Below are 57,671 nucleotides of genomic sequence, written 5' to 3' on the forward strand. Positions count from 1 at the left end.
GAGCAAGGCGACGTAGCCGGCGATGACGCCGTCTTCCTCCAGGCGCTGGATGCGCCGGCTGATCTGCGAGGCAGAAAGCTTGATCTGCTCGCCAAGCGTCGCGTTGGTGGCATTGCCCTTGCGCTGCAGTGCGTCAAGGAGTGCAAGATCGTATCGATCTATGGTGATTTTAGACATTTATTGCCCAATATGCGCATGAAGTGTGCGCAGTATAGGGGGTTTTGTCGATTTTTCCAATACCTCTTGCGGCTCATTGGTGTCATTATGTTCTCTTCGACAAGCTTGGAGAAGTGGCGATGAAACTCACCGAGTCCCTGCTGAATGCGTTGAAGGAAAACGGTGCCCGCCAGATTTTCGGTATTCCCGGAGATTTTGCGCTGCCTTTTTTCAAGATTATCGAGGAGTCGCGGATTCTGCCACTCTATACGCTGTCGCACGAACCGGGTGTCGGCTTCGCCGCCGATGCGGCGGCACGGATGGTCGGCGGGCTGGGTGTCGCGGCAGTGACCTACGGCGCCGGGGCGCTGAATATGATCAATCCGGTCGCTGCGGCGTACGCCGAGAAGTCGCCGCTGGTGGTGCTTTCGGGCGGCCCGGGCAAGAACGAAGCCAAGGCCGGCCTGCTGCTGCACCATCAGGCCAAGACGCTCGACTCGCAGTTCCAGATCTTTCGCGAAATCACTTGCGACCAGCTGCGCCTCGACGACGCCGAGCGGGCGCCGGCCGACATCGCCCGCGTGCTCGGCAATTGCCTGCGCTACTCGCGGCCGGTGTATATCGAGCTGCCACGCGACATGGTCGGCGCCGCGTGTCAGGCGGTGCCGCCATTGCTCGCACCGACAGTCGATCAGGACGCGCTCGACGCCTGCGTAGACGAGATTCGCGCGCGTTTGCAACAGGCGACCCGACCGGCGCTGATGGTCGGCGTCGAGGTTCGCCGCTTCGGGCTCGAAGAGCGCGTTGCCGAGCTGGCGCGCCGGCTGGCGCTGCCGGTGGTCACCAGTTTCATGGGGCGTGGCCTGCTGGCCGACGCCGACGTCCCCTTGATCGGTACCTACATGGGCGTTGCCGGTCTGCCCGAGGTGACCGAACTGGTCGAGAACTCGGACGGGCTGTTGCTGCTCGGGGTGATCATCTGCGACACGAATTTCGGCGTTTCGGCGAGCAAGATCGACTTGCGCAAGACGATTCAGGCGCTCGATGGGCAGGTCACGATGGCCTACCACACCTATCCACAGATCCCGCTGACGGCGCTGGTCGATCGGCTGCTGGAGTGCGTGCCGGCGGGGCATTACGCCTATTCGATGACGCCGCGCGTGTTTCCGCACGGCATGGTCGCCGATCAGGCGCCGCTGACACCGACCGATATTGCCGCCGCGGTCAACGATCTGATGGCCAAACACGGCAAGCTGCCGATTGCCTCCGACATGGGCGACTGCCTGTTCACGGCCATGGACATCGAGCACACGGCATTGGTCGCACCGGGCTATTACGCGACGATGGGTTTCGGCGTGCCGGCCGGCCTCGGCGTACAGGCGGCGACCGGGCAGCGGCCGCTGATCCTGGTCGGTGACGGCGCCTTCCAGATGACCGGCTGGGAACTCGGCAACTGCCAGCGTTATGGCTGGGACCCGATCGTCCTGGTGTTCAACAACGCCAGCTGGGAAATGCTGCGCACCTTCCAGCCGGAATCGTCGTTCAACGATCTCGGCCACTGGGGGTTTGCTGAAATGGCCGCCGGACTCGGCGGCGACGGGCGACGCGTCGGCAGCCGCGGCGAACTCAAGGAGGCGCTCGAGCAGGCGGTGGCGACGCGTGGCCGCTTTCAGCTGATCGAGTTGACCATACCGCGTGGTGTCTTGTCGACGACGCTGGCGCGCTTCGTCGCTGGCGTCAAGCAGCTCAATGCCGTGAAGTAGAGCAGCAGAGGCCTTGCTGGCGCGGCTAAGGCGATTTCTGTCAAAGAACATACCACCTTGCTGGTCTTTTCACCCGCCTTCTGTGTTGCGACAACCAGTTGCATAGTTCGACTATGCGCCTGTTGTCGCGCCTTGAAGACGACCGAAAATCCGGCGCAATCTGGTACGTCCTTTTCCGGCAATCGCCTTAGTGCCTGCTGTCGTCGAGATGGATGACGTCGTCGTGGTGCCGCTGGTTGGCCTGATGGCGGCGTTTGACGAGGAACATCGAGCCGCTGAGGAAGACGCCGAACAGTGTAATCACCAGGTAGATCGACATTTCGCAGCGGACCATCACGAAGTAGATGCCGGTCATCGCCAGGATCGACAGGTTTTCGTTGAAGTTCTGCACGGCGATCGAATGACCGGCACCCATCAGGATGTGGCCGCGGTGCTGCAGCAGCGCGTTCATCGGCACCACGAAGAAGCCCGACAGCGCGCCGATCAGGACCAGTAGCGGCACCGCCAGCCAGACGTGTTGCACGTAGTTCATCACCAGCACGATGATCCCCATGGCGATGCCCAGCGGAATGACGCGCACCGCCTTGCGCAGGGTGATCAGGCGCGCCGCGCCGACGGCGCCCAGAGCGACGCCGACGGCGACCACGCCCTGCAGCATGCTCGACTTCGAGAGGTCCAGTTGCAGCGCGCTTTCGGCCCACTTGATGACGATGAACTGCAGAGTGGCGCCGGCGCCCCAGAACAGCGTCGTCACGGCCAGCGAAATCTGACCCAGGCGGTCGCGCCAGAGCAGCAGCAGGCAGTGATTGAATTCGCGCAGCAGGTACCAGGGATTCTTGTGCAACACCCGGTGGTCGACGCCGGTGTCGGGAATGTAGAGGTTGAACAGGGCGGCGAGCACGTAGAAGCCGGCCACGAAACAGATCGCCATCTCGCCGACCGTATCGACGCCGGTGTCGATTACCGGGACGTCGAAACTGAGCAGGGCCGCGGCGACGTCCGGCCTGATCAGCAAGCCGCCGACGACGACGCCGAGAATGATTGCACCGACCGTCAATCCTTCGATCCAGCCGTTGGCGACGACCAGCAGACGATGCGGCAGGTACTCGGTGAGGATGCCGTACTTGGCCGGCGAGTAGGCGGCGGCGCCAAGACCGACCACCGCGTAGGCCAATAGCGGATGGACATCCCAGTACATCATCGCGCAACCGAGGACCTTGATCGCGTTGCTGATGAACATCACCCGCCACTTGGGCATCGAGTCGGCAAAAGCGCCGACAAAAGCGGCAAGAGCGACGTAGGAGACGGTGAAAAAGGTTTTCAGCAGCGGCTCGTACTCGCTCGGCGCCTGCATGTCGCGCAGGATCGAAATGGCGACGATGAGCAGGACGTTGTCGGCCAGCGCGGAAAAAAACTGCGCGGCCATGATGATGTAGAAGCCGAAAGGCATGGAGTTTTCTGGACGAGGGTGTTTCGATATGCTGGGCTTATACCATGAAAGTCAGCAACTTGTTACTCCACCGCCCGTGGCCGCATGGCCAACAGGCCCAGCGGCGCCTGGTCGGCGGCGTCTCTTTTACGTTTGCTTAAGCTAATATGATCGAACATACTAATATGCAAGTCGAAACAGGGGGACCTATGGCCGATCGGCGCCTACAGGTGTTTCATGCCGTTGCCAAGCACCTTTCTTTTACCAGGGCCGGCGAGGCGCTGCACATGACGCAGCCGGCAGTGACCTTTCAGATCAAGCAACTCGAAGAGCATTTCAATGCCCGCCTTTTCGATCGCGGTGGCGGCCGCATCGCGCTGACTGCAGCCGGCGATCTGGCGCTCGGTTACGCCGCGCGCATCCTTGAACTGTCCGCCGAGCTCGACATTCGCGTCGCCGAAATGACCGGCCAGATGAGCGGCAGCCTGGTGGTCGGCGCCAGCACGACAATTGCCGAATTCATGCTGCCGCCGATCCTCGGCGAGTTCAACGTCCTTTATCCGCTGGTGCGGGCGCGGCTTACGGTGGCCAACTCCGAGGCGATTTGCAGCGCCATTGCTGCGCACGCGCTCGATATCGGGCTGGTCGAGTCGCCGGTGACGCAAGCCAGCCTGCAATGCGAGGTCTGCGGCGACGATGAACTGCAAGTGGTCTGTCCGCCGAATCATCCGCTGGCCAGTCACGCCGATATCGATGTGCGCGGCCTGCTGGAGCACGACTTCGTTGCCCGCGAGCCAGGTTCGAGTACCCGCAACGTCACTGACGACTACCTGCAGGCCTGCGGCGTCGAGCCCGAACAGCTGCGGACGGTGATGGAGTTGTCGAGTCCGGAAGCCTTGAAAGGCATGGTCGCCGCCGGCTTGGGCTTTTCGATCGTTTCCCGGGCCAGTTTCGAAAAAGAGCGTCAACTGGGGACGCTGGTCGGCGTGCCGCTGCGGCCAGCGCTCAAGCGGACCTTGTCGCTGGTCTATCCGCGTGAGCGATTCCGTTCGCAGGTGGTCCTCAGCTTCGTCGAATTCGCGCGCAACAAGCTCAAGGAGCTGTCCAGCTGATGCCGCGTCCGATCGAGGCGCGCATTGACCTCGCGGCGCTGCGTCACAACTATCTGCTCGCCAGGCAGCACGCCACCCGCCAGCACCGTAGCGCCAGGGCCTGGGCAGTGGTCAAGGCCAATGCCTATGGGCACGGCCTGCTGCGCGCCGCAGCGGCGCTCGGCGACGTCGCCGACGGTTTTGCGCTGCTCGATCTCGACGAGGCGATCCGTCTGCGCGAGGCGGGTATCCGGCAACCGATTCTGCTGCTCGAGGGCTTTTTCGAGGCCGCCGATGTGAGCGTCTGCGCGGCCTACGAGCTGACCGTCGTGGTGCACCGCCTGGAGCAATTGCAGATGCTGCGGCGGGCGCCGCAGCCGCTGCCGATTTATCTGAAGCTCAATAGCGGCATGAATCGGCTGGGCGTGAACGCCGAGCAGTTGCCGGCGTTCCGCCGCGAGCTGACGGCCGCGTCGCCGGCGCTGGCCGCGGTGACGCTGATGACGCACTTTGCCGAGGCCGACGGTGACCGTGGCGAGGGCTGCATCGCCTGGCAGCTCGAGCGCTTTGCAGCGATGACCGACGGCTGGTCCGAGGCTGCCGGCTGGCCGCTGTCGCTGGCCAACTCGGCGGCGATCCTGCGCTACCCGCAGACCGCGCACGCCTGGGTGCGGCCAGGGATCATGCTCTATGGTGGCAGTCCGTTCGCCGACCAGGACGCCGCCAGCCTCGACTTGCGGCCGGTAATGACGCTGCACAGCCGCATCCTGGCGGTCCAGGACATCGGCGCTGGCGAGCGCGTCGGTTATGGCGGCAGCTTCGTCGCGGCCGGGCCGACACGCGTCGGCATCGTCGCTTGCGGTTACGCCGACGGCTACCCGCGGCACGCGCCGGGCGGCACGCCGATTGTCGTTGGTGGCCGCCGGACGCAGACCCTGGGGCGGGTGTCGATGGACATGCTGGCGTGTGATCTGACGGCTTTGCCGGAGGCCGGCGTCGATAGTCCGGTGCTGTTGTGGGGCGAGGGCTTGCCGGCCGACGAGGTGGCGAGCGCTGCCGGGACGATCAGTTATGAGCTGTTCTGCGCACTGGCGCCGCGTGTGCCGGTGCTGACGATCTGAGCATGGCCAGGCTTGCCGGCGCCGCGAAAACGATCTTCTCGTGCACCGAGTGCGGTGCCAGCGCTGCCAAGTGGCAGGGGCAGTGCCCCGGTTGCGGCGTCTGGAATACGCTCGTCGAGACCGTCGCCGAAGCCGCCGCCACTGGCCAGCAGCGACGCTTCGCGGCGCTTGGCGGTACCGCGGGGCTGCAGACGCTCAGTGAAATCGAAGCCCGCGAAGAGGACCGTCTGCCGACCGGTATCAGCGAGTTCGATCGCGCGCTCGGTGGCGGACTGGTCGCCGGCGGCGTCGTGCTGATCGGTGGCGACCCGGGAATCGGCAAGAGTACCTTACTGCTGCAGGCGCTCGCCGAGATGTCCGAGCGGCGCAAGGTGCTCTACGTCAGCGGCGAGGAGTCGGGGCAGCAGATTGCGATGCGCGCGCGCCGCTTGTCGCTCGAGACGCGCGCGCTCAAATTGCTCGCCGAAATCAATCTCGAAAGAATCCTGGCGACGCTGCAAGCGGCAAAGCCGCAGGTGGCGGTGATCGACTCGATCCAGACGCTGTGGTCGGATCAGCTCAACTCGGCGCCGGGATCGGTCGCGCAGGTACGCGAATGCGCAGCCCAATTGACGCGTCTGGCCAAGCAGACGGGTATCACCGTGATCCTCGTCGGCCACGTCACCAAGGAGGGCGCGCTGGCCGGGCCGCGGGTCCTCGAACACATTGTCGACACGGTGCTCTATTTCGAGGGCGACGCGCACTCGAGCTTCCGCCTGATCCGCGCCGTCAAGAACCGCTACGGCGCGGTCAACGAGATCGGCGTCTTTGCGATGACCGATCGTGGCCTGAAAGGCGTCAGCAACCCCTCGGCGATCTTTCTGTCGCCGCACGGCCAGGACGTTCCGGGGTCGTGCGTGCTGGTCACCCAGGAAGGCACGCGGCCGCTGCTGGTCGAAATCCAGGCGCTCGTCGATCAGGCGCACGGCAACCCGCGGCGCCTGACCGTCGGCCTCGATGCCCAGCGTCTGGCGATGCTGCTGGCGGTCCTGCACCGCCATGCAGGAATCGTCTGCTTCGATCAGGACGTCTTCGTCAATGCCGTCGGCGGCGTCAAGATCGGCGAGCCAGCGGCTGATCTGGCGGTCATCTTGGCAATTATTTCATCGCTTAAAAACAAGGCCTTGCCGGATAAGCTCATTGTCTTCGGCGAGGTCGGCCTGGCCGGCGAAATACGGCCCGCGCCGCGTGGCCAGGAACGCCTCAGGGAAGCCGCCAAGCTCGGCTTCAGCCGCGCCATGATCCCCGAAGCCAACCAGCCGAGGCAGGCCATCGCTGGCCTCGAGCTGATCGCCGTGCGGCGTGTTGAAGAAGCGGTGCAGCGCTTGCGCGACCTGGAATGAGCCGCCGCGGCGGCCAGGAACGCGTCAGGGCCGGCTGCGAGCCGGCGGATCCGGGCCGGCCGCTGGCGGCTGCGGCTCGACGCTGCTGCTTGCCGGGTCGGCGGCGGCCGTGGCGAGCGGGGCGATGGCGACGCGGTTGCGCCCCTGCCTCTTGGCTTCGTAGAGCGCCGTATCGGCGCGCCTCAGTGCCGCTGCCAGGGAAGCGCTGCCGACGTCCGCCAGACCCAGGCTCAGAGTGATCGGCAGGCAGACGTCATTGGCCAGCTCAAGCGGGTTCCTGGCGACGCGTTGGCACAGTCGGTCGGCCAGACGATGCGCTTCCTCGACGCCGGTTTCCGGGAACAGGAAGGCAAATTCCTCGCCACCGTAGCGGCAAACCCAGTCGGACTGCCGCAAGGTCTTCTCGATGACTTGTGCTACCGACTGCAATACCAGGTCGCCGACAGCGTGTCCGTAGTTGTCGTTGATCTGCTTGAAGAAATCGAGGTCGGCCATGGCCACGCAAATCGGCCGATCGTAGCGCTGTGCGCGTTTGATTTCTTCGTCGGCCAGGGCCATGAAATGGCGGCGGTTGAACATCCCGGTCAGGTCATCGATGGTCGCCAGCAGCAACAGTTGCCGAGCGGCCTGTTCTTTCTCGTGCATCGCTTCGCGTAACTCGCCGATGGCGCCCTCGACGGCGCCGATCTCGCGCATCAAGGCGGTGGCGAAGGGCTTGCTCGCTTGCCCGGAACGGAGCGCCGACAGCGCCTCGTCCATGGCCTGGAGCGGCCGAATCAGGTAGCGATGGATCAAGAACAGGATGGCGCCGACAAAGGCGGCGACGACCGCCAGGACAATCGCCAGTCTGACGCGGCTGCTCGCCATGGTCGCCGCCATCTGGCGCAAATCGTCGGTCGCCAGGTTGACGCCGTCGATCGACACATCGTCGGCCAGCAAGCTCAGGCGATTCGACAGGGTGGCCCATTCGGCAGAATCGTCTACTTTGCTGTCCGCGCGCGCCGCCCGCGCCAGGAAAGCTTCGACTTCGTGGGCCAGTGCAGCGGCGCGGGCGTCGGCCAGTAGCGCCGGATGGCTGGCCAGCAGGCTGACGATGAACAGTGCCTGCTGACGCGCAACGGGCGTCGGCCCCGACAGAACGCGCTCGCCTTCCAGGCGCAGTTGTTCGACATTGCGCGCCAGGCGAAACTGTTCGAGGGTACTGGGGACGGTCTTGTCGAGCAGGCGCTGCGAGCGTTCGAGCACCACGCGCTGGTCGGCTGCCAGCCAGATCAGCAGCGCCAGAAAAATGCTGCCGAAGACGCCACCAATGAACGCAAAGGCCTTGCCGGCAGGCCAGCCACCGTTACGCCAGCGCTCAGGAAAAAATCGCGGCGCCATGTTTAATAGAAATCGTAGGGGAAATACCGGCGCCAGAGGCGCTGATAGCTCCCATCGCGATGCATCGCGGCGAGCGCGGCATTGACCGTCTGCCGGAGCTTCTCGTCGTCTCGCGGCAGGGCGATATGGACGCTGCCGCCGAGGCCGTGCGCAACCGTTCCCGGGCCGATGAAGCTCGGCGTGCGGCTGGCTGTCGGGTCGAGCGCGAGAAAAGCACCCAGGACCGACAACAAAGCGAAGTCTGCCTGCTCGCCGTACAGCGCTTCGAGGCAAGCGCTGGTCGTCGACCTGCCGACTACCTGCAGGTTCTGGCTTGCCGCCACACTCTGCAGGTAGGCGTATTGCTGCGAATCGCTGATCGACACGACACGGGCGTCGCGCAGTTTTTCGACGGTCAGCTCACCGCCGGCCGGTGCAGCGAATCGTGCCGCCACCGGTGTGAACGCCAACAAGCGGCTGGACGAACGCCACAGAGCATCGCTGAAGGCGACGCGGGCCTCGCGTTCGGGCGTACGCAGATAGCTCCCGAAGCCGAGCTGAAAAAGTCGGCTCTCGATGCCGGGGATGATGGCGGCAAAATCAGGGTACGAAAAGACACATCTGGCACTGATCCGGCGACACGTTTCGCGCGCGACGGCGAGGTTGAAATCGACCAGCAAGCTCACGCGGCTGGACTTTGCCGGCGCCTCGCCCGGCGCCTGGAGCACCGTCGAACGGGCGATTGCCACGTGCAATTCCAGGGCGTTGGCACCTCCCGCCCAGATCGCCGCCGCGCAGCACAGGGCTCTCAGCGTGCGTGCCATGTCACTGCAGCCGGAACGGAAAATATTCGCTGTTCAAACGGTCGAAGCTGCCGTCGCGCTTGATCCGGTCGAAGGCCTGGTCGATGCGCTCGCGCAACTCCGGCTTGGCGGGATCGACGGCGAAACTGACGTCGCCGCTCAATTCGGCTTGCCGCATGATGGTCGTCGCCAGCCCGAGCGACTGGATCCCGGGATCTTGACGCAGCGTCAAGGACGTGGCCATCGGCAGCAGCACCGCGTCGACCTTGCCGGCCATCAGCAGAGCAGGCAGTTCGGAGTGATGACGCACGCTGGTCGTCGACCAGCCCTGCGCTGCCGCATAGCGGAACTGTGCGCTACCGGCGACGGCGGCGACACGGGCGCCCGCCGCACCCGGCTCGACGCCCGGTTTGGCAAACCAGACGCTGTTGGACCGGTAGTAGGCTTTGGTGAACAGCACTTTGGCGCGACGTTCCGGGGTGTCGAGCAAACTGACCGCCGAGAAATCGAATTCCCCTGCCGCGACCGCCGGGATCACGCGCTGCAACGGCACGACGGTCAATTGACAGCGAACTTCCATCGCCGCGCACAAGGCCTGCGCGATGCCGACGTTGAATCCGGCCGGCTGGCCCGCCGCATCGGTGTAGGACATTGGCGGCGAGTTGCTCAGCACGGCGACGCGGACGACGCCATCGTTGGCCAGTGCCGGAGCACACGTCGCGAGCGCCAGAAGCACCGAAAGGAACGCACGATTATTCAGACTACGCAGGCGGTACATAATACACGCTCCACTAGCAGTGCCATGGCGCAGTGTAGCAGCTTCGATTGCCGCGATGCGCGGGCAAACGCCGTGATCGGCAGGATTGGCGCTTGTCACCTGGGCGCCGAAGCCTGTACCTTTGCAGCATGAATCTCTGGTCCTTTTCGTGGCGAATGCTGCGCCGCGACGCGCGCGGTGGCGAGTTGCGTCTGCTGGCAGCGGCGCTGGTCGTGGCGGTGGCGGCCTTGACCGCAGTCGGTTTTTTCACCGACCGTGTGCGCCAGGCACTGGAACGTGAATCGCATCAACTGCTCGGCGCCGACCTGTTGCTGGTCGCCGATCATGCATGGCCAGTAGCGCTGGCCGACGCGGCGCGCGCCAGCGGTTTGCGCGTCGCCGAGACGCGCACCTTTCCGAGCATGGTGACGCGCGCCGTGGGCGCTGAGCTGTGGGTGCAGTTGGCCGAAATCAAGGCCGTCAGCGCCGCCTATCCCTTGCGTGGTTTCCTGCGCGTCGCGGCGGCGCTGAACGAGCCCGACCGGCGAGCTGACGGCATTCCCCCGGCGGGTACGATCTGGATCGACGAGCGGCTGGCGGCGGCGCTGCACGCGCGCGTCGGCGAGCTGATCAGCGTCGGCCAGGCGGCGCTGCGCGTCGACGCGGTGTTGACCCTGGAACCCGATCGCGGCATCAATTTTTTCAGCGTCGCGCCGCGCTTGCTGATGAACCTCGACGATCTGCCGGCAACGGCCTTGCTGCAGGTCGGCAGTCGCGTCGGTTACCGCCTGCTGCTGGCCGGCGACGCGCCGCAGATCAAGCGCTTCCAGGCCGAGCTCGAGCCGCGGCTGGCGCGCGGCGAGCGCATCGAAGACGCGCAGAACGGCAGACCCGAGATTCGCGCGGCGCTCGATCGGGCGCAAAAATTTCTCGGGCTGGCGGCCTTGCTGACGGTGGTCATGGCGGCGGTGGCGGTGGCCTTGGCGACGCGCCGCTACGTGCAGCGACATCTCGATCCCTGCGCTGTGATGCGCTGCCTGGGGGCGACGCAGGCGATGTTGTTGGGTCTCTATCTGCGCCAGTTTGCGGTGCTCGGCGTGCTCGCCGCGGCGGTTGGTTGCGCGCTCGGTTATCTGGCACATTTTGCGCTGCACGCGTGGCTCGCGCAGCTGCTGGCGACGCCCTTGCCAGCACCGGGACTGCTGCCGCTTGCACAAGGCGTGGCGGTCGGCGTCTTGCTGCTCTTCGGCTTTGCCGTGCCGCCCTTGCTGCAGCTCAAGCGGGTATCGACCTTGCGGGTTCTCCGCGGCGAGCTGGGCAATCCCCGGCCCGGCCTGCTCGGTGGCTACCTGCTGGGCTTTTTCTCGCTCGCCGGGCTGATGTACTGGGTCGCTGGCGAGCGCACGCTGGGCACCTACGTCGTCGTCGGTTTCAGCGTCGCGCTGATTGTTTTTGCCGTCGTCGCCCGGCTGGCGGTCAGGCTGGCAGCGGCGGCGCGTGGCCGCCGCGTCGGCCTTGGCCACGCGGCGGGAATTGGCTGGCGCTATGGCCTGGCCAGTCTCGAGCGGCGCGCGACGGCGAGCGTCGTGCAGATCGTCGCGCTGTCGCTGGCCTTCACCGCACTACTCTTGCTGACCGTGACGCGCAGCGATCTGCTCGACGCCTGGCAGCGCGCGGTTCCGGTCGAAGCGCCGAATCGCTTCGTGGTCAATATCCAGCCCGAACAGGTGGCGCCGGTGCGCGCCGCGCTGGCCGCGCAGGGGCTGTCGCCCGAGCTGGCGCCGATGGTTCGCGGGCGGCTGGCGCGGATCAACGGCGTCGCCGTCGACGCCGGCCGTTTTACCGACGATCGGGCGCAGCGGCTGAGCGAGCGCGAGTTCAATTTGTCGATGCGCAGCGACCTGCCGGCGGGCAATAGCGTCAGCGCCGGGCGTTGGTTTTCGCCAGCCGATCTGGAAAACAAGTCTGCCGGTGGCGCCGCGTCGGTCGAAGAGGGCCTGGCCAGGACGCTGGGCCTGGCGGTCGGCGACCGCCTCGAGTTCGTCGTCGCCGGCGAGCCGGTCGAGATGCGCGTCGTCGGCTTGCGCAAGGTCGACTGGGACAGCATGCAGGTGAATTTCTTTGTCCTGACGCCACCCTTGGTCCTGCAGGGCTACCCAGCCAGCTGGATTACCAGTTTCTATCTGGCGCCGGCCAGGGCGAGCATGGTCAATGCGCTGGTTCGCGACTTCCCCAATCTGACGGTAATCGACGTCGCCGCAATCCTGCGGCAGCTGCAGTCGATCATCGATCAGGTGGCACGGGCGGTGCAGTTCGTTTTCCTGTTTACGCTGGCTGCCGGGGTGATCGTTCTCTATGCGGCGCTGGCGTCGGCGGCGCAGGAGCGACGTTACGAGCTGGCGGTAATGCGCGCGCTGGGGGCCCGCCGCGAGCAGCTGCGGCGGGCGCTGCTGGCCGAGTTTACGGCGATCGGCGCCTTGTCGGGGCTGATTGCAGCGCTGGCTGCGACCGCCATCGGGCAGTTTCTGGCGCGCCAGGTCTTTCATTTCGACGTGCAGCTCAATCTGTGGCTGCCTTTGCTGGCGACCTTCGGCGGTGCGGCAGTGGTCACCGGCGCCGGCTGGTTGGCGGCGTCGAGATTGCTGCAGACCGCCACCATCGAGGCGCTGCGCGGCGGCAGTGCCTAAGTTGGCCGGCGCCGCTGCTGGCCAGCAGCGCAGCGTTTATCATAGGCCTTGCTGCGCGAGCAGCGGTCTGGCCGGGAGCGTACCGGCGGCCGGATGACCAATATTGCAGGCGAGAGGAGAATCTAGATGAAGAACAGGACCTTGCTGGTTTTGCGGCACGGGAAATCGGACTGGACGACGGGCGAAGAGGACTTCGACCGCCCACTGATTGCCCGTGGTCGTCAGGGTAGCAAGAAGATGGGGGGCTGGATCAGGGGCCGCAAGCTGGTCCCGGACGTCGTCCTCAGTTCGCCGGCCGAGCGTGCTCGCGCCACCACCGAGGCGGCCTGCAAGGCGATGGGCTTGTCTTTGAAGAAGGTCCGCTGGGACGAGCGGATCTACGCCGCGCCGCTCGATTGCCTGCTGGCAGCCCTGGCCGACTGCCCGAAGGCTGCCCGGAGCGTAATGCTGGTCGGACACAATCCGGGGCTGGAGGACCTCCTCGAGCACCTCGTCGAAGGCCGACTGGAGGTGCCGTCAGATGGCAAGATTCTGCCGACGTCGGCGCTCGCGCACCTGGAAACGGTCGCCGATTGGCCAAACCTGGCACGCGGTTGCGCGACCCTGGTCTCGGTCACTCGACCTGGTGAAATCACCGACGATGCGGCAGTCGATGCGGCAGTCGATGCGGCTGTCGATGCGGCCGTCGAGGTCGCCAAAGAAGCCGAGGAACGCGGCCCGGTCCCCGACTATTTCTTCATCCAGTCGGCGGCGCTCCCCTATCGTCGGGTCGACGGCGAGCTGCAGGTGATGGTCATCGCTTCGCGCAAAGGTACGCGCTGGGTGATTCCCAAGGGCGTCAAGGAACCCGAGCTGTCGCTGCGTGATTCGGCGAGCAAGGAGGCTCTCGAGGAAGCCGGCATCCGCGGACGGATCGCCGACGAGCCGATCGGCAATTACGACTACGCGAAATGGGGCGGCGTCTGCAATGTCGAGGTGTTTCCGATGGAAGTGACCGAAAGCGTTCCCGAGGAACAGTGGGAGGAAAGCCATCGCGAACGGCGCTGGGTGACGCCGCAGAAAGCCAGGCGCCTGCTCGACGAAGCGGCGTTGGGCAAGCTCGTCACGCAGCTGGAAAAAACGCTCGGCAAGCGCTGACGCGGCGCCGCGGGGGCGCTCTCGCTCAAGCCGTCGGCTTAGCGGCGCTGGCGCGTCACGCCGACGGCGGCAGTTGGCGAGCGCTTAGCGGCGATTCTTCGTGTTCGTCGGCGAGAATTCCCACCAGTTCGAGGTAGTCTCTCTGGTTCTGACGAATGACCAGCGCGAACACCAGACCCAGGAGTACGGCAAAAACGAGGATCGGCAATTCGTTCCAGCTCACACTTGCCAACAGGTGAAGGTCCATCGCTTTCGCCCTCCCGCCGATGATTCGAATGCTTCACTCGCCGACAGTAAGTCACCTGTCGGCAACGAAGCTGACCGCTGGCGAGCGGCCGGGTTCCCCGGGCGCGCTCGCCAGTGCGTCAGATCACCCGCACGCGAATCACGCGTTCGACCGCCTGGATGGCGTCAATCACCTCGGCGCAAGGGACCTTGTCCACGTCTACGATGTTGAAAGCGAGTTCGCCACGACTCTTGTTCATCATGTCGACGACGTTGACCGTGTTTTCGGCCAGCACCGACAGGACGTGGCCGAGTACCCCGGAAACGTTGTCGTTGGAGAAGGTGATCCGTGAGGTGCCCGGGCTGCGCTCCATGCTTAGCGTCGGAAAGTTGACCGAATTGACGATATTGCCGTTCTCGAGATAGCCGACCAGTTGTTCGGCGGCCATCACCGCGCAGTTTTCCTCAGACTCTTCGGTGCTGGCGCCGATGTGCGGCATGGCGATGATCTTCTCGTGCCCGAGCAGCGCGGGCTCCGGGAAATCGCAAACGTACTTGCCCAGGCGGCCAGCTGCCAGGCTGTCGAGGACGGCTGTCGCGTCGACGATCGCGTCGCGCGCGAAGTTGAGCAAGACCGCGCCCGGTTTGATTGCCGCCAGGGTGTCGGCGTTGATCATGTGCCGCGTCGCGTCGATCGACGGCACGTGCAGCGAGACGTAGTCGGAGCGGGCGAGCAGCGCCTGCAGATTTTCCATGCGGCTGACCTCGTTCGACAGGCGCCAGGCGGCGTCGATCGACAATACCGGGTCGAAACCGACGACCTTCATGCCCATCGCCAGCGCCATCTCGGCGACCATCGAGCCGATCGCGCCGAGGCCGACGATACCCAGCGTCTTGCCGCGGATTTCGTTGCCGGCAAAACGCGATTTCTCCTTCTCGACACGCGGCGACATCGCGGCCGGATCCTTGAGGTCGCTGAGCGACTGCACGAAGTTCATGCTGGCGACGATGCCGCGCGCGCTCAGCAGCATGCCGGCCATCACCAGTTCCTTGACGGCGTTGGCGTTGGCACCGGGGGTGTTGAAGACGACGATGCCCTGCTTGCCGTACTCGGCGACCGGCACGTTGTTCACGCCGGCGCCGGCACGAGCCACCGCCAGCAGCGAAGCGGGCACTTCAATACCCTGCAGTTTCTGGCTGCGCAGCAGGAAGGCGTCGGGGTGGGCGATGTCGCTGCCGACTTCGTACGATTGCCGGGGAAAACGATCGAGGCCGGCGACCGCGATCTGGTTGTAGGTTCTCACCTTGTACATGGAATTTTGCTCAAGTAGTGGGTTGTAATGACGGTCTGCGGCCACTCAGCCGGCGACTTTCGTGTAGGCCCAGGCCAGCCATGGCATCAGCGCTTGCAGATCGTCGCTGTCGACGGTGGCGCCGCACCAGATGCGGATGCCGGCGGGAGCGTCCTTGTACGAACCGATGTCAAAGGCCACTCCTTCGCTATCGAGCAGCTTGACGAGCTTCTTGACCTGCTCGGCGTCGAGTTCAAGACGCAGGCAGACGCTGGTATTGGAGCGCGTTGCGGGGTCGCTGGCGAGGAAGGCGATCCAGTCATTGGCGGCGACGAAGTCGGCGATGACCGCCAGGTTGGCTTCGCTGCGGGCGATCGCCGCCTTGACGCCGCCGATGCTGGCTATCCATTGCAAGGCGTCGAGATAATCGGCCACGCAGAGCATCGAAGGGGTGTTGATCGTCTCGCCGCGAAAAATTCCTTCGATGAGTTTGCCGCCAGACGTCAGACGGAATATTTTCGGTAGCGGCCACGGCGGGCTGTAGGTTTCCAGGCGTGCGACGGCGCGCGGGCTGAGGATCAGCATGCCGTGCGCGCCTTCGCCGCCGAGCACTTTCTGCCACGAAAAAGTGACGACGTCGAGCTTGTTCCACGGCAGGTCCATCGCGAAAACGGCCGACGTCGCGTCACAAATCGTCAGGCCGGCGCGATCGTCGGGGATCCAGTCGCCGTTCGGAACCTTGACGCCGGAGGTCGTACCGTTCCAGGTGAACACCACGTCGTTGGCGAAGTTGACTTGCGCGAGGTCGACGATCTCGCCGTAGTCGGCCTTGCGCGTCGTTACGTCGGCGAGCTTCAGTTGCTTGACGATGTCGGTGACCCAGCCCGAACCGAAGGACTCCCACGCCAGTACATCGACGCCGCGTGCGCCGAGCAGTGACCACAGCGCCATCTCCACGGCGCCGGTGTCCGATCCGGGGACGACGCCGACGCGGTAGCCTTCCGGTAGACCGAGCAGGCGCGCCGTCTCGGAACACGCCAGCGCCAGGACCTTCTTGCCGAGCGCGGAGCGGTGCGATCGACCGAGGGTGTCGAGTTGCAGTTTGCCAACATCGTAGCCCGGGCGTTTGCTGCACGGCCCCGACGAAAAATTGGGGTTCTTGGGTTTTGCTGTGGCTTGCATGATTTGCCTCTATCTCGGAGAAAAAAACCGCGTGCGACCGCCCTGGCGAAGGGCCGCCAGCCGCTATCGGACAAGGGTGAGATTGTAACAGAGTGCGTTTTCGCAGGCAGCACGCTCGGCTCGGTGACGAGATCGTGCGGCAAGCAGGCTGTCGGGCATGGCACGGCTTGGCGCCGTCGCTGGGCGATCGTCGGGCAAGTTTCGATCGCCTTCATCATTCATCCTACAAAGTACAACAATAGACAGCAGCAATCTGTTGATCGTAAGGAGATATTGCGTCGACTGCTCGACTGCAGACGGCTTCGTTGCACGCCCGGTAAGTGTGTCACCGACGCGCGCCGACCTAAAGTCCGCCACTTCCGTGCCGTAGTAGCCAGTAGCGGCAAGTGCAGGCACGGCCAGCGAAGCCGAACTGCTGGCTCGCGGTGGCCGGTCCAGCGCGGAATTCGTCGAGCACCGCGGCCAGCCGTCGCCGCGTTGTCGGCATCTTGCCCGGGCGAGGCAACGATCGGCACGCTGTAGGAGAGCAGCGCCAACGATCGCTGGTGCGCGTACAGAGATCTTCTTCAGGAGTTCTGGCGATGAGCGAAGTGATCGACGATCCCGACCTGTTTTCAGCTCTGTCGGCCGATGGCAGCGGTGCGCAGCGGCCTGTGCAGGGCGGCGCCGGCGCGTGGAAGGTATTGCTCGTCGACGACGAGGCGGACGTGCGTGCGGTCCTCCGTTTGGCACTGCAGGACGTGCTCATCGAAGGCTGCGGGCTGCTGCTTTTTGACGCGTGTTCGGCGCAGGAAGCGAGGTCGGTGCTCGCCGCCAATCCCGACATGACGCTGATCCTGCTCGACGTGGTGATGGAATCGGATCGCGCCGGCCTGGACCTGATACGTCATATCCGCGACGAGCTGGCCAATCGCCGTGTGCAGATCGTCCTGATCACCGGGCAGCCGGGTTACGCGCCGCAGCGCGAGGTCGTCAGCGCGTACGAAATCGACGGCTATTGGCTCAAGTCGGAACTGAGCGCCGACCGGATCTACATTGCCGTGTGCTCGGCGATCCGTACGCATCGCTTGATGCGCGAGCAAGAGATTCTGCAGTGCGACCTGCAGCAGAAGGTGCGCGAACTCGATGACACGCTGCGCGTGCTGCGGGCCAGCGAGACCAACCTGATCCGCGCGCAGTCGGTCGCGCAGGTCGGCAGCTGGACCTACGAAGTGGCCAGCGACGAGATGTGCCTGTCGGCCGAGGCGTGTCGCATCTTTGGCGTTCCCGCCGGGACGATCGACAGTTACCAGAGTTATCTGGCGCGCGTTTGTCCGGAAGACCGCCGCGCGCTGGACGCCGCCTGGCAAATCGCGCTCGCCAGCGGTGAGCCATTCGAACACGAGCACCGCTGCATCGTCGGGCAGACGCTTCGCCACGTTCGCCAGCAGGCGAATCTGAGCAGCGCCGCCGGCCAGCCGCTGCGCAGAGTCGGCACGACGCAGGACATCACCGAACGTAAGCAGGCGGAAGAGGAACTGAAGCGCTCGAACGGCGAGCTCGAGCAGTTCAGCTACGCCATTTCGCACGATCTGCGGCAGCCCTTGCGGATGATTTCGAGCTACCTGCAGCTGCTCGCGATCAGCCTCGGGGAGGCACTCGATGGCGAGCAGCGCGAGTATTTCAAGTTTGCTATCGACGGCGCTCAGCGCCTTGACCGAATGCTCGTCGCGCTCCTCGAATACTCGCGTGTCGGTCGCCTGGGTGAGCCACCGGCGTGGGTCGACAGCCGCGCCATCGTCGACGAAGCGCTGCTCTTCCTGCAACCGGCGATCGCCGAGGCGCAAGCGAAAATCAGCGTTCGCGGCCACTGGCCACGCGCGCTGGTCCGCCCCGACGAGATGCTGCGACTGATCCAGAACCTGATCGGCAACGCCGCCAAATTCCGCGTCGCCGGACGGCGCCCGGAGATCCGCGTCACCAGCCGGGTCGCTGCCGGCAACTGGTTGCTGAGTGTCGCCGACAACGGTGTCGGCATTCTTCCAGGGCAGCTCGATCGGCTATTTCAGGTCTTTCAGCGCTTGCAGAGCCGCGCCGCTTACGACGGCAGCGGCGTCGGGCTGGCGTTGTGCCGGAAGATTGCCGAGCATCATCATGGGCGAATCTGGGCCGAATCGGCAGGCGAGGGGTCGGGCAGCCGCTTCTGCGTGTCGCTACCACTGCATCCGGAGACGGCGTGAGCGATGCCGCCGTGTCGTCGGCGCCTGATCGCCGCGCCAGCGCCAGCGTTCGGAACGTGCGGGTCCAAGCGAAAGCCGGCGCATGAGCGCGCGTCCACAGCGCTTTACCATCTTGCTGGTCGAGGACGAACTCGCCGATGCCCGCCTCGTCACGCTGGCTTTGAACGAGAACCGGATCGATGCCAGCGTGCAGCATCTGCTCGATGGCCGCGAGGCGCTCGAGTATCTGCGGCGGCAGGGTGAGCGTTTCGCCACCGCCGTATGCCCTGACCTGATCCTGGTTGACCTCAATATGCCGCGGATGGATGGCCGCGAGTTCCTGGTGTCGATCAAGCAGGATGCGGCCCTGTGCGCCATCCCGGTGGTCGTCCTGAGTACTTCGGAAGTTGACCGTGATGTGCGCGACGTCTATCGTCTCGGCGCCGCCGGGTACATCGCCAAGCCGCTGGATGTCGCGAAATTCATCATCGAGATCCGTCAGTTGGCCGACTACTGGATGTCGCTGGTAAAGCTGCCGGAACGCCGATGAGCGAAGCGCAGTCGACGAGCCAACCCGTAGCGCGCCGGTGCTAATGATTGTCGACGAGTCCGGCGATACTCGGCAATTGATCGAGGCCGGTGGCCCTTTTCGCCGCTAACTTCCGCACACGGGTGAAATTGCTGGACAATGGTGCGACGACGCGGCCTTCGACGACGGCCGGCGGCGCCGTTACAAACCCGTGTTCGGCGCGACGCGCGTGTGCTCGCTGGCCAGGCTTTGGCCGGCCCGAGCGAGACGGAGGATGGGTATGAGCAAGTCGACCGGACCGCGGATTTCGATTCTGGTGATCGAAGACGATCGCGGCGATGCCGGGCTGATCCGGACCAACGTCCGCCTGGCCGGCTTTCGGCGCTTCGGTGAGGACGATCCGGTGGTCTGGGCGCAAACGCTGGCCGAGGGCTGCGCGGCCGCGGCGGCCAAGACGCCCGACCTTGTCCTGCTCGACCTGTCCTTGCCCGATTCGGCGGGGATCGCCACCGTGCAGGCCATGCACGCCGTGCTGCCCGACGTGCCGATCATCATTCTGACCGGGCAGGACGACCATCAGCTGGCCGAGGCGGCGTTGCAGGCCGGTGCGCAAGACTACCTCGTCAAGGGGCAATTGTTTCAGCACGACGCGCTCGGGCGAGCGATCCGGCATGCGCTGGTTCGCCAGCGCCTGGAGTCGCGGCTGCGCCTGTTCGAGGCGGCGCTGAGTTCGGTGGCCAACGGCGTTGTCGTCACCGACGTCAGTTCGGCGATCGAATGGGCCAATCCGGCCTTTACGAAGATGACCGGCTTCGAATTGTCCGAAGTCATCGGCCGTCGTCCGGGCGAGCTGCTCAATTCGGGAAAGCACGACGCACGCTTCTACGAGAGCCTGTGGGAGACCATCCTCGCCAGCCGGGTATGGAGCGGCGAACTGGTCAACCGGCGCCAGGACGGGAGTTGTTTCGACGCCGCACTGACGATTTCGCCGGTGACCGGCAGCGACGGGCAGATTCAGCACTTTGTCGCGATCATGCAGGATATCTCCGAACGCAAGGCTTCCGCGGAGCGCGTACACCACCTGGCGCATCACGACCAGCTCACCGACCTGCCGAACCGTATGCTGCTCACCGATCGCCTGTTTCAGACGCTGGCGCAGGCGCGTCGCGAGCGCGCAACGCTGGCCCTGATGTTTCTCGATCTGGACCTCTTCAAGCCGGTCAACGATACCCTCGGCCACGATGTCGGCGACCTCTTGCTGAAGGAAGTCGGGCGGCGTCTGCGGGCTTGCGCACCTCGCGATTCGGACACCGTGGCGCGCCTCGGCGGCGACGAGTTCGTGATCCTCCTGGCGCAGATCGACAAGGCGAGCGACACCGTGCTGGTCGCCAAAAAAGTCCTCGCCGCGCTCGCGCAGCCGTTCGTCATCGGTCCAAACCGTATCGAGATATCGACCAGTATCGGTATCGCGGTTTATCCTCAACACGGCGATGACGTCAATCGGCTGTTGAAAAACGCCGACACGGCGATGTATCACGCCAAGAAGGCGGGACGCGGCTGCTACCGGTTCTACCGGGCGCTGACCGAACTGGCGGGCGCTTGACTGGCCCGACCTGGCAAGCCAGCTGGTCGCCGCCGGCAGCGGCGCTAGCGACAACTGGCCGCGGCGCGCTCGTCGGGGCCTGGCAAATGCAACGTAACGCGGAGAAGTAGTGGTAATGGACGAGCAGTTGTCACTGGCCAGTGAGCAGGACGCGCAGCCGATGTTCTGGGCGCCATCGCGGCTTTTTCTGAAATACACCGCGTGGTTGCTTCTCAGCGCCGCCGCTGCGCTGCTGACGATCGTCCTGAGCATCCCCGAGCAACCGTGGCGGGCAGCGGCTCCGGCCGCCCTGATGGTGCTGGCGGTGGCCGTCTTGCGGCTGCTCGCTGGCGGCCGCATGCGCGCTGCGCTGGCGCTCCTGGTCTGGGGAACATGGTTGCTGGTGAGCGCTGTCTCGACCTTCTTTGGTGGTCTGCGCGGTCTTTCGATCATCGCCTACCCGCTGCTCGTTCTGACCGGTGGCTGGCTGCTCGGCGTGCGCACGGCGGTCGTTCTGGCGGTGCTGACGGTGCTGGTGATCTGCGGCTTCGTGCTTGCCGATTTCTGGAACTTGCTGCCAGCGCAGCCACCGACGCCGGCGCTGGTGTATGCCCTGGTACAGATCGCCTGCGTTGTTGTCGCCTTGCTGCTGATCGTCTTTCTGATTCGCTCGTATCAGAAGCGAATCGACGATGTGCTCCGTTTGGGCCGCGATCTCACGCAGCGCACCGCGGACCTACAGGCGCGCGAGGCTGATCTCAACCGCGCGCAGGCCGTCGCTGGCGTCGGCAGCTGGATTGTCGACCTGGCCAGCGGCCAGGTCGAGATGTCGGCCGAGGCCAGCCGTATTTTTGGCTTGCCCGCCGGCACTGTCGGTAGCGTCGAGCGCTTCCTGGCGCTGCTCCATGTCGACGATCGCAGCCGCTTCCTCGAAGCTCGCCAGGCGGCGTTCGCCGGACAAACCTTCGACCTTGAGTTGCGGATCGTCATCGGCCACTCGGTGCGCTGGATTGCGCAACGCGCCGAGCTCGAGTTCGACGAGCATGGCAGGCCCTGGCGCGGCGTCGGCACGACCCAGGACATTACCGAGCGGAAGGAACTGGAAGCCAGCCTGCGCGAGCAGCGTGAGTTCTTCCGACTGATCTCGGAGAGCATCGGTGAGCACATCGCCGTCCTCGATCTGGAAGGCCGGCGGCTGTACAACAGTCCTTCGTACCGTCAGTTCTTCGGCAGCAGCAAGGAGTTGCTGGGCAGCAATTCGTTCGCCGACGTGCACCCGGATGACCGCGAGCGAGTGACCGAGGTTTTCAGGCAGACCGCGCGAACGGGCGTCGGCCAGGAGATACAGTACCGCCTGGTACGCCAGGATGGCAGCGTTCGCTACATGACCTCGTCGGGCAAGGTGATCAACGACAAGAACGGGCAGGTGGCTCGCGTCGTCGTTGTTTCGCACGACATTACCGATCGCCGCCAAGCCGAGCAGTGGGAGCGCATTGCCGCGACCGCTTTCGAGTCGCAGCAGGGGATGTTCATCACCGACGCGGGCGGCGTCATTCTGCGGATCAACCAGGCGTTTACCGACGTCACCGGCTATAGCGCCGACGAGTGCGTCGGGAAAACACCCAAGCTGCTCAGCTCTGGCCGCCACGACGCCCCCTTCTACGCGGCGATGCGGGCGACTATCGAGAGCACGGGGGCGTGGCAGGGCGAAATCTGGAACCGCCGCAAGAACGGCGAGATCTACCCGGAATGGCTGACGATTTCCGCTGTCAGGGACAGCGACGGCAAGCTCACCCACTACGTGTCGACGCTGACCGACATGACCATGCGCAAGGCCGCGCAGGAGGAAATCCGCCATCTTGCGTTCTACGACGCCTTGACCGGCCTGCCCAATCGCCGGCTGTTGCACGACCGCCTGCGCCTGGCGCTGATCGCCGGCAGGCGGCGGGCGCGCCAGGGCGCCTTGCTGTTCATCGACCTTGACAACTTCAAGACGCTTAATGACACGCTCGGACACGACATGGGGGACCGCTTGCTGCAACAGGTCGGCAAGCGGCTGGCGGCCTGCGTGCGCGAACGCGACACCGTCGCTCGTCTGGGCGGTGACGAGTTTGTGGTGATGCTTGAAGACCTCGCCGGGCGTGCCGAGGAGGCCGCAGCCCAAAGCCGCAACATCGGTGAAAAGATCCTCGCCGCTCTCAACAGTCCCTACGATCTGGCGGGTCACGATTATCACAATACGCCCAGTATCGGCATCACCCTGTTTGGCGGTCGCCACGACGGGGTCGACGACTTGATGAAGCAGGCCGACCTGGCGATGTACGAGGCCAAGGGCGCTGGCCGCAATGCCTTGCGTTTCTTCGATCCACAGATGCAGGCGGTGGTCACGGCGCGCGCCAGCCTCGAGAAGGATCTGCGGGCGGCGCTGCAGAACCAGCAGCTATTGCTCTTCTACCAGCCGCAGGTCGACGACCTCGGGCAGGTAATTGGCGCCGAGGCGCTGGTGCGCTGGCGGCATCCGCAGCGGGGTATGGTGTCGCCCGCCGAGTTCATTCCCCTGGCCGAGGAAACCGGGCTGATTCTGCCGCTCGGCCTGTGGGTCCTCGAAACGGCGTGCGCGCAGTTGGCGGTCTGGACGGCACAGCCGGGCCGAGAGCAGTTCACGGTGTCGGTGAACGTCAGTGCCCGGCAGTTTCGACAACCGAACTTCGTCGACCAGGTGCTGGCGGCGCTGGTCAGCAGCGGTGCCCAAGCACGGAATCTGAAGCTTGAACTGACCGAGAGCATGTTGCTCGACAATATCCAGGAGATGATCGGCACGATGAGCGCCCTGAAACATTGCGGCGTCGGTTTCTCGCTGGATGACTTTGGCACCGGTTATTCGTCCTTGTCGTATCTGAAACGGCTGCCGCTCGACCAGTTGAAGATCGACCAGTCCTTCGTGCGCGACCTGCTCACCGACGCCAACGACGAGGTGATTGCGCGCACGATCATCGCCCTGGCCAGTACGCTCGGGCTGGCAGTGATTGCCGAGGGCGTCGAGACCGTCGAGCAGCGCGACGCGCTCGCCGCGCAGGGCTGCCACGCCTACCAGGGCTACCTGTTCAGCCGGCCGCTGCCGGTTGACGAGTTTGACGTCTTCCTGGCGTGTACTTCAGAGATGGGATGGCAAAGCTCGCCAGGCCGCTTGCAGACGACGTAGCGGCCTGAATTTCTCCGGCACGCACGTCATCGGCCTTCGCCGCGCGCCGCCAGGTAGATTCCGAAGAGCAGCAGTACGAAGCCAATTCCCTGCACGAGAGCGAAGGATTCGCCGAAGAAAAGCCACGCCAGCGCGGCGCTGCCGACCGGCTCACCGAGCGTCACGACGGCAATGAAGGTCGCGGAAACGTGTCGCAGCGACCAGTTGTACGAGGTATGACCGAGCAGCTGCGGGCCGACCGCCATTCCCAGCGCGATCAGGTAGGCGGCGCCGCTATAGCCGGTCAGCGGCGTGCTGTTCAGCAGGCAGGCGAAGAGCAGAAAGAGCGACGCGCTGCCGTAGGCCAGCCAGACGTAGGCGGGTAGCGGCAGATTGGCGCGCAGGCGGCGGCCGATCAGCAGGTAGGCCGAAAAACACCAGCTGCCGACGATCGCCAGGAAGTTGCCGAGCAGCGGCTGGCTGCCGGCGACGCTGCTCTGGCTGTCGCTCCAGAAGATCAACACGCTGCCGGACAGCGAGATGGCTATGCCGAAGGCCATCAAGGCGCCTGGCTTCTCGCCAAAGAGAAAAAAAGACGCAATGCCGACCCACAGCAGGTTGGTCGTCACCAGCGCGGTACTGCTGGCCACCGACGTGTATTCGAGCGAAGTGATCCAGGTCGCGAAATGCAGCGCCAGAAAGAAGCCGGCGCCGCACGTCAGCAGCACTTGCCGGCGGCTCAGCGCGCGCAGCACGTGCCCCGACTGCCAGAGCGCGATCGGCGTGATCAGCAGCGCCGCCAGACCCAGGCGCAGCGTCGCGATGCTCAGCGACGGCAGGCCGTAGCCCTGCGCCAGGCGCGCCAGAATGGCGCCGAAGGAAATCGCCAGCAGGCCGACGCCGAGCACCACGAAGGGTAGCCAGCGCGGCGGCGGCTCGTCGCTTGCCATGCGCTTGCTCGCCAGCCGCCGGCTAAGCGGCCGTCTCGGTCTTCTGGCCGGCTTCGAGATACGCGGCGCGTACCTCCGGACTGGCCAGCAGTTCGCTGCCGGTTCCCGAGAGGATGATCTCGCCGTGCTGCAAGACGTAGGCGCGATGGGCGACGCGCAGCGCGTGGTGGGCGTTCTGCTCGACCAGCAGGATGGTCATCCCGTGCTCGCGGTTCAGCTCGCGGACGATCTGGAAGATCTTCTTGATGTACAGCGGCGCCAGTCCCAGCGACGGCTCGTCGAGCAGCAGCAGTTGCGGGCGGCTCATCAAGGCGCGGGCGATGGCCAGCATCTGCTGCTCGCCGCCCGAAAGCGTGCCGGCGCTTTGCGTGCAGCGTTCTTCGAGAATCGGAAACAGCGCGTACATCCGCTTGAGGTCGACGGCGAAGTTCATCTCTTCGCCGAGAACGGCGCCCATCTGCAGGTTCTCGATGACCGTCATGCGCGGGAAAATGCGCCGTCCTTCGGGTACCAGCGAGATGCCGCGGCGGGCGATTTCGTGCGTCGGCAGCGCGGTGATGTCCTCGCCGTCGAAGACGATGCGCCCGGCCGAGGCGCGTGGCTGGCCGAAGATCGACATCATCAGCGTCGACTTGCCGGCGCCGTTGGCGCCGATCAGCGTCACCACTTCGCCGACCTGCACCGCGACATCGACGCCGTGCAGCGCGTGAATGCTTCCGTAGTGGGCATGGACGCCCGACAGTTGCAGCATCATGGTTTCGCCTCCGCGTGCAATTCTTCGTCGGCATCGTCCTCGCCCAGGTAGGCCTTGATGACGTTGGCGTCCTGCTGGATGTGTGTCGGCGTTCCTTCGGCGATCTTGCGGCCGTAGTTGAGGACGCAGATGTGGTCGGAAACGTTCATCACCACGCTCATGTCGTGCTCGATCAGCAGGATGGCGATGCCTTCGTCGCGTGCCAGGTGCTTGAGCAGATCGTTGAGTTCGGCCGATTCGCGCGGATTGAGGCCGGCGGCCGGCTCGTCGAGGCACAGCAGCAACGGGTCGACACACAGCGCACGGGCGATCTCGATGCGCCGCTGCATGCCGTAGGGCAGGTCGCCGGCGGCGGTGTTGGCCTTGTCGATCAGCTCCAGGCGCTTGAGCCAACCGATCGCCTTGGCGATCGCCTTTTTCTCGGCCCGGCGGTACGAGGCCAGGCCGAACAGACCGGCCAGCGAGAAACGCGAGGCGTGTTGCAGGGCATTGTGCTGGGCGACCATCAGGTTCTCGAGGACGGTCATTTTCGGGAATAGGCGGATGTTCTGAAAAGTGCGCACGACCTGCGCCTTGTGCGCCACCTCATGGCTGGGCAGCGTTTCGAGGCGCATCAGGCCGCGTTGCGGGTGGTTGAGGCGAACGCTACCTTCGGTCGGTTTGTAGAAGCCGGTGAGGCAGTTGAAGAAGGTCGTCTTGCCGGCGCCGTTCGGGCCGATGACACCGGTGATCTGGCGCGCGGCGACGTCCAGCGACATGTCGTCGATGGCCAGCAGGCCGCCGAAGCGCATGGTCAGACGTTCGACGCTGAGCAGGGGAGCGCTGGCGGTGCTCATCGGCTGTCTCCCTCGGCGACGTAGCGCATCGTCGGTTCGCGGTGGGCGAGGATGCCGCCCGGCTTCCAGACCATGATCATGACCATCGCCGCACCGAAGAGCAGCATCCGGTACTCGGCAAAGTCGCGCCCCAGTTCGGGCAGCAGGACCAGTACCAGCGCCGCCAGAACGACGCCCAGCTGGCTGCCCATGCCGCCGAGAACGACGATCGCCAGGATGATCGCCGATTCGCTGAAGGTGAAGGACTCGGGCGAGATGAAGCCCATCCGGGCGGCAAAGAAAACGCCGGCGAAGCCGCCGAGCATGGCCCCGATGGCGAAGGCCGAGAGCTTGACGTTGCGGGCGTTGATGCCCATCGCCTTGCAGGCAATCTCGTCTTCGCGCATGGCTTCCCAGGCACGCCCGATCGGCAGCTTGCGCATGCGCGAGACGAAGACGTTGGTGATCAGGGCCAGCGCCAGGATCAGGTAGTAGAGAAAGATGATCCGATGGCTGGGCGAGTACTCCAGACCGAAAAACGAGGCAAAGGTCGGGTCGTCGCCGGGTGGCTTGAGTTCCAGACCGAAGAAGGTCGGGCGGGGGATCGAGGCAATCCCGTTCGGACCCCCGGAGAGTTCCGTCCAGTTCACCAGGATGACGCGGACGATCTCGCCGAAACCGAGGGTCACGATGGCCAGGTAGTCGCCGCGCAGACGCAGCGTCGGCCAGCCGAGGATGACGCCGAAGGTCGCCGCCATAGCGCCGGCGACCGGTAGAGCTTCCCAGAAGCTCCAGCCGAATTGCGTCGCCAGGATGCCGTAGGTGTAGGCGCCGACGGCGTAGAAGGCGACGTAACCGAGATCGAGCAGTCCGGCCAGGCCGACGACGACGTTCAGCCCCCAGCCGAGCATCACATAGATCAGCACGGTGGTCGCGGTATCGACGACGTAACGGTTGTCGGAGAAAAAGATCGGCAAGGTCAGCGCAACACCAAGCGCCGCCCAGCCGACCCAGGTCAGCAGCGGGCTGGCTGCCCGGCCGCTGGCGCTGGCCACCGTCGTGACATCGACGGCGCGCTCGCGGGTCAGTTGGTGGGCCTTGAACTGGTCGATGGCAAAGCGCAGGATCAGGCGGCCGGCAAAAGCGACGGCGACGAAGGCGAAAAGCGTCGGCCAACGGGTGGCGACGCGCAAGGTACCGCCCTGGTCGACGGTCGTCAGACCGATCATCGGAATTCCCAGCAGCAGGGCGATGAAGGCGACCGCGACGGCGTCCTTGAAGCGCGCCGCCGGCGAGATGGTGTGGGTGGCGAGAACCAGGGTAGCCATCAGACTTTCTCCACTTCAGGACGACCGAGCAGACCCGACGGGCGGAACATCAGCACCAGGATCAGGATGCTGAAAGTCGCCACATCCTTGTACTCGGCCGACAGATAAGCCGCCCAGAACGCTTCGATCAGGCCGATCAGCAGGCCGCCGAGCATCGCTCCCGGCAAGGAGCCGATGCCGCCGAGGACAGCGGCGGTGAAGGCCTTGATGCCGGCGACGAAGCCGATGTAGAAATCGACGACGCCGTAATAGACGGTGACCATCACGCCGGCGACCGCGGCGAGCGCGGCGCCGAGCATGAAGGTCAGCGAAATCGTCCGGTCGACGTTGATTCCGAGCAGCGCGGTCATCGTCCGGTCCTGCTCGCACGAGCGTTGCTGTCGCCCGAACGAGGTCTTGGTGATCAGGTACGTAAAGCCGCTCATCAGTGCGACGGTGACGAGGACAATGAGGATTTGCGTGTAGGCCAGGCGAACCGTGAAGCCGTCGACGGTCAGCAGGTCGATGCCGCCGACCAGCACCGGCGGGATCGGCTTGACGCGTGCGCCCTGCGTCAGCTGCACCATGTTCTGCAGGAAGATCGACATGCCGATCGCCGAGATCAGCGGCGCCAGCCGCGTCGCGCCGCGCAGCGGCCGGTAAGCGATGCGCTCGACGGCCCAGCCATAAACCGAGGTGAACAGGACGGCGACGATCAGCACCAGCAGCAGCGCCAGCGGTACCGAACTGACGCCGAAGGTCGCGAGAATGGTGAACACCGTGACGGCGATGAACGCACTGACCATGTAGATATCGCCGTGCGCGAAATTGATCATGCCGATGATGCCGTAGACCATCGTGTAGCCGATGGCGATCAGACCATAGACGGCGCCAAGTGTCAGGCCGTTGATCAGTTGCTGAAGTGCCAGAGCCATCGCCTTCCTCCTTTGCTGCTTGCGCAAGATGCGCTGATTGTTAGGGCGGCGTCAGGTGCAATGAGCCTGTCGTCGGTAGTTTTCAGCTCCAACTGGTACGGATTGGTCGCGGCTACGGCCGTCAATCAGTTTTTCCGTACTTTGCCGGATGACTTTGGGACGCCTCGGCTGGCAGCTATTTGCTCCTGGGCTGCCAATAATCGGGTTCCCGGCGGAGGTGCATGATCGCGACAACAAACAGGACGTCATCTTGTTGCGAGTACAGGATTCCATAGGGGAAGCGCCTTACCAATGACCGTCTGACGTCCTCGGCAAGACTCGGCCATGCCATTGGGTAGGCTATCGTGCGTTCAATGGCCGAGTACACCTCAACGGCAAAGTCGTAGCCCAAACCCGGTTCACACTCTTCGTAGTAGTCAATCGCGTGCAAGAATTCGGTTTCCGCTTCCGGGTGGAATGCGTACTTCACGCTGAAAATCTGTTCCAGATCTTTCGGAACACTTCGTCTCCAGGAACGGCTTCAAGTTCGCCAGCGCGCAGTTCCGCCAAGCGTTTTTTGGCAACCAGCGCCCATTTCTCGTCAATATCCGTTGTTGGTTGGTTGAGACTTTTCAGGATCGAGTCGACGACCATCGCTCTCTCTTCAACTGGCAGAGAAATTGCCTCTGCTATCAAGTCGGCTGTCTTCATGTGAGCTCCAGGTAATGTCACCAAATCGTACAGTCAAACGTCGCTACTCGGGGGCGGCGGGACGCTGGCGATGCGTCCGCGGTGGCGCGTTGCTCTTCGGCAGCGGCCGCTGGTGATTGTTGCGCCTACGCTCGCCTCTCGGCATGGCTGCCCCTCCTGACTATTTCCCGGGCCTGAGGCGGGGTCTTGCATCATTCATCACCCGCGTCCATGGCCATCAAGCTGGCGTTGCCGCCGGCGGCGGTGGTGTCGACCGATAGCGTACGTTCGCTGGCGAAGCGGTAGAGGTAATGCGGGCCGCCGGCCTTTGGCCCGGTTCCCGACAGTCCCTCGCCGCCGAAGGGCTGGACGCCGACGACGGCGCCGATGACGTTGCGGTTGACGTAGGTGTTGCCGACGTGTAGCCGGCCGGTGATGCGCCGGATGGTCTCCTCGATGCGGCTGTGGATGCCCAGCGTCAGGCCGTAGCCGGTGCTGGCGATGGCCTCGCAGACCTTGTCGAGGTCCTCGCCGCGCCAGCGGATGACGTGCAGGATCGGCCCGAAAACTTCGCGTTCGAGGCGCGACAGGCTGTCGATCTCGTAGGCGCGCGGCGCGAAGAAGCTGCCGTGGGCGGTCGCCTGCTCGTCGAGCGGGCAGCTGGCGATCGGCGTCGCGAAACTGTCCAGCCAGCTGGCGTGGGCGAGCAGCACCTTGCGCGCGGCGTCGTCGATCACCGGTCCGACGTCGGTGCGCAGGTCGGCGGGGTCGCCGATGCGCAGCTCCTGCATCGCGCCGGCGAGCATGCTGCAGACGCGGTCGGCAATGTCGGCCTGGACGAAGAGGACGCGCAAGGCCGAACAGCGCTGGCCGGCGGAGTTGAACGCCGATGCGACGACGTCGCGGACGATCTGTTCGGGTAGCGCCGACGAATCGGCGATCATCGCGTTCTGACCGCCCGTTTCGGCGATCAGCGGCACCAGCGGGCCGTCCTTGCCGGCCAGCGTGCGGGCGATGATTCGCGCCACTTCGGTCGAGCCGGTAAAGGCGACGCCAGCACAGTCACGAGCGGCGACCATCGCCGCGCCGACGCGGCCGTCGCCGGGCAGGAAGGCCAGTGCCTCGACCGGGATGCCGGCGCCGTGCAACAGGCCGACGGCCAGCGCGGCGACCAGTGGCGTCTGCTCGGCGGGTTTGGCGAGCACCGTGTTGCCGGCCGCCAGCGCGGCGGCGATCTGGCCGACGAAGATCGCCAGCGGGAAGTTCCACGGGCTGATGCAGACGAAAACGCCGCGGCCGTGCAGCGACAGGCAGTTGCGCTCGCCGGTCGGCCCCGGCAGCTCGATCACCGCCGCGAACTTTTCCTTGGCCTGGGCCGCGTAGTAGCGGCAGAAATCGATCGCTTCGCGGACCTCGGAAACGGCGTCGACCTGGATGCGGCCACCTTCGCGAACGATCAGCGCGACGAGTTCGGGAAGGCGCACCTGCATCGCGTCGGCGGCGCGGTCGAGGGCGGCGGCACGGCTGCTCGCCGGCGTCGCTTCCCACGCCGGGAAAGCCGCCTGGGCGACCGCCATGGCGGCGTTGACGTCGGCGCTGCTGGCCTCGATCACCTGCCCGACGACCTCGCGCTGGTTGGCCGGCGAGCAGACTGGCCGGCTGCTGGCGCCAGAGCCCTGCTTGCCGGCAATCAGCGGTGCCGCCAGGTAGTTGACCCTGGTGCTCGCCTTGATGGCGCTGCGCAGGTCTTCGAGCGTCGCTTTGTCGTTCATGTCGAGTCCTTCACTGTTGCGGCGCTCGGCGCCGAAGAGGTCGCGCGGCAGCGGAATGCGGCTTTGCCGTTTGATCGTCAGCGCCGCCAGTTTTTCGACGGGGTCGGCGATCAGGGCGTCGATTGGCAGGTCAGCGTCGGCGATGCGGTTGACAAACGACGAATTGGCGCCGTTCTCCAGCAGGCGGCGGACCAGATACGCCAGCAGGTCTTCATGACTGCCGACCGGCGCATAGACGCGACACGCGCGGCCGAGCTTGTCCTTGCCGACGATCTGGTCGTAGAGCTCTTCGCCCATGCCGTGCAGTCGCTGATATTCCCATTCGTCGCTGCCGCCGGCACTGATGGCGATTTCGGCAACGGCCGCCAGGGTGTGCGCGTTATGCGTCGCGAACGCCGGGTAGAAAGCCTGCGGGTCGGCGAAGAGGCGCCTGGCGCACGCCAGATACGACACGTCACTGGCCACCTTGCGCGTGAACACCGGGTAATCGGACAAGCCGCGCTCCTGCGCCATCTTGATCTCGGCGTCCCAGTAGGCGCCCTTGCACAGGCGCACCAGCAGTCGCCGCTGGCCGCGGTGGGCGATGTCGGCGAGCCAGTCGATGACCGGCAGGGCGCGCTTCTGGTACGCCTGCACGGCGAGTCCGAGGCCGTTCCAGCCGACCAGTTCGTGATCGGTGGCCAGCGCCTCGATCAGTTCCAGCGACATTTCCAGCCGCTCGGCTTCTTCGGCGTCGATCGTCAGACCGATGTTGCGCGCCTTGGCGCGCACCGCCAGCGCCTTGATCGCCGGCAGCAGCTCGCGGCGAACGCGGTCCTCGTTGGCCACCTCGTAGCGCGGGTGCAGCGCCGAGAGCTTGATCGAGATCGACGGCGCGATGAACGGTGGCCGGCCGGCGGCCGAGTCGCCGATGGCGGCGATAGCTTTGCTGTAGGAATCGAAATAGCGCAAGGCGTCGGCGCTGGTCCGCGCCGATTCGCCGAGCATGTCGTAGGAGTGGCGGTAGCCGGTTTTCTCGGCACCACGCGCACGCTCGAGCGCTTCGTGGATGTTGCGCCCCATGACGAACTGCTTGCCGAGAATGCGCATCGCGGTGATTACCGCCTGGCGGATCACGGGTTCGCCGGTACGCGCCACCAGTCGCCTGAGCGTGCCGCCGAGCTTGCGGTCGGCGGTGTCGAGATTAACGATCCGGCCGGTGAGCATCAAGGCCCAGGTGCCGGCATTGACGAAGGTGCTGTGCGACGCGCCGAGCCGCTTTTGCCACTCGGTGCTGCCGATCTTGTCGCGGATCAGGCGATCGACGGTTTCAGCGTCGGGGATTCGCAGCAGTGCTTCGGCCAGGCACATCAGGACGACGCCTTCGCGCGACGAGAGGTCGTAAGTGGCCAGGAAGGCGTCGATGCCGCCGGTCTTCAGGCGCCGGTCACGAACGGTCTGGACCAGCGGTGTCGCGCGCTGCCGGATGCCTTGCTGCTCGGAAGGCGTAAAACGCGCCGCTTCGATGAGTTCTTCGACGATTCGTTCTTCGTCAATGCGGTGATAGTCACGCAGACGCTGCTGGAGGGCTTGGGGTGTAGCCACGCTCGTTCCTGCCTTTCAGTCGATTGGACGCGACACGCTGCTGGCGTGTCGCGTCACCTTGCCGAAATTCCCGACGTCTGGCGGACGCCGAGTGAGCTTCTCGGTCGAGGCGCCGTCTCGCTGGCGGCCTCGACCGGCGCGCCTGCCGACTTCTGCCGGTAGGCGCGCCTCTGACGCCTACATCTTCACGTAGTCGTACTTGCCACCTTTCCACTGATAGACCATGAAGCCGGGCAGCTTGTTGTCGCCCTTGGCGTCGAAGCTCAGCTTGCCGATGACGGTTTCGAAGCTGCCTTCACGCATCGCCTTCTCGAGGTCCTTGTACTTGGTACTCTTGGCTTTCTCGGCGGCTTCGGCGAACAGCTGCATCGCGGCATAGGCGTACATCACGTAGCCCTCGGGGTCGATCTTGGCGTCGCGAAACTCCTTGACGACACTGGCTGCGGCGGGGTTCTTGCGCGGGTCCGGGGCAAAGGTGAACAGCACGTTGTCGGAGGCCGGTCCGGCAGCGGTCACCAGCTCGGAGTTGGTCATCGTATCGCCGCCCATTATGGTCAGTTTCAGACCGGCTTGCTGCGCCTGGCGGAGGATCAACGCCACCTCGGTGTGGTAGCCACCAAAAGCCAGTACCTGAACGCCGGCTGACTTGAGCTTGCTGACCAGTCCCGAATAATCCTTTTCACCGGCGGTGATCGACTCGCGCAGCGTTGGCTTGATGCCCTTGGCGGCCAGCGCCTTGGCGATCTCGTCGGCGAGTCCCTTGCCGTAGGCGCTCTTGTCGTCAACGACGGCGATCTTCTGGCCCTTGAAATGCGAGGCCAGGTAATTGCCGGCGACCAGACCCTGCTGGTCATCGCGACCCATGATCCGGAAGACGTTCTTCAGACCGCGTTCGGTGACCTGCGGGTTGGTCGACACCGTCGCCATCGGGATCTGCGACTCGTTGTAGACGTCCGACGCCGGGATCGTCGAGCTCGAGCACCAGTGACCGTGCATGAAGACGATCTGCTTGTTGACCATCGTGTTGGCGACCGAGACCGCCTGTTTCGGGTCGCAGGCGTCGTCGCCGACTTCCAGCTGCAGTTTCTGTCCGAGAACGCCGCCCTTGGCGTTGATGTCGGCGACCGCCATCTCGGCGCCCTTGCGGATCTGGTCACCCGCCGACGCGTATTGACCGGTCATCGGGCCGGCAATGCCCACCAGGATATCGGCGTAGGCCTTGCCGCCAGCCAGGGCAAGCAGGCTGAAGCCGGCCACCAGGATCTGTTTTCTCATTTCTTTCCTCCTTTGCTACGGTGCTCGTTTAAAAAATGGACAAGTGACGCACCCGCCTCGAGCACATGCGCTCGAGTGAGTTCTGCCGCTGCGTCGGCGTCCCGGCGGACGAACGCGTCGAGAATCGCGGCGTGTTCGTGCTGGGTCTTCGGCATTTCGGTGGCCACCGACAACAGGGCGCGGACGTAACGCTCGACCTTGTTGTACAGCGTGCGGATCTCGGCCAGCAGGACCGGGCGTCCGGCGGCGCCGTAAAGCGTTGAGTGAAACAGCCAGTTCAGCTCGCCCCAGCCGCCGGTGTCGGTGGCCCGCGCAAAGGCGTCGAGGTGCTGGCGCGCGTCTTCGATGCTCTGCGCGTCGATCAGCGGCGCAGCCAGGCGTGCCGCCCGGGCTTCGAGCATCGCCCGGATTTCCATGTACTCGTCAATCTCGGCGGCCGATAATGAGGCGACGACGGCGCCGCGGTGCGGCAGGAAGGTCACCAGGCCCTTGGCCTCGAGGTGTTTGAGCGCTTCGCGAACGGGAATCTTGCTGACCTGGAAGTGACTGGCAATTTCGTCCTGGCGGAGCACCTCGCCGGCCGGCAGCAGGCCGGCGACAATCGCCTTCTTGAGCGTCTGGGCGACGTGATCAGACGCGCTGAGGCGCGGCATTTTCTGCGCTGAGATCAGTTCAAGAACCGTCGACATGGTCGGTAAGCGGCGCTCCGGATATCGTATACGATATAAGCATGCTGCGGCGACCTTAGCGACAGTGCGCAGCGATGGCAAGCTGCAGTGCACCATCGGTCGTGGGGCGGAGAAGTGGCTCTCGCCGGTGAAAAGTATCCAACGCCTGTCTGGTTTTTCGCTGCAAGGCGTGCCGCGATGATCGAAACACGTCTTGCCACCCTGTTCAAGAACGGCGCCAGCCAGGCGGATCAGCGGCCAGCGGACGCCACCTCATCATGACGGCCTGTGGTGACGTGGCGAAGAATCGAGTCGCTTTCTGTCGAGGAGGGCAGTCTTCGCCCGCCCTCGCGTCTACGTTTTCTTTCGACATCGAGCCCACACTCTTGGCAATGGTGGTCCGTGTAGATATACAATTGGCGGCGTATATCATCAATCGATGGAGGGTGCGTCATGCAAGTGGCCAAATGGGGCAATAGCCTTGCGGTGCGGATTCCGGCGGCGGTTGTCCAAGCCATGCGTCTGCAGGAGGGCGACGAAATCGAGATCCAGGTGCTGGGGCCGCGGGCTTTCGAGATCGCCAGGAAACCAGACGTTCCGGAACTTCTGGCACGGCTGCGGAAGTTCCGCGGCCGCTTGCCCGCCGATTTCAAGTTCGACCGGCTTGAAGCCAGTGAGCGCATCTAAACACTTCATCGACACCAACGTCCTCCTGCACCTGCTTTCAGGTGACCCTGGAAAAGCGGATCGTGCCGAGCAACTGATTCAGGCCGGCGGCACGATCAGTGTGCAGGTACTCAACGAATTTGCCTCGGTCGCCTCGCGCAAACTGAAGATGTCGATCGCCGAAATTCGCGAGATACTCGAAACGATCCGCGAAGTCCTGGAGATTGCTCCGCTGACGGAGGAGTCGCACACGCTGGGATTACGGATTGGCGAGCAGTATCTGCTGTCGATCGATGATGCGATGATCGTCAGCGCAGCCTTGCTCGCCGGCTGTTCGGTGCTCTGGTCCGAAGATATGCACCACGGATTGGTGGTCGATCGGAGCCTCGTCATTCAAAACCCATTCCGCTGATTGCCGGCAAGGACATGGCCAGGTCCGTCGCGTGCAATCAGCGAAGCGCCTTGCACCGGGCAGCGGCTGCCAGACCCGACGCTTCGCTCAGGAAGCAGGCGGCACGGATTGTGCGTGCGCCGCACGACGCGCAGCGCGCAGCGCCAGCGAAGACAACAGGTCGGAGCGGGCGCTCGCCAGTCGCTACTCGATCTGTAGTTGGTCCGGGTCGAGAAGCAGAAAGCGGGCGAAGCGCCCCTGCGTCCTGCTGCCATCGTCGCTGACGATGATGATCCGCTGGCGACCATCGATCAGCGCCGAGCTCACTCCCTCGGCGTGCTCGAAACCGGCCAGGCCGGCGACCGACACCCGGCGGGAGGGAGCCGCTGGATCACCGCTCCAGAACCACAGTTCGAACTGCTCCTGCTCTTTGGCCAGCGGGCCGGCAATCACCAGATAGCCGTTGAGCACCGCAAGGTAAGACATGCCGCGGATCCCCTTGCCGCCGAGATCCAGCGTCACCAGCGTCGCCGAGATCGACGGCTCGTGGTGCGAGTCAAAGATCGCTTGCGGATTTTCGATGCTGGCGATAATCGCCCGCTGCTCAAGCAGTGGGCTGCGCAATCCGATCAGCAGACGGCGCTGATCAGCGCTCATCGCCAGTGCTTCGATGTTCAGCCCGCCGTCTTTTTTCACGTCGGGAATCTTGGCAGCAGCGGCCAACAGCGGCTGGGCGGCGATCAAGGCTGCCTTGATTGGCGGCGCCAGCAGCGGCTCGGCGACGCGGTCGCCGGCGACGCGAAAGCGCACCAGCCTTTCGCGCGAGGCCTTCTCGCGCCCGTCGCCGTCGCGCGAATGCGAGGTGATCGCGTAGACGTATCCCGCCTGGTCGACGGTGACGCCTTCGAGGTCGTCGAGGTCCCAGAAGTCGTCACCGGCTTGCTGCACGCCCGACGGGTGCAGGGGGGTGCAGCGGACGCTGCCGTCGGCATCGATCTCGAGCACGCTTAGCGGTTGCTGCAGCTCGTCTTCGACGACGATGAAGCGGCCGTCGGCGAGCTGCTGGATACCCGACGGTTCGTAGGTGCCCGTCAGTGGGCGGAAGCTGGGGGTGTCGTTCAGCGCCAAGGTGCAATCTCCGGTCGCGGGTTAATGTGAAAGTCGCGTAAGCGACTCACGAATCTCTCTTCTCGCCACTGCGGGAGAAGGGCCGGGGTGAGGCGGGGAATTCAGGGAGCCGGCTCCCCGCCCGGCGAACGATTGTGGCGTGCCCGTCATTGCGAGCGCAGCGAAGCAATCCAGGGGTTTCCAGCGGCGGACTCCGCGGGGTGGCCCGGAAGAGACTACTGGACTGCCACGTCGCTACGCTCCTCGCAGTGACGGCGTCGCTGGCGCTTACGTGCAAGCCGGAATGCGCGCTGCAAGTGAGAGGGGGCGTGGTCATGACCTTCATGATCGGGGGTATCTCAACAGGCCATGACCGTTAGCAGGTAGGTGAAGCTCACGAGGTGCTCGGGAGTATCCCCGGGCCTCGCGGTCGCCGTCAACCGGTGAGCACGGTCAGCGGACGTCGTTCAGTCGCCAGTCGTACTCCAGGAATTCGAGTCGGTAGTCGCCGCCGCGCACGCGCGCGCGGGCCGTGGGCGTGTCGGCGAGCTGCTCGGCGTAGCGGGCGAAGGTGGCGGCGAGCGTCGCGAAGCCGGCGTGGCCTTGCGCGAAGTCGTCGCCGTACCAGTCGAAGATCTTCGAAACCTGCAGCCGGCCGCTGGCGGCGTCGAAGCGGTTGCGACTGCGATCGGCGAAGAAGCGGCGCATCGCGTCGTCGAGTTGGGCGTCGAGACGCTCAGCGCTGAAGGCTTCGTTGCGCAGCATCGGACAGCCGATTGAAGCGCAGACCAGCGCGACGTGGATGCGCGGGTCGTCGAAGGCGCCCGGCGCGCGAATCAGCCCGTGCTCGACGTCGTCGAGCGAGCGCTGCGCGCCGAGCAGGCTGAAGAAGGTCTTTTTCCAGGGCGACCGGAAGACGCCGCCGAGATCCTTGATCGATTGCAGGTCGGGGTATTTGCCGAGGACCAGTTCGATGGTGAAGGCGTTGTAGGCGTTGATCAGGAATGCCAGCCGCTGCGCCTGGCTCCAACTCGCGTAATCGGCCTCGCTGACCGCCGACACGCTCGCCAGGTAGGCACGGAGCAAGGGCCGGTCGCTCTGCATGCTGGCGTAACGCACCTGCGAAGCGTTGCCGTCGGTAATCAGCAGCACGTTCTGCTTGAGGAGCGCATCCCACGCCGCGTGGCGGTGGTCAAAGGCGCTGGCCGCCGCCGCCGTGCTCGCCGCGCCGAGGATCAGCAGCAGCAACGCGATTAACAAGCGACGCATCGGGCTGCCCTAGCCGCGGCGCCAGGCGTGGAAGCGGCCGACCCATTCGAGCAGTTTCTGCGGGGCGTGCGCCTTCTTCCAGTTGCCGGCGACGTACTTGTTGGCTTCGGCGAGCGTCGGGTAGATATGGATGGTGCCGAGGATCTTGTTCAGGCCGATGCCGTGGCGCATCGCCAGCACATACTCGGCGATCAGGTCGCCGCCGTGTTCGCCGACGATGGTGACGCCGAGGATGCGGTCTTTGCCCGGTACCGTCAGGACCTTGATGAAGCCGTGCGCTTCGCCGTCGGCGATCGCCCGGTCGAGGTCGTCGAGGCCGTAAACGGTCACTTCGTAAGGGATTTTGCGCTCGCGCGCGTCGCTTTCGTTGATGCCGACGCGCGCCACCTCGGGTTCGACGAAGGTCGACCAGGGGATCACCGAGTAATCGGCGCGGAACTTGCGGAAGGGGTCGAAGAGCGCGTTGACCGCCGCGTACCACGCCTGGTGCGCCGCCGTGTGCGTGAACTGGAAGGGGCCGGCGACGTCGCCGGCGGCGTAGATGTTCGGATACTTGGTCTGCAGGAAGTCGTTGGTGGTGACCGTTCGTTGGCCGGCGATTCCCAGTTCCTCGAGGCCGTAGCCGCTGAGGTTGGCGACCCGGCCGACGGCGACCAGTAACTCGTCGAAGGCGATGCGGACTTCTTGCCCGTCGTGTTCGGCGATCAGGATCTTCTCGCCGTCCTCGACGACGAAAGCCTTGGCCTGGTGATTGACCAGTACGGCAATGCCCTCGACGCGGAAGCGCTGCGTCACCAGTTCAGACACTTCGGGATCCTCGCGGACCATGATTCGTGGCCCCTGTTGCACCTGCGTCACGTGTGCGCCGAAGCGCGCGAAGGCCTGCGTCAGCTCGCAGCCGATCGGGCCGCCGCCGAGGACGAGCAGCCGTTTGGGCAATTGGCGCAGCTTCCAGACGGTGTCCGACGTCAGATAGCCGACTTCGGCCAGGCCTGGCAGCGGCGGCACGAAGGGCCGGCCACCGGTGGCGATGACGATGCTGCGCGTGCTCAGTCGCTCCTTCTCGCCGTTGTTGCGGACGATATCGACCTCCCACGGCGAGACGATCGTCGCGCTGCCCTCGATCACCTCGACACCGAGGCCGGTGTAGCGCTCGATCGAATCGTGCGGTTCGACGGCCTTGATGATCCGCTGCACACGCTCCATCACGTCGGCGAAGTCAAAATCGGCGCGAGCGTCGCGAATACCGAACTCCGGCGAGCGCTGGATGTGCGAGAGCAGCTTGGCCGAACGGATCAAGGCCTTGGACGGCACGCAGCCGGTATTCAGGCAATCGCCGCCGAGCTTGTGTTTTTCGACCAGCGTCACCTTGGCCTTGACCGCCGCGGCGATGTAGGCGGTGACCAGTCCGGCCGAGCCGGCGCCGATGACCACCATGTTGCGGTCGAAGCGCGCCGGCCTCTGCCAGCCGGCATAAACCTTCCTGGCGGCCAGCGCATCGACGACCTTCTTGGCCAGCAGCGGGAATACCCCAAGGAGGACAAACGAGCCGAGGAGGCCGGGCGACAACACACCCGACAGCGAGTCAATCTTCGCCAGTTGCGTGCCGGCATTGACGTACACCAGCGTGCCGGCGAGCATGCCGAGCTGGCTGACCCAGTAGAAGGTGCGCGTCCTGAGCGGCGTCAGCCCCATCAGCAGGTTAATCACGAAGAAGGGAAAGACCGGCACCAGACGCAGCGTGAACAGGTAGAAGCCGCCTTCCTTGTCGACGCCCGCGTTGATCGCCCGCAGGCGCTCGCCGAAGCGCTTCTGCACCCAGTCGCGCAGCAGGAAGCGCGACGCCAGGAAGGCGAGGGTGGCGCCGATCGAAGACGCGAAGGACACCAGCAGCAAGCCCCAGAAAAGCCCGAAAGCGGCGCCGCCGACCAGTGTCATCACCGCCGCGCCGGGCAGCGACAGGCCGGTAACCACGACGTAGGCGATGAAGAAAAGCAGCGCCACCTTGAGCGGCTGCGCCGCGCGCCAGGCCTCGATCGCCTCTTGTTGAGCCTTGAAGTAGTCGAGACTCAGGAAACGGCCCAGATCGAGCGCAAAAAAAGCCAGCAGCAAGCCAGCCAGCGCCGCCAGCACCAGCAGTCGTCGAGTATTCATCGCCGCCTTTCGGATTCTTGGTATCGTGATTCTTAAATATCGTTATTGGTAGCCCGCTCTGTCGTCCGGCGCGCCGACGGTCTTACATGGTGGTCGCTGGCAACGCCGGCAAGACGATGGGCGGCAGCGCGGCGAGGTCCTCGATCTCGCCGTCGGGAGTCGCCGGAATCCGCTCGGCGGCTTGCCCGAAGCGATTGCACCACAGCACGCGAAAGCCGAAAGCCTTGGCCGAGTACGCGTCCCAGCCGTTCGACGACAGGAAGCAGATCGCCGCCGGCGCGACCTGCAGCGTATCGGCCGCCAGGCGATAGACCGCCGGGTGCGGCTTGAAGACGCCGACGTCTTCGACCGAAAGGACAGCGTCGAAAACGTCGTCCAGGCCACTGCTCGAAACCACCGCGGCGAGCATCGCCGGCGTCCCGTTCGAGAGGATCGCCAGCTTCATCCCCGCCGCCTTCAGCTGGCGCAGCGTCTCGACAACTTCGGGATACGTTCCGAGGTGCAGGTAGAGGTCCATCAGGCGTTCGCGCAGGCCGGGTTGGTCGATGTTCAGCGTCGCCAGCGAAAAATCGAGCGCGTCGCCGGTGACCTGCCAGAAATCGGCGTGCCGACCGGCGAGGCCGCGCAGCCAGGTGTATTGCAGCTGCTTCTGGCGCCACAGCTCGGAAAGGCGCAGCCAGTCGTCGCCGAGTACGTCGCGCGCCGCCAGCGCCGCGCTGTTGAAGTCGAAGAGCGTGCCGTAAGCGTCGAAAACGCAGGCTTCGACGCCGTCGAGTTGGAGTTTTTCCATGTCTTGTCTTTCGTGTCGTTAGAGAGTTGCCAACCAGGGCGCCAGCGCCGCAGCCGGCCGATCAGACGCCGCAGGCCGGCGCGGCGGCGATTTCCTCGCCGAGCGCGCCACCGCAGCTCGATCCCTGTCCCGCCGTGCAGCCGTAGCAGTGATCGGCGACGCGGATCGGTCGGCCTTCGAGAGCCGCGGCGGTGACTGCGGTGATGTGCAGGCGAGGCTGGCCCGGCTTGCCGAGCGGTAGGCCGAGCTGCTGGTTGAAGTCGCAATCGTAGAGGTAGCCCTGCCAGTCGATCGACAGCAGATTGCGGCACATCACGTTGTCGACGTTGGCGTCGCGGTGCGCGCTGCGCAGCAACTGCATGTAGCTGTTGAACTGCCCCTTCGAGATGAGCATCGATCCGAAGCGCTGGATCGGCATGTTGCTGAGCGTAAACAGATCGTTGAAGACGATGCCGAACTCCTGCCCGAGGTGCTCGCGGTAGGCGGCGGTCAGTGCCTCCTGTGGCGGCGGTAGCGTCGGACCCTGCGGATTGAACACCAGATTCAGCAGCAGGCCGCTGTCGGGCGCCGCGTAGCCAAGCGCGTTGAGTCCCTGCAGGCCGCGGATGCTGGCGTCGAAAGTGCCTTTGCCGCGTTGCCGGTCGACATTCTCTTCGAGATAACACGGCAGCGAGGCGACGACCTCGACGCGATGCGCGGCGAGAAAGCCGGCCAGATCCTCGTGCCCCGGTTCTTCGAGAATCGTCAGGTTGCAACGGTCGATGACGCGCAGACCGCGTTGCCGGCCGGCGACCACCAGCCGGCGGAAGTGTTTGTTGAGCTCGGGTGCGCCGCCGGTCAGGTCGAGCGCCTTGACCTCCGGACTGGCAGCGATGAAGTCGAGCAGCGCGTCTATCGTTTCGGCGGTCATTTCCTCCTTGCGCTGCGGGCCGGCATTGACGTGGCAGTGCACACAGCTCTGGTTGCAGCGGTAGCCGAGATTGACCTGCAGGGTCTCGACCGAGCGCCGACGCAAGGCGGGGAAGGTGCTGATCGCGAGAAGGGGGAGGGTGGCGTGCATGGTGACTTTCTCAGGTTGATTGTTTGACCTTGGTCGACGGCGGGGATCGTTCCTTACAGTGTGGGTCGGCGATCGGGCGCGCCAGGTGGGCTGTTGGCGTCCAGGGTAAGCACCATACGGCATTCGCGGAAGGTGCGCCGCGTGTTGGCAAAGAGGCGAGGCGCGTGTCGGCAGCGGCATTGGCCCTGGTAGAGGATGGCGGGCAAGCGCGGTGCTGTGGGCGTTGCTGGCGTACTGGCCGCGCCGATCCGAATGCGCCGCCAGACCCCTCGGTATTTACCGTTGTGTAATGGTCATTTGCACGGCCGAACAGAGTAGCTTGGCAGGCATGTTTGGGGGGGCGCTCAGCCCACGATCTTGCGCTAGAACCGGAGCATCATAGCGGCCAGCTAAAAGCAGTCGCTACCTGTGCGGATGTGGCTGATGTCCGCGAGCCAAGCGGCATTCGCTTTGGTCGATTCGAACTGCCTGTTGAGCAGCTTGCCAACGCCGGCCTGGCCCGATTGTTCTGCCGCAACTGGCGTCAGCCAGCGGCGGACGGCCGTCTCGCCGAGGCCCACGTCTGGGCAAACCATGCGCCATAGTCGGTCCTTGATCATTGATCAGTTGGACGGCCTGCCGCGCGAAGCGAGGGTCGAAGGTCTGCCGTGTTTTGCTCATCAATTGGTCCTCCAAAGGTGGATCGTCCAGCTTTTGATTGACCAACAATCCCCGCGTCGCTAGAATCCGTCGCTTCTCTGACCGGCATCTGCTTGAGCCTGAAGAGCATCTTGGACCACTTCTGGCTCATCGGTTCCCACTCAGCGAAGGCTTCGCGGTGGCTTGCTGGGTAGGAACGGTAGCTCGTTTTTAACGTCTGGCCCCGGGATCTGCATCTAGCAAGAGCGTCGGCGCTTGACGTGATGATGCGCTGATTTTGGGCAGGGGGCTTATCGAAAAGCGCAGTAGCGCCCACCAACTATAACTCGGTCCATGGACAACATTCGCTCGTCAGCTTCGATCACCCTGTCTGTCTGGAACGCGATTTTTCTTCGCGAAGCAGTCAGCCGGGTGTCTGGTGGCAGGGCAGCTTGGGTCTGGCTGCTGGTTGAGCCGGTGGCGCACCTGACGATCCTGATGGTGGTTCTGTCGACTGTTCGTCACGGAATCACGCTGGGTATTGACTTTGCACTGTTCTTGGCGGTGGGTATCCTCGGCTACACTCTCTTCCGAAGTACGGCGCTGCGATCGATGGCTGCCATCTCGGCCAATCGTGCGCTATTTGCTTATCGCCAGGTCAAGCCGGTGGATGTGGTGTTGGTGCGCGCGTTTCTGGAAGGGGTCATTCAATTGTTTGTTGGGCTGATCATGTTCGCAGGGATGTTGTTGGCTGGTTTCGACGTTGTTCCCTACGATCCGCTGACGGTAATGTTGGTTTACGGACTTTTCTGGCTCTTTGGCACCGGGATCGGGCTGATGCTCTCTGTTGGCAGCACTTTGATTCCGGAGCTTGGTAAAGTGGCGAACATCTGCTTTATCCCTTTGTATTTTGTTTCCGGGGTGATGTTTCCTCCTGTGTTGTTGCCGCCTGAAGTACTCGACTGGCTATTGCTTAACCCGATCATGCAAGGAGTGGAGTTGGCCCGTTCGTCTTTCTCTCCCAGCTACACCACGGTGACAGGTCTTGACGTCGGCTATGTCGCGGCTTTTGCCTTTGCTTCGTTTTTCTTTGGCTTGGCGCTGCACGTTCGCTTTGCTCGCCGCCTGCTGATGCAATGATCGTCGTCGAGGACGTTCATAAACGTTACCAAACCGAGCACGGTGTTGGAAAGTGGGTGTTGAAGGGCATTTCTTTTACCATTCCTCCGCGCCTGAGCGTTGGCTTGGTCGGCCGCAATGGCGCCGGCAAGTCGACACTGTTACGTCTGATTGGCGGTGTAGATACGCCGAACCGAGGGCGCATCGAACGTCATTGTCGTGTGTCGTGGCCGATGGGCTTTGGTGGAGGCCTGCAAGGTTCCCTGACGGGTCGGCAGAACGCCAAGTTCGTCTCGCGAATTCACGGTCACGAAGCCGATATCCCCGACCGTCTAGCCTACGTTGCGGACTTTTCAGAGCTCGGAGACGCCTTTGACCAGCCGATCAAAACCTATTCTTCGGGGATGAGATCCCGCTTGCAGTTTGCCCTTTCGCTGGCTTTCGACTTCGACGTCTATATCTCGGATGAGGTGACTGCGGCGGGCGATGCCTCATTCAAAGCGAAGGCCGCAGCGGCTTTCAAGAATATGGCCGATCGCGCGGGATTGATCATGGTGTCGCACGGTGAAGGGACGCTGAAACAATTTTGCTCCGCAGGGATCTGGCTTCATGATGGCCGCGCAGATTGGTTCGACGACATCAACGATGCGTTGAGGGCTTACAAGGAGAGTATCGCCGTATGTTAGACCGTATCCGACAGAGTGCTTTGCCGCGCTTTTTCGGTGGTGTGCATGGACGGTTGGCACCCCATCTGGTTCGCCGGCGCGCTTTGCGAGTTGCTCTGCTGGCGATCCTGATGGCCGCTGTCTACTGGGGCGTCATCGCCTCGGACCGCTACGTCTCCCGGGCCGACGTGGTCGTCGATAGCACCGACATGGCTGCTGGCCAGGCCGGGAATATCGCCTCGCTGTTCTCTGGCGCTCGAAACAATCAAGACTTGAGGTTGATGCGCGAGCATCTCCTTTCCGTGGACATGATGGAGAAGCTTGAGGCGAAGCTTCAATTACGAGCGCATTACAGCGACTGGAAGCACGATCCTCTCTCGCGGATGTGGTTTGAGGACGCTTCCCAGGAGTTTTTTTATCGCCACTACCTGTCGCGTGTCAGTATTGAGGTGGACGAAGCGGTGGGTGTGTTGCGAATCAAGGTGCAGGCCTACACGCCCGAGAAGGCGCAAGCTATTGACAGCGCACTGGTGGAGCAGGGCGAGCGCTTCATGAATGATATTGGCCATCGCCTGGCACGCGATCAGGTCGATTTTCTCGAGAAACAAGTAGCTGAAATCGGCGAACGCGTGCTCAAGGCCAGAGGCGAAGTGGTCGATTTCCAGAATGCCAAAGGTTTTATTTCTCCACAGGCCGCGGCTGAAACCCTTAGTGGCATCATTGCCCGACTGGACGGCGAGCTTGCCCAGCTTGAGGCAAGCCGAGAAGCGATGCTCGGCTACTTGAGTCCGAAGGCGCCTGACGTCGCCCAGATCGAGCTACAAATTGCCGCCATCAAAGGCCAGGTGCGGACCGAGAAAGCCCGGCTGACCTCGCCAAGCGGTGGCGCACTCAACCGGACGGTAGAAGAATACCAGCGCCTTGAAATGCAGACGGTCTTTGCTCAAGACGTATACAAGACTGCGCTGACAGCACTTGAAAAGGGACGCATCGATGCCGCACGAAACCTGAAGAAGGTTTCCATCGTGCAAAGCCCGACCTTGCCGCAGTATCCCATCGAGCCGCGCAGAATATACAACGTAGTCGTCTTTGCTCTCTCCGTTCTTGTACTGGCCGGCATAGTGCAGCTGCTCGCCGCCATTATCCGCGACCACCAGGACTGAAACCCATGATGCGGCTGTATGCTCGCTTAACGACCACAAAACTGTTCGCCGCACACGCTCCTGTCCAGCTCAACGCATGGCCGCGTGACTCGTGTGGAGGGTGTTGGTCATGGCTTGTCCTCGCGCTGGCCTGCCTTGTTGGTCTCTCCTGCCCCGCAGTTTTTGCTGCCGATACCGACATCTTTGGTATTGGCACCGCCGCGAATCGCCCCGTTGCGCCGCCCGTGCCCACGGCGCAACAGCTGCCAGCTGTCCCAGCAGCGGTAGTGCCTGATGTCCGGACGATGCCCCCTCAGCTGTTCGACTATTCCTCGAATGTCAGTAGCGACGTCTTTGGGGCCAACCTTTTCAGCGGTGCCTTCGCGCGTGAAGGCGCTACGCAGTTCAATCCTGATTACGCGGTCGCTGTCGGCGACAAGATTCAGGTCCGTTTGTGGGGTGCATTCGAGTTTGATGCGCCATTGACCGTTGATCCCAAGGGCAACATCTTCATCCCGCACGTTGGTCCAGTACACGTATTGGGCGTACGCAATGAGGATCTGCAGCGTGTGGTTACATCGGGCGCTAGTAAGGTTTTCCGTGCCAATGTGTCGAGTTATGCCAGCTTGGCCGCGGCTCAGCCGGTACGTATTTTCGTCAGTGGCTTTGTTAATCGCCCCGGCCTGTACAGTGGTACAAGCATGGACAGCCTGCTGCACTTTGTCGACCAGGCCGGCGGTATCGATCCCGAGCGAGGCTCCTTCCTTAATGTCCAAGTCAAGCGTGGAAACACAACGCGCGCCTCGGTCAGCCTCTACGATTTTTTGCTTGAGGGGCGGATTCCATTAATCCAGCTGTCGGATGGTGACGTCATCTTTGTTGGTGCCCGCCAGCATACCGTGAAAGTGACCGGGCTGGCCGAAAACGCCAAGCGATTCGAATTTGGCAAGCCCAGCTTGACGGTAGCTGAACTAATCAAGCTCGCCAAGCCTTCGCCACTGGCTACGCACGTTCGGGTAGTGCGCAATACGGGGACCGTAAAGAACACCGAATACTTCCCGCTTGCCGATGCGTCAATCGTTTCCCTACGAAATGGCGACGGGCTGGAGTTTACCTCCGACAAGAGGCCTGGCACCATCGCTGTCCGGGTGGAGGGCGAGCACGAGAGCGTTCATGAATACGTGCTACCTTATGGCACCAAGCTGGGCGCACTCGTTAGCCAAGTCAAGTTTTCCGACCGTTCTGACTCGCAGAACTTGCAGCTCTTCCGCCTGAGTGCCAAGGAGCGGCAGCGCGAGGCCCTCAAGACGACGCTCACATTTCTGGAGAATGCCGCCTTGACGGCACGTTCTGGGACCAATGAAGAAGCGAAACTGCGTAAGGAAGAGGCGGATCTGCTTCTCCAGTGGGTAGAGCGCGGCAAGAAGATTGAGCCATCTGGGCAGGTATATATCGCCCAGGCAGCTGATCGCGACCTACTGCTACTAGAGGATGGCGACTTGCTCCGGGTCCCGACCAAGGATGGTCTGGTGCTGGTAGGTGGTGAGGTCATTTTTCCGAATACGATTGCCTACGACCCGTCTCAGAAACTTGCTGACTATATCCAGAACGCGGGTGGTTACACTCAGAACGCCGACGCCTCACGAGTAGTCGTTGCCCACCGGGATGGCAGCTTTGACGAGGCCAAGGGCGGTTTTTTTGGCAGTGGCGAGCCTACTGTACGCCCGGGGGACCGGATCATGGTGCTGCCGAAGATTGACGTGAAGTCTCGCCAAATATTCAGGGACGTGGTCGAGGCCTTGTTCCGGATTGCCGTCATTGTGGGGGTGGCGAATAATTTCTAGGACGTCTTGACGATGGAGCATTGATTCTATCGTGCTGACTATAATGGCAGAAGATCGGTGTGAGCTTGAATGTCTTGTTCCGAGAACGGTTGGCGACCATACCGTCAGAATCGGAAAACGAACGTGTTGCATCGGCCGTCGTCGCACGACGTGGTGTTGTTGCCAATAACGGGATCAGATACACATGAAGCTGGTAATCGCTACAGGTTGTCCTTGCACCGGTTGGGAACTGGTTGTTCCCACTTTGATCGACGCCGGGCTCGAAGCTGCGGTCGATGCTGTTTCCGTGTGGCAGGATCGACTATTGGCATCCAGTAGGGTCGAGGATCCGCTGCAATTACGGCAGTCCCTGCAGCCGGATATGGCAATGCAGGAAGAGCTTGCATCGCTGCTGACGGACGATCAATCCGACTCAGAGCGCCTAGTAGTCAACCGCTGCCCGTGGCTGCTCGACTTCTGGGTCGCCCGCTTTCCGGACGCGCAGTTCCTGCTGTTTTTTACGCGAGCTGAGACAGCCCTGGCACAGGCTTTGATGTGCGGCATTGATCCAATCCGTTTTATTAAGGACTGGGAGGCCAACACTCGTCATTTGATCCGCTTTCAGCGCCGTTATCGTCAGCGCGCTTTCCTGCTGAGTGCTGAGGCGGCTAACGAGAACCCACATAGGTTGGTCGATATCGCTCGAACAATCGGGCTTTCTCTGAGCGCCTCGACGGAGTTACTAAGCCGGGAAGTGTCGGCGGTCCGAGAGACGGAGCGTTTTCTGGCACAGCGTTTAATCGCTGGCAATCGCTTCATAAGTGCTCTGGAAATTGAGTTGGACGCGAGAGCGCAGCCATTAGGAGACCTGCTGCCTCAAGCCTCAGAAGTGGCCCTAGACGATTTGCTAAAATGCTATTTTCAGACGCGGCAAGATCGTCAACAGCTTCGGTCGGAATTGCACCATGTGTATAGCGATTTTGAGCGCTTGGCGTTGGAGAATAAAACGGTCGAGGGGATCCATAAAGGGATCTGCGCGCAGTTGGAGGCGTTCAAAGCCCGCGCGATGCAGTTGGAGCAGGCTTGTGAAGAACTGGAAGGCTCCAATCTGGCGCTGGATTTGAGCAGGCGGGAAGTGCTTGAAGATAATGGTCTTCTGCTCAGACAACTGCATGAGGTGCAGGAAGAACTAGAGAGGGTATTCTTGGAGAAGCAACAGCTGGGGCAGGCGCAAGCGGCGACGGGCGTGGAATTGCAGAAAGCCCATGCGCGGATGGTGCTGGTCGAGAATGCTCGGCAAGAGGGGGAGGTTAGCAAGCAGGCGCTGGAAGCCGACAACCGAAAAATTCTGGAAGAGAATGATCTACTGATCAGGCAATTGCACGAGGTTCAGGAAGAGCTCGAGAAGGTATTCTTGGAGAATCAACAGCTTGGCCAAGAACAAACGGCGACGGGTGTGGAGTTGCAGAAGGCCCATGTGCGGATGGTGCTGGTTGAGAATGCTCGGCAAGAGGGGGAAGTTAGCAAGCAGTCGCTGGAAGCCGACAACCGAAAAATTCTGGAAGAGAATGATCTACTGATCAGGCAATTGCACGAGGTACAGGAAGAACTCGAGAAGGTATTCTTGGAGAAGCAACAGCTTGGGCAGGCACAAACGGCGACGGGTGTGGAGTTGCAGAAGGTCCAGGCGCGGATGGTAGAGCTCGAGAACGCTCGTGAAGAACTGGAAGGGAGTAATCAGTCGCTTGAAACGAATGGGAAGCAACTTCTGGGAGAGAAGGAATTGCTCCTCATACAACTTCATCAAGTTCAGGAAGAGCTTGAGTTCTACTTCCTAAAATATCAGGAAACTCTGACTCTTCAAAACCCGGTATCCGAGGAGAAGTCCTCAGAAGCGGAGGGCGCCACCGAGCGAGCACCCGAGGCACAACTAAAAGCGCAGGAGAAGAATGCCACTGCGTGGACAAACCAAAAACTCATACGTACACTTGTCCAACCGTTCAAGCGTGCGGACAGAGGGAAAGAGAAGCTTCGCAGACAGGTTGAGGTGCTCAATCAATCCGGGCTGTTTGACCAGAGGTGGTATCTGTCGGAATATCCCGATGTTGCCTCCGCCAGGGTTGATCCCGCAGAACACTATCTCCGCTTTGGCGCTGGCGAAGGTCGCAATCCATCTCCTAGGTTTGACACTATGTACTATCTTCAATCCAATCCGGACGTCGCTGCAGCTGGCGTTAACCCGCTCCTCCACTACATCGAATTCGGCATTTCGGAAGGAAGGCAAGCATGCGGCTAGAAAATCAAGCTCTTATGAACCGCGTGGAAAATGGATCAACCGCATCGGAGTGGGAGACGCATCAGGTGGTTGATGCCGTTGTGCATCTTGGCTCTGGCCAATGTAGCGAACTTGATGCCTATCTGCTCTTACAGCCGAAAAGGATCGTCTTGGTTGAGGCTGACGCGCTAGTCGCCGCAGCCTTGCGGGTGCGGACGGCTGATCTGCCCAATGTGGAGGTGATATGCAATGCCGTTGCTGGCATCGCAGGCCCGGCCGTTCTTCATCGTTACAGTCTGCCCGAAACCAGCAGCCTTCACCCGGCCACTGGCCTATTGCAGCTCTTGCCGGGGCTGAAACCTCTGGACGAAATTCCGATTGAAGCGGTTGCTCCCGCTATCTTGCTCGAACCGCTGCAGTTGACGGTTCAAGAGAACAATCTGCTCGTTATTGACCTGCCCAGCGAAGAGCTGCCCGTTTTGCGGGCGTTGTGGGAAGCGACACAATTGCAACTGTTTAGCCAAGTGCAACTGCGTTGTGGCCGTGAGCCCCTTTACGAAGGCGCTGAGCCCGCAACACGCATAGTGCGGTGGTTGGGCGAACATGGCTACGACTTATTGTCGGAAGATGACAGCCAGGAGCACGAGTACCCGTGCTGGACACTTCAGCGCAATACCTTGCAAGTCGCCAACCTAGCGATGGGGCAACAGTTGGCCGGTTTAGAGGCGCAGTTGAAGCAGTTAGACCAGAACAACGATGAGCAAGCAGTGGCGCTCGCCGAGCAGAAGGCCCAACTGGAACAAGTCAACCAGGCGAAAGCGGCCCAGGAAAAGCTCGCTGCCGAACGGCAGGTGCAGATTCAGCAGCTCACCCAGGCGCGGGACGAGCAGGCCAAGCTGACCGGCGAGCGTCAGGCTCAACTAGACAAGCTGCAGCAGGAGCGTGACGCCGCGACCAAGCAGGTCGCCGAGCAGAAGGCCCAACTGGAACAAGCCAACCAGGCGAAAGCGGCCCAGGAGAAGCTCGCTGGCGAACGGCAGGTGCAGATTCAGCAGCTCACCCAGGCGCGGGACGAGCAGGCCAAGCTGACCGGCGAGCGTCAGGCTCAACTAGACAAGCTGCAGCAGGAGCGTGACGCCGCGACCAAGCAGGTCGCCGAGCAGAAGGCCCAACTGGAACAAGCCAACCAGGCGAAAGCGGCCCAGGAGAAGCTCGCTGGCGAACGGCAGGTGCAGATTCAGCAGCTCACCCAGGCGCGGGACGAGCAGGCCAAGCTGACCGGCGAGCGTCAGGCTCAACTAGACAAGCTGCAGCAGGAGCGTGACGCCGCGACCAAGCAGGTCGCCGAGCAGAAGGCCCAACTGGAACAAGCCATCCAGGCGAAAGCGGCCCAGGAAAAGCTCGCTGCCGACCGGCAAGTGCAGATTCAGCAGCTCACTCAGGCTCGCGACGCGGCGACCAAGCAAGTCACCGAGCAGAAAGCCCAACTAGAGCAAGCCAACCAGGCGAAAGCGGCCCAGGAGAAGCTCGCTGGCGAACGGCAGGTGCAGATTCAGCAGCTCACCCAGGCGCGGGACGAGCAGGCCAAGCTGACCGGCGAGCGTCAGGCTCAACTAGACAAGCTGCAGCAGGAGCGTGACGCCGCGACCAAGCAGGTCGCCGAGCAGAAGGCCCAACTGGAACAAGCCAACCAGGCGAAAGCGGCCCAGGAGAAGCTCGCTGGCGAACGGCAGGTGCAGATTCAGCAGCTCACCCAGGCGCGGGACGAGCAGGCCAAGCTGACCGGCGAGCGTCAGGCTCAACTAGACAAGCTGCAGCAGGAGCGTGACGCCGCGACCAAGCAGGTCGCCGAGCAGAAGGCCCAACTGGAACAAGCCAACCAGGCGAAAGCGGCCCAGGAGAAGCTCGCTGGCGAACGGCAGGTGCAGATTCAGCAGCTCACCCAGGCGCGGGACGAGCAGGCCAAGCTGACCGGCGAGCGTCAGGCTCAACTAGACAAGCTGCAGCAGGAGCGTGACGCCGCGACCAAGCAGGTCGCCGAGCAGAAGGCCCAACTGGAACAAGCCATCCAGGCGAAAGCGGCCCAGGAAAAGCTCGCTGCCGACCGGCAAGTGCAGATTCAGCAGCTCACTCAGGCTCGCGACGCGGCGACCAAGCAAGTCACCGAGCAGAAAGCCCAACTAGAGCAAGCCAACCAGGCGAAAGCGGCCCAGGAGAAGCTCGCTGGCGAACGGCAGGTGCAGATTCAGCAGCTCACCCAGGCGCGGGACGAGCAGGCCAAGCTGACCGGCGAGCGTCAGGCTCAACTAGACAAGCTGCAGCAGGAGCGTGACGCCGCGACCAAGCAGGTCGCCGAGCAGAAGGCCCAACTGGAACAAGCCATCCAGGCGAAAGCGGCCCAGGAAAAGCTCGCTGCCGACCGGCAAGTGCAGATTCAGCAGCTCACTCAGGCTCGCGACGCGGCGACCAAGCAAGTCACCGAGCAGAAAGCCCAACTGGAACAAGCCAACGAGGCGAAAGCGGCCCAGGAAAAGCTCGCTGCCGAACGGCAGGTGCAGATTCAACAGAAGGCAGAGTCTCAGGAAGAACAGAACAAGCTGATCGAGGCGAAACAGGCCGAAATGAACACGCTACAGGCATCTCTGCGGGATGAAAAAGTGCGCGGTGGCCAACTGGAGGCCAAGCTAACCGCGATGGAAGCATGCCAGTGCCTTCTAAGAGAAGAAATGTCTCGGGCTGAAGGCCAAATCGAGCTGATCAAGGATCTGCTCTTGCGCGATGGGGGCTTATGATCAAGTCAAGCAAGCACATGACAGCGCTAGTAGAACGGAAAAACAAGAGTAAAGGAAAGAAGCGGGGGAAAGGACCAGGACACCAGATGTTGTCGACGCCTCTAGTTGCACCCACGGCCGTACATTTGGATCATCCCCCACTTGCAGGGTCTCTCACGGAAAGCCTTGGTGCGATACCGACCGAGTCGAACTTTGTCCCATACGACGAGAATCTGTTGGGACGTGCTCGCACTCAATGGCAATTTGGCGACTGGGATAGCCTTGCTAAGCTTGACTTCAACATGCTGCAGCATCATCCAGACCGCGCCAAACTAGCCTTGCTTGCTGCTGCCGGCCAGCAGCAACAGGGCGATACGGATGTCGCCCGGCAGTTCCTTCATCTGGCACAAGACTGGGGATGCGGCAAGCGTTTGATTGGCCAGATAATGGTTGCCGGTGTCTACAACAGCTTGGGTCGCGCCGCCGCAGCGGGAAATGATACGACACGCATGCTACACCATTTTGAAATGGCCATAGCAACGGGCGCACCAAGTGCCGATGTTCGGCTGATTACACCGGCACGCATCCGCCAACAGCTTGCGCAGCTTGGCTTGCTGGGTGAGAAATGCGAGCCTCAAGCAGTGGGCTCAAATACCGCCTTGCCGGGGGCGGCTGCATCGATCGGTCAGTCGCGGCAGACGATGAGCGAGCACCTCAAGGTACAAAGCGCTGCCATTGCCGAGCAAATGAAGAAGCAAGGTGCCGATGTCGCCAACCTAAGCAAGGCGCTTGAGAGGACGTTCAGGAAGGAAATTCTCAATGCTACGAAGCAGATCGAAGCCTTCATCAGTTTGCAAAGCTACATGAACGGCGGCGATTTATCGCCGGATATGCATGGTTGGCCAATCAGTCCCGATTTTGCTGTTTATCTTATTGAGTTGCTCGAAACGAACGACTATGACCTGATAATTGAGTTTGGCTCGGGTACGTCCACTGTTCTCATCGCCAAAACTCTCGCCAAGATCGCCGCTCGTCGTCAAGGCGGGCTTCCGGCGCAGCAGGTTGCATTTGAGCACCTCAATGAGTATCAGCGAAAGACCGTATCTGCTCTTCAAAAAGCGGGCTTTGCTGATTCGGTGCAATTAGAGCTTTCCCCACTGGAGCCTTTTGCCGCTGACAATGGCAAAATCTATTCTTATTACTCGTGCTGTGACGTCATCGCTCAACTTGCGCTGCGTTTTCTGCGGGATGGCTTACGGGTGCTCGTGATGGTTGATGGACCACCAGGTTCGACCGGGAAGCACGCGCGTTACCCTGCGCTACCCTTGGTGCACTCGCATTTTGTTGGCGCGCAGGTTGACGTGTTGCTTGACGATTACATCCGCGACGATGAGAGAGAAGTCGCGCAGCTCTGGCTAAAAGATATTGAACGTTGGGGCCTGATTGGATGTTTGATCGAGGAAACGATGGAAAAAGATGCATGTTTGCTAACTATTAGGAGTCAGTCGGCTTAGATTGGCAAGATATCTGGAGACGGTCTGCGCCTTCTGTTTTCGTCGCCGCGCGCTATGGCGGTGATTTTGCACTGACGGACATTTTTCTGAGACTCGTTTGATATGAAAGTGACTAATTCGTATAGCGCTTTGCCGGGTTTAGGTCGTTTCGTGTGGAAAGGACCCGGTGAAGCGTATACCCCTGAGCCGATCCCTGCGTGTGCCCCACCTCTAGCCCGCCACCGAGGGGTGGGAAAGCCCTCTCCGGTGGACGAGTTCTGGCGCTGGCCGCGAAAAGCCGCAACGAGCCCCAAGGCATTGATCTTATTAGCATTGCGGACTCAGGTTCGCTTCGCTAGGCTACGCCCGCCCTTGAAAGCGCCCTCAACGCTTACGACGCCGCGTCTCTCGGTTGGCGCGGGTGCATGGTGGCCGAAGAATGCTGACACCCGTTCCACACGAAATGGCCTAGGGCAAAAGATGCGCGTGGGTGTCATCATTACAAAATAAAAACATTATATATACATGGTGGAGTTAAAAATGTTGGACGGGCTACAAACGGCAAGGGCGTGGGCATTATACGAGGCTGGTGACTATGAGAAATCTCTCAGAGCATACGAAGCACTAAAATTCGCTACAAATTCATCCGCCTATGACTACAATATTTCGATGATACGCGCTTTGGTGGAATTTGGTGGCGCGGATGACGATCCATACGATTGGGGCCGTGTAGTTAAAAGTGGCCTGGGGGTTGATAACATATATGTTTGCAACCTTAAACGCAGAAAAGATCGGCGTTTAAGAATTTCCCGAGAGCTTAATCGAAGTGGGCTTCATTTTGAGATAGTAGATGGTGTAGATGCCAAGTTTGACCGAACGGCTAACAAGTTATATGAGGATTTTAAAACGCGACCGTTGGCAGATGGTTTGCGTTCAACGGCCCACTTGTCGGTAGAGCAAAGGCGTAGTCATAAAAGATCAATAACGCTAGGGGCAATGGGCTATCTGTTATCACAAAAAAAAATATTCGAGGATGCTAATAGTAAAAGATATAAACGAATTCTTATATTAGACGACGATGTTTTTTTCGTAAGCAATGTTGGAAATCGCCTCAAAAATGCTTTAGCAAAAATGCCGCCATGGAAGATGCTGTTGCTCGGTTCTTCAGAGTATTCCAATAGAACGTCTTCGGAGTTCGGCGACAATGCACGTTGCATCGAAGCTAATGGCTTTTATAAGCCAGTTCCTGGGAAAACATGCGGATCCTTTGCGGTTGTCTACGATGAATCTATATACCAATGTATCATTGATTTAATATCCGAGTATGACGGTACGTATGATAATTGCGTCCTTGGTGCAGTTTACTCTTTGTATCCGAACGAATGCTTTGTTATTGATCCATCAATCGTCATTCCAGATGTCTCAGAAAGCAATATTAGAGATGCTGGTCGTGACATTGTTTCCCATGGGAAACGGATGGCTTGGGATATCAGCAACTATGAGCGGTTTGCTAGGCCGTTAACTGTATCGATAATATTAAGTGACTTCAGCAAGTTGGCAAGCTTGAGGTCTCTCGATCCGCGGCCGGCAATTGATATTTGCATTAGGGTCTTCTATCTAACAAATGATGGATTGAGACCAATAATCCCAGGGCACACTTTTATTCCTGCCGATGACCGCCCTGTTGTTAGTATAATTGAAAGTGAAGAAGAGTTTTTAGCAGCAATTGAACGATACCGCATTCCTTTTTCCGATTTTATATTTAACTGGCCGTCGTATCGATCCATCACCGAGGAGTCCATTCGGGATGTCTGTATAGTGGGAGTAGAGAGTGTCGATGCTCGGTTGAAGTTTGGTGTCATTGATGGGGTAAGTTTTATGAGAGAGGCAGGGGTTAAGGCGCGCCCTGGGATGCACAGCATTATTATCCCTAGCTTTAGACGAGCGGAAGAGGTTTGGCCATCTGTTAAGTCTGCTTTAAATCAGGACTTCGAAGATCTGGAAGTTATTCTGGTAAATGATAACCCACTGAATGTCGACTTCGAAGAGAAAATGCGGGAATTTGTTTCGGATTTCTCAAAAGCAGATAGTCATGGCGATGCGCATGCTTCGGTTGTGATTATAAATCACTCAGTCAATCGAAATGCATCTGCTGCTCGAAATACTGGATTTTACAGATCGTCTGGCGAGTATGTGTCTTTTTTGGATGACGATGATTTGTATGACGCAAATAGAATATCGGTGATAAACAAGGCTCTTGCGGGCTCGTTGGATGGGGTTGGTGCCTGTTACTGTGGTTACCAGGGCAAGTGGAATGGCGAGAGAGATGAGTCGCGATTTAGAAATGGAGATTTGACCGATTCGGTAATTGCTCTGGATTATTCTTCCCATTATATGTGCACTAACACTGTTACCTATAAGCGCGCATGTTTCTCCGGCTTGGGTGGTTTTAATGAGTCTTATCTGCGTCATCAAGATATAGAGCTAGTACTGCGGTTTTTCGAGCGATACGAAATGTCGTCAGTAAATAGCTATTGCGTTCACAATAGGCCGGTGGCGGTTTCAGAAACATTTAAAGCAGATGTTTATAAGTTGATGAAACTTAAAGTGTCGTTTTTTTATGATTTTTCTTATCTATTAAAAAACAAGGGCCGTGACTATATTGAAAGAGTGTTGTCAGCACACGCGACTGATGTCCTAAAGCGTTGCAGGGATGGGAAAGACCATCATCAAGATTTAGTAATCGGGGCGTTCAGAGAGTTGATTAGGGTCAACAATTAGGCTATGGATAGAGTGTTCAATAGAGAAGTTCTTGCGGCCAGACGCCATCCTTCGCTTGCCAGTGTTCAGTATTTTGAAGTGCTCCGAAGAATCAAAACAGAATTTGGAGATAAGTATTATTTTTATTTTACTAATCATGGCGTGCTAACGAACATTGAAGAGCATGGATGGAAGCACGCGAACTCCGGGAGTCCATCTGCGATGCTTAAGCACGGAGGGCGCCTTTTTCGAGATAGAGAGTCTGTTTCCAGTTTGTTTCTCGAGACCAGATCTTCGGAAGCGGCGGTTCTGCTTGTTGCTTTTGCCAATTATTACTTGGCAAGAGGGTCGGTGACAGGATATCTGCGGTTTATAAATGAATATTTGACCTACCGCAATATCTCAGGAATCTCTTTTGTCGATCTGAAAAGTGGCGACATTCCAACATTTAGGAATTGGGTTTCTACTATTTGCAAGAAGGAGGTTGGTCTTCTGCCAACAGATGGAAAGCCAAAAGTTTCGATAATAATGCCCGCGTTTAATAATGGGAGCACAATTAGATGGTCTATTTTGTCAATTGTAAATCAGTCGTTCGCGGACTGGGAGTTGTTGGTGGTCGACGATGCCAGTACAGATAATACGGCGATTGTTGTTTCAGATCTTGCCAAATCCGATAAGCGCATATCCCTAATACAGAACAGTGCTAACATTGGCACTTATCTATCGAGAAATCGGGCGTTAAGGGTTGCTTTAGGAGAGTATGTTACCGTCCTTGATGCAGACGATTTCGCCGTTGCAAACAGATTGGAATTGCAGTATAAGCAGGTAAGGTTAGCTGCGTCTCCAGGGCACATCGGGGGCTATGTCAGAATGAATGAAGATTGTTATTTAACAGATTTTAGAAAAGCCTCTCAGTGGTCGTACGATGGAGTCACGCATCGTTGCTTGGCGTCTATTTTTTTAAA

Annotated in this window: 45 protein-coding genes (2 of these 45 only partly in view); 21 read left to right on the forward strand and 24 right to left on the reverse strand. The window is 62.0% G+C overall.

Annotated elements, in window-relative coordinates:
* A protein-coding gene (locus tag QZ656_RS01460) for an Lrp/AsnC family transcriptional regulator (protein WP_291991711.1) crosses the window boundary here: on the reverse strand, positions 1-177 show its 5' portion. The gene continues 345 nt to the left of window position 1, outside the view; 177 of the gene's 522 nt are visible here — the first part of the coding sequence; its start codon is at positions 175-177; its stop codon lies beyond the left edge, outside the window.
* 119 nt (positions 178-296) lie between these two features.
* On the opposite strand from QZ656_RS01460, the gene ipdC reads away from it, so the two are divergent.
* The gene (gene ipdC, locus QZ656_RS01465) at positions 297-1,919 is read left to right on the forward strand and encodes an indolepyruvate/phenylpyruvate decarboxylase (RefSeq protein WP_291991712.1); all 1,623 of its coding nucleotides are present in this window, start codon (positions 297-299) and stop codon (positions 1,917-1,919) included.
* A 187-nt stretch (positions 1,920-2,106) separates the two neighbouring features.
* Here the strand turns inward: ipdC and lplT are convergent, their stop codons facing one another.
* On the reverse strand, positions 2,107-3,369 hold the full coding sequence (gene lplT / locus QZ656_RS01470) for a lysophospholipid transporter LplT (RefSeq protein ID WP_291991713.1): 1,263 nt from the start codon (positions 3,367-3,369) through the stop codon (positions 2,107-2,109).
* A gap of 188 nt (positions 3,370-3,557) precedes the next feature.
* Here lplT and QZ656_RS01475 point away from each other — a divergent pair, with 188 nt between their 5' ends.
* From QZ656_RS01475 to radA, 3 genes are read left to right on the forward strand one after another with little or no spacing between them, the layout of a single operon-like run.
* Positions 3,558-4,460, forward strand: a complete 903-nt coding sequence (locus QZ656_RS01475; RefSeq protein WP_291991714.1) for a LysR family transcriptional regulator — start codon at positions 3,558-3,560, stop codon at positions 4,458-4,460.
* A complete protein-coding gene (gene alr / locus QZ656_RS01480) occupies positions 4,460-5,560 on the forward strand; it encodes an alanine racemase (RefSeq protein ID WP_291991715.1) in 1,101 nt (366 codons plus the stop codon). The genes QZ656_RS01475 and alr overlap by 1 nt, the downstream gene beginning before the upstream one ends.
* Before the next feature lie 2 nt (positions 5,561-5,562).
* Positions 5,563-6,942, forward strand: a complete 1,380-nt coding sequence (gene radA / locus QZ656_RS01485) for a DNA repair protein RadA (protein WP_291991716.1) — start codon at positions 5,563-5,565, stop codon at positions 6,940-6,942.
* Positions 6,943-6,966: 24 nt separating this feature from the next.
* Here radA and QZ656_RS01490 read toward each other — a convergent pair whose 3' ends face one another.
* Genes QZ656_RS01490 through QZ656_RS01500 form a run of 3 tightly spaced genes read right to left on the reverse strand, consistent with a single transcriptional unit; the run spans position 6,967 to position 9,882 of the window.
* Entirely contained in the window at positions 6,967-8,322 is a 1,356-nt protein-coding gene (locus QZ656_RS01490; protein ID WP_291991717.1) for a diguanylate cyclase, read from the reverse strand.
* A gap of 2 nt (positions 8,323-8,324) precedes the next feature.
* Positions 8,325-9,125: a transporter substrate-binding domain-containing protein gene (locus tag QZ656_RS01495; RefSeq protein ID WP_291991718.1), complete on the reverse strand. Its 801-nt coding sequence runs from the start codon at positions 9,123-9,125 to the stop codon at positions 8,325-8,327.
* A 1-nt stretch (position 9,126) separates the two neighbouring features.
* Entirely contained in the window at positions 9,127-9,882 is a 756-nt protein-coding gene (locus tag QZ656_RS01500; protein ID WP_291991719.1) for a transporter substrate-binding domain-containing protein, read from the reverse strand.
* A 128-nt stretch (positions 9,883-10,010) separates the two neighbouring features.
* Here QZ656_RS01500 and QZ656_RS01505 point away from each other — a divergent pair, with 128 nt between their 5' ends.
* Both QZ656_RS01505 and QZ656_RS24015 read left to right on the forward strand, forming a co-directional pair.
* On the forward strand, positions 10,011-12,548 hold the full coding sequence (locus tag QZ656_RS01505) for an FtsX-like permease family protein (protein WP_291991720.1): 2,538 nt from the start codon (positions 10,011-10,013) through the stop codon (positions 12,546-12,548).
* 126 nt (positions 12,549-12,674) lie between these two features.
* On the forward strand, positions 12,675-13,685 hold the full coding sequence (locus QZ656_RS24015) for a histidine phosphatase family protein (protein ID WP_366522073.1): 1,011 nt from the start codon (positions 12,675-12,677) through the stop codon (positions 13,683-13,685).
* A gap of 55 nt (positions 13,686-13,740) precedes the next feature.
* On the opposite strand, the gene QZ656_RS01520 is transcribed toward QZ656_RS24015, so the two are convergent.
* From QZ656_RS01520 to QZ656_RS01530, 3 genes are all read right to left on the reverse strand, one after another.
* Positions 13,741-13,932: a hypothetical protein gene (locus QZ656_RS01520; protein ID WP_291991721.1), complete on the reverse strand. Its 192-nt coding sequence runs from the start codon at positions 13,930-13,932 to the stop codon at positions 13,741-13,743.
* Positions 13,933-14,050: 118 nt separating this feature from the next.
* Positions 14,051-15,223, reverse strand: coding sequence for a phosphoglycerate dehydrogenase (locus tag QZ656_RS01525; RefSeq protein ID WP_291991722.1), 1,173 nt, complete (start codon positions 15,221-15,223; stop codon positions 14,051-14,053).
* 45 nt (positions 15,224-15,268) lie between these two features.
* Positions 15,269-16,384, reverse strand: a complete 1,116-nt coding sequence (locus QZ656_RS01530; protein ID WP_291991723.1) for a phosphoserine transaminase — start codon at positions 16,382-16,384, stop codon at positions 15,269-15,271.
* Positions 16,385-16,965: 581 nt separating this feature from the next.
* Here QZ656_RS01530 and QZ656_RS01535 point away from each other — a divergent pair.
* From QZ656_RS01535 to QZ656_RS01550, 4 genes are all read left to right on the forward strand, one after another.
* Entirely contained in the window at positions 16,966-18,603 is a 1,638-nt protein-coding gene (locus tag QZ656_RS01535; RefSeq protein WP_291991724.1) for an ATP-binding protein, read from the forward strand.
* A gap of 112 nt (positions 18,604-18,715) precedes the next feature.
* Complete coding sequence (locus tag QZ656_RS01540; protein ID WP_366522074.1) at positions 18,716-19,132, forward strand: response regulator; 417 nt, start codon at positions 18,716-18,718, stop codon at positions 19,130-19,132.
* 259 nt (positions 19,133-19,391) lie between these two features.
* Positions 19,392-20,714 carry a diguanylate cyclase gene (locus tag QZ656_RS01545; RefSeq protein ID WP_291991726.1) on the forward strand — a complete coding sequence of 441 codons (1,323 nt, stop codon included), beginning with the start codon at positions 19,392-19,394 and terminating at the stop codon, positions 20,712-20,714.
* A 115-nt stretch (positions 20,715-20,829) separates the two neighbouring features.
* Positions 20,830-23,895, forward strand: coding sequence for a bifunctional diguanylate cyclase/phosphodiesterase (locus tag QZ656_RS01550; RefSeq protein ID WP_291991727.1), 3,066 nt, complete (start codon positions 20,830-20,832; stop codon positions 23,893-23,895).
* 26 nt (positions 23,896-23,921) lie between these two features.
* On the opposite strand, the gene QZ656_RS01555 is transcribed toward QZ656_RS01550, so the two are convergent.
* The 10 genes from QZ656_RS01555 to QZ656_RS01600 form a co-directional block, all read right to left on the reverse strand.
* The gene (locus tag QZ656_RS01555) at positions 23,922-24,824 is read right to left on the reverse strand and encodes a DMT family transporter (RefSeq protein WP_291991728.1); all 903 of its coding nucleotides are present in this window, start codon (positions 24,822-24,824) and stop codon (positions 23,922-23,924) included.
* Positions 24,825-24,846: 22 nt separating this feature from the next.
* The gene (locus QZ656_RS01560; RefSeq protein ID WP_291992106.1) at positions 24,847-25,575 is read right to left on the reverse strand and encodes an ABC transporter ATP-binding protein; all 729 of its coding nucleotides are present in this window, start codon (positions 25,573-25,575) and stop codon (positions 24,847-24,849) included.
* Positions 25,575-26,414 (reverse strand): ATP-binding cassette domain-containing protein, encoded by an 840-nt coding sequence (locus QZ656_RS01565; protein ID WP_291991729.1) that lies wholly within the window; start codon positions 26,412-26,414, stop codon positions 25,575-25,577. Before QZ656_RS01565 ends, QZ656_RS01560 begins: the two co-directional genes overlap by 1 nt.
* A complete protein-coding gene (livM, locus tag QZ656_RS01570) occupies positions 26,411-27,721 on the reverse strand; it encodes a high-affinity branched-chain amino acid ABC transporter permease LivM (protein WP_291991730.1) in 1,311 nt (436 codons plus the stop codon). Before livM ends, QZ656_RS01565 begins: the two co-directional genes overlap by 4 nt.
* The gene (locus QZ656_RS01575; protein ID WP_291991731.1) at positions 27,721-28,635 is read right to left on the reverse strand and encodes a branched-chain amino acid ABC transporter permease LivH; all 915 of its coding nucleotides are present in this window, start codon (positions 28,633-28,635) and stop codon (positions 27,721-27,723) included. The genes livM and QZ656_RS01575 overlap by 1 nt, the downstream gene beginning before the upstream one ends.
* A gap of 175 nt (positions 28,636-28,810) precedes the next feature.
* A complete protein-coding gene (locus tag QZ656_RS01580) occupies positions 28,811-29,104 on the reverse strand; it encodes a type II toxin-antitoxin system RelE/ParE family toxin (protein ID WP_291991732.1) in 294 nt (97 codons plus the stop codon).
* Positions 29,101-29,325, reverse strand: a complete 225-nt coding sequence (locus tag QZ656_RS01585; protein WP_291991733.1) for an addiction module protein — start codon at positions 29,323-29,325, stop codon at positions 29,101-29,103. Before QZ656_RS01585 ends, QZ656_RS01580 begins: the two co-directional genes overlap by 4 nt.
* A 191-nt stretch (positions 29,326-29,516) precedes the next feature.
* The gene (gene putA / locus QZ656_RS01590) at positions 29,517-32,660 is read right to left on the reverse strand and encodes a bifunctional proline dehydrogenase/L-glutamate gamma-semialdehyde dehydrogenase PutA (RefSeq protein WP_291991734.1); all 3,144 of its coding nucleotides are present in this window, start codon (positions 32,658-32,660) and stop codon (positions 29,517-29,519) included.
* 177 nt (positions 32,661-32,837) lie between these two features.
* A complete protein-coding gene (locus QZ656_RS01595) occupies positions 32,838-33,935 on the reverse strand; it encodes a branched-chain amino acid ABC transporter substrate-binding protein (RefSeq protein WP_291991735.1) in 1,098 nt (365 codons plus the stop codon).
* Positions 33,932-34,588: a GntR family transcriptional regulator gene (locus QZ656_RS01600; RefSeq protein ID WP_291991736.1), complete on the reverse strand. Its 657-nt coding sequence runs from the start codon at positions 34,586-34,588 to the stop codon at positions 33,932-33,934. Before QZ656_RS01600 ends, QZ656_RS01595 begins: the two co-directional genes overlap by 4 nt.
* 468 nt (positions 34,589-35,056) lie before the next feature.
* Between QZ656_RS01600 and QZ656_RS01605 the strand changes: the two genes are divergently transcribed.
* Positions 35,057-35,290, forward strand: coding sequence for an AbrB/MazE/SpoVT family DNA-binding domain-containing protein (locus QZ656_RS01605; RefSeq protein ID WP_291991737.1), 234 nt, complete (start codon positions 35,057-35,059; stop codon positions 35,288-35,290).
* Complete coding sequence (locus QZ656_RS01610) at positions 35,277-35,681, forward strand: PIN domain-containing protein (RefSeq protein ID WP_291991738.1); 405 nt, start codon at positions 35,277-35,279, stop codon at positions 35,679-35,681. The genes QZ656_RS01605 and QZ656_RS01610 overlap by 14 nt, the downstream gene beginning before the upstream one ends.
* A 183-nt stretch (positions 35,682-35,864) precedes the next feature.
* On the opposite strand, the gene QZ656_RS01615 is transcribed toward QZ656_RS01610, so the two are convergent.
* The 6 genes from QZ656_RS01615 to QZ656_RS01640 all read right to left on the reverse strand — a co-directional run bounded on the left by QZ656_RS01615 (position 35,865) and on the right by QZ656_RS01640 (position 42,639).
* The gene (locus QZ656_RS01615; RefSeq protein ID WP_291991739.1) at positions 35,865-36,788 is read right to left on the reverse strand and encodes a DUF3616 domain-containing protein; all 924 of its coding nucleotides are present in this window, start codon (positions 36,786-36,788) and stop codon (positions 35,865-35,867) included.
* 432 nt (positions 36,789-37,220) lie between these two features.
* Complete coding sequence (locus tag QZ656_RS01620) at positions 37,221-38,036, reverse strand: DUF547 domain-containing protein (RefSeq protein ID WP_291991740.1); 816 nt, start codon at positions 38,034-38,036, stop codon at positions 37,221-37,223.
* 9 nt (positions 38,037-38,045) lie between these two features.
* Entirely contained in the window at positions 38,046-40,190 is a 2,145-nt protein-coding gene (locus QZ656_RS01625; RefSeq protein WP_291991741.1) for a bifunctional TVP38/TMEM64 family protein/FAD-dependent oxidoreductase, read from the reverse strand.
* Positions 40,191-40,272: 82 nt separating this feature from the next.
* Positions 40,273-40,980, reverse strand: coding sequence for a haloacid dehalogenase type II (locus QZ656_RS01630; protein ID WP_291991742.1), 708 nt, complete (start codon positions 40,978-40,980; stop codon positions 40,273-40,275).
* A 61-nt stretch (positions 40,981-41,041) separates the two neighbouring features.
* Positions 41,042-42,040 (reverse strand): arsenosugar biosynthesis radical SAM (seleno)protein ArsS, encoded by a 999-nt coding sequence (gene arsS, locus QZ656_RS01635; protein ID WP_291991743.1) that lies wholly within the window; start codon positions 42,038-42,040, stop codon positions 41,042-41,044.
* A gap of 389 nt (positions 42,041-42,429) precedes the next feature.
* A complete protein-coding gene (locus QZ656_RS01640) occupies positions 42,430-42,639 on the reverse strand; it encodes a hypothetical protein (RefSeq protein WP_291991744.1) in 210 nt (69 codons plus the stop codon).
* A gap of 373 nt (positions 42,640-43,012) precedes the next feature.
* Between QZ656_RS01640 and QZ656_RS01645 the strand changes: the two genes are divergently transcribed.
* The 9 genes from QZ656_RS01645 to QZ656_RS01685 all read left to right on the forward strand — a co-directional run.
* Complete coding sequence (locus QZ656_RS01645) at positions 43,013-43,798, forward strand: ABC transporter permease (protein WP_291991745.1); 786 nt, start codon at positions 43,013-43,015, stop codon at positions 43,796-43,798.
* A complete protein-coding gene (locus tag QZ656_RS01650) occupies positions 43,795-44,463 on the forward strand; it encodes an ABC transporter ATP-binding protein (RefSeq protein ID WP_291991746.1) in 669 nt (222 codons plus the stop codon). The genes QZ656_RS01645 and QZ656_RS01650 overlap by 4 nt, the downstream gene beginning before the upstream one ends.
* Positions 44,457-45,605 (forward strand): chain-length determining protein, encoded by a 1,149-nt coding sequence (locus QZ656_RS01655; protein WP_291991747.1) that lies wholly within the window; start codon positions 44,457-44,459, stop codon positions 45,603-45,605. The genes QZ656_RS01650 and QZ656_RS01655 overlap by 7 nt, the downstream gene beginning before the upstream one ends.
* A gap of 5 nt (positions 45,606-45,610) precedes the next feature.
* Positions 45,611-47,428 carry a polysaccharide biosynthesis/export family protein gene (locus tag QZ656_RS01660; RefSeq protein WP_291991748.1) on the forward strand — a complete coding sequence of 606 codons (1,818 nt, stop codon included), beginning with the start codon at positions 45,611-45,613 and terminating at the stop codon, positions 47,426-47,428.
* Between the two features lie 184 nt (positions 47,429-47,612).
* Positions 47,613-49,703, forward strand: a complete 2,091-nt coding sequence (locus QZ656_RS01665) for a hypothetical protein (RefSeq protein ID WP_291991749.1) — start codon at positions 47,613-47,615, stop codon at positions 49,701-49,703.
* Positions 49,694-52,474, forward strand: coding sequence for a hypothetical protein (locus tag QZ656_RS01670; protein WP_291991750.1), 2,781 nt, complete (start codon positions 49,694-49,696; stop codon positions 52,472-52,474). The genes QZ656_RS01665 and QZ656_RS01670 overlap by 10 nt, the downstream gene beginning before the upstream one ends.
* Before the next feature lie 215 nt (positions 52,475-52,689).
* A complete protein-coding gene (locus QZ656_RS01675; RefSeq protein ID WP_291991751.1) occupies positions 52,690-53,967 on the forward strand; it encodes a methyltransferase FkbM in 1,278 nt (425 codons plus the stop codon).
* A 519-nt stretch (positions 53,968-54,486) separates the two neighbouring features.
* A complete protein-coding gene (locus QZ656_RS01680; protein ID WP_291991752.1) occupies positions 54,487-56,727 on the forward strand; it encodes a glycosyltransferase in 2,241 nt (746 codons plus the stop codon).
* Between the two features lie 12 nt (positions 56,728-56,739).
* Positions 56,740-57,671: the 5' portion of a glycosyltransferase family A protein gene (locus QZ656_RS01685; RefSeq protein WP_291991753.1), read on the forward strand. 274 nt of this gene lie beyond the right edge of the window; the window shows 932 of its 1,206 coding nt (coding positions 1-932); it begins with the start codon at positions 56,740-56,742; its stop codon lies beyond the right edge, outside the window.

The sequence above is a fragment of the Candidatus Accumulibacter sp. ACC003 genome, from assembly GCF_907163085.1.
In the GTDB taxonomy this organism is placed as follows: Bacteria; Pseudomonadota; Gammaproteobacteria; order Burkholderiales; family Rhodocyclaceae; genus Accumulibacter.

Bases quoted from the DNA above. Each gene is read 5' to 3' on its own strand.
- ipdC (WP_291991712.1), top strand. From the start codon at position 297: ATGAAACTCACCGAGTCCCTGCTGAATGCGTTGAAGGAAAACGGTGCC.
- lplT (WP_291991713.1), bottom strand. From the start codon at position 3,369: ATGCCTTTCGGCTTCTACATCATCATGGCCGCGCAGTTTTTTTCCGCG.
- QZ656_RS01475 (WP_291991714.1), top strand. From the start codon at position 3,558: ATGGCCGATCGGCGCCTACAGGTGTTTCATGCCGTTGCCAAGCACCTT.
- alr (WP_291991715.1), top strand. From the start codon at position 4,460: ATGCCGCGTCCGATCGAGGCGCGCATTGACCTCGCGGCGCTGCGTCAC.
- radA (WP_291991716.1), top strand. From the start codon at position 5,563: ATGGCCAGGCTTGCCGGCGCCGCGAAAACGATCTTCTCGTGCACCGAG.
- QZ656_RS01490 (WP_291991717.1), bottom strand. From the start codon at position 8,322: ATGGCGCCGCGATTTTTTCCTGAGCGCTGGCGTAACGGTGGCTGGCCT.
- QZ656_RS01495 (WP_291991718.1), bottom strand. From the start codon at position 9,125: ATGGCACGCACGCTGAGAGCCCTGTGCTGCGCGGCGGCGATCTGGGCG.
- QZ656_RS01500 (WP_291991719.1), bottom strand. From the start codon at position 9,882: ATGTACCGCCTGCGTAGTCTGAATAATCGTGCGTTCCTTTCGGTGCTT.
- QZ656_RS01505 (WP_291991720.1), top strand. From the start codon at position 10,011: ATGAATCTCTGGTCCTTTTCGTGGCGAATGCTGCGCCGCGACGCGCGC.
- QZ656_RS24015 (WP_366522073.1), top strand. From the start codon at position 12,675: ATGAAGAACAGGACCTTGCTGGTTTTGCGGCACGGGAAATCGGACTGG.
- QZ656_RS01520 (WP_291991721.1), bottom strand. From the start codon at position 13,932: ATGGACCTTCACCTGTTGGCAAGTGTGAGCTGGAACGAATTGCCGATC.
- QZ656_RS01525 (WP_291991722.1), bottom strand. From the start codon at position 15,223: ATGTACAAGGTGAGAACCTACAACCAGATCGCGGTCGCCGGCCTCGAT.
- QZ656_RS01530 (WP_291991723.1), bottom strand. From the start codon at position 16,384: ATGCAAGCCACAGCAAAACCCAAGAACCCCAATTTTTCGTCGGGGCCG.
- QZ656_RS01535 (WP_291991724.1), top strand. From the start codon at position 16,966: ATGAGCGAAGTGATCGACGATCCCGACCTGTTTTCAGCTCTGTCGGCC.
- QZ656_RS01545 (WP_291991726.1), top strand. From the start codon at position 19,392: ATGAGCAAGTCGACCGGACCGCGGATTTCGATTCTGGTGATCGAAGAC.
- QZ656_RS01550 (WP_291991727.1), top strand. From the start codon at position 20,830: ATGGACGAGCAGTTGTCACTGGCCAGTGAGCAGGACGCGCAGCCGATG.
- QZ656_RS01555 (WP_291991728.1), bottom strand. From the start codon at position 24,824: ATGGCAAGCGACGAGCCGCCGCCGCGCTGGCTACCCTTCGTGGTGCTC.
- QZ656_RS01560 (WP_291992106.1), bottom strand. From the start codon at position 25,575: ATGCTGCAACTGTCGGGCGTCCATGCCCACTACGGAAGCATTCACGCG.
- QZ656_RS01565 (WP_291991729.1), bottom strand. From the start codon at position 26,414: ATGAGCACCGCCAGCGCTCCCCTGCTCAGCGTCGAACGTCTGACCATG.
- livM (WP_291991730.1), bottom strand. From the start codon at position 27,721: ATGGCTACCCTGGTTCTCGCCACCCACACCATCTCGCCGGCGGCGCGC.
- QZ656_RS01575 (WP_291991731.1), bottom strand. From the start codon at position 28,635: ATGGCTCTGGCACTTCAGCAACTGATCAACGGCCTGACACTTGGCGCC.
- QZ656_RS01585 (WP_291991733.1), bottom strand. From the start codon at position 29,325: ATGAAGACAGCCGACTTGATAGCAGAGGCAATTTCTCTGCCAGTTGAA.
- QZ656_RS01595 (WP_291991735.1), bottom strand. From the start codon at position 33,935: ATGAGAAAACAGATCCTGGTGGCCGGCTTCAGCCTGCTTGCCCTGGCT.
- QZ656_RS01600 (WP_291991736.1), bottom strand. From the start codon at position 34,588: ATGCCGCGCCTCAGCGCGTCTGATCACGTCGCCCAGACGCTCAAGAAG.
- QZ656_RS01605 (WP_291991737.1), top strand. From the start codon at position 35,057: ATGCAAGTGGCCAAATGGGGCAATAGCCTTGCGGTGCGGATTCCGGCG.
- QZ656_RS01620 (WP_291991740.1), bottom strand. From the start codon at position 38,036: ATGCGTCGCTTGTTAATCGCGTTGCTGCTGCTGATCCTCGGCGCGGCG.
- QZ656_RS01625 (WP_291991741.1), bottom strand. From the start codon at position 40,190: ATGAATACTCGACGACTGCTGGTGCTGGCGGCGCTGGCTGGCTTGCTG.
- QZ656_RS01630 (WP_291991742.1), bottom strand. From the start codon at position 40,980: ATGGAAAAACTCCAACTCGACGGCGTCGAAGCCTGCGTTTTCGACGCT.
- arsS (WP_291991743.1), bottom strand. From the start codon at position 42,040: ATGCACGCCACCCTCCCCCTTCTCGCGATCAGCACCTTCCCCGCCTTG.
- QZ656_RS01640 (WP_291991744.1), bottom strand. From the start codon at position 42,639: ATGATCAAGGACCGACTATGGCGCATGGTTTGCCCAGACGTGGGCCTC.
- QZ656_RS01645 (WP_291991745.1), top strand. From the start codon at position 43,013: ATGGACAACATTCGCTCGTCAGCTTCGATCACCCTGTCTGTCTGGAAC.
- QZ656_RS01650 (WP_291991746.1), top strand. From the start codon at position 43,795: ATGATCGTCGTCGAGGACGTTCATAAACGTTACCAAACCGAGCACGGT.
- QZ656_RS01655 (WP_291991747.1), top strand. From the start codon at position 44,457: ATGTTAGACCGTATCCGACAGAGTGCTTTGCCGCGCTTTTTCGGTGGT.
- QZ656_RS01660 (WP_291991748.1), top strand. From the start codon at position 45,611: ATGATGCGGCTGTATGCTCGCTTAACGACCACAAAACTGTTCGCCGCA.
- QZ656_RS01665 (WP_291991749.1), top strand. From the start codon at position 47,613: ATGAAGCTGGTAATCGCTACAGGTTGTCCTTGCACCGGTTGGGAACTG.
- QZ656_RS01670 (WP_291991750.1), top strand. From the start codon at position 49,694: ATGCGGCTAGAAAATCAAGCTCTTATGAACCGCGTGGAAAATGGATCA.
- QZ656_RS01680 (WP_291991752.1), top strand. From the start codon at position 54,487: ATGTTGGACGGGCTACAAACGGCAAGGGCGTGGGCATTATACGAGGCT.